Origin of the sequence: Enterobacter sp. MGH85 (genome assembly GCF_001037655.1) — a bacterium.
Taxonomy (GTDB): Bacteria; Pseudomonadota; Gammaproteobacteria; order Enterobacterales; family Enterobacteriaceae; genus Enterobacter; species Enterobacter intestinihominis.
Genome location: NZ_KQ089925.1, coordinates 286,734 through 343,282 on the forward strand (window position 1 = coordinate 286,734; position 56,549 = coordinate 343,282).

55 protein-coding genes, 1 tRNA gene and 1 pseudogene (2 of these 57 cut by a window edge) are annotated in these 56,549 nt (G+C 57.0%); 19 read left to right on the forward strand and 38 right to left on the reverse strand.

Annotated features, from left to right (window positions below; translation table 11 throughout):
- The 4 genes from SK51_RS01295 to SK51_RS01310 form a co-directional block, all read right to left on the reverse strand.
- Positions 1-489, reverse strand: partial view of an ArsR/SmtB family transcription factor gene (locus SK51_RS01295; RefSeq protein WP_032670910.1) — the 5' portion only. Its footprint begins 207 nt before the window's first position; only the first 489 of its 696 coding nucleotides appear in the window; its start codon is at positions 487-489; its stop codon lies off the left edge, out of view.
- Positions 464-859, reverse strand: coding sequence for an amino acid-binding ACT protein (locus SK51_RS01300; protein WP_022646936.1), 396 nt, complete (start codon positions 857-859; stop codon positions 464-466). Before SK51_RS01300 ends, SK51_RS01295 begins: the two co-directional genes overlap by 26 nt.
- Entirely contained in the window at positions 852-1,175 is a 324-nt protein-coding gene (locus SK51_RS01305; protein WP_023305388.1) for an antibiotic biosynthesis monooxygenase family protein, read from the reverse strand. The genes SK51_RS01300 and SK51_RS01305 overlap by 8 nt, the downstream gene beginning before the upstream one ends.
- A 243-nt stretch (positions 1,176-1,418) precedes the next feature.
- Complete coding sequence (locus SK51_RS01310; RefSeq protein WP_022646934.1) at positions 1,419-1,898, reverse strand: carboxymuconolactone decarboxylase family protein; 480 nt, start codon at positions 1,896-1,898, stop codon at positions 1,419-1,421.
- Between the two features lie 101 nt (positions 1,899-1,999).
- Between SK51_RS01310 and pdxR the strand changes: the two genes are divergently transcribed.
- Entirely contained in the window at positions 2,000-3,388 is a 1,389-nt protein-coding gene (gene pdxR, locus SK51_RS01315; RefSeq protein WP_023305387.1) for a MocR-like pyridoxine biosynthesis transcription factor PdxR, read from the forward strand.
- A gap of 85 nt (positions 3,389-3,473) precedes the next feature.
- Here pdxR and SK51_RS01320 read toward each other — a convergent pair whose 3' ends face one another.
- On the reverse strand, positions 3,474-3,635 hold the full coding sequence (locus tag SK51_RS01320; RefSeq protein ID WP_003863073.1) for a DUF1127 domain-containing protein: 162 nt from the start codon (positions 3,633-3,635) through the stop codon (positions 3,474-3,476).
- Between the two features lie 176 nt (positions 3,636-3,811).
- On the opposite strand from SK51_RS01320, the gene SK51_RS01325 reads away from it, so the two are divergent.
- Positions 3,812-5,227 (forward strand): aminotransferase-like domain-containing protein, encoded by a 1,416-nt coding sequence (locus SK51_RS01325; RefSeq protein WP_023305386.1) that lies wholly within the window; start codon positions 3,812-3,814, stop codon positions 5,225-5,227.
- A 102-nt stretch (positions 5,228-5,329) separates the two neighbouring features.
- Here the strand turns inward: SK51_RS01325 and foxA are convergent, their stop codons facing one another.
- The 3 genes from foxA to SK51_RS01340 form a co-directional block, all read right to left on the reverse strand.
- Positions 5,330-7,438, reverse strand: a complete 2,109-nt coding sequence (foxA, locus tag SK51_RS01330) for a ferrioxamine B receptor FoxA (protein ID WP_155404789.1) — start codon at positions 7,436-7,438, stop codon at positions 5,330-5,332.
- Between the two features lie 121 nt (positions 7,439-7,559).
- Positions 7,560-8,513, reverse strand: a complete 954-nt coding sequence (locus tag SK51_RS01335; protein ID WP_023305384.1) for a helix-turn-helix domain-containing protein — start codon at positions 8,511-8,513, stop codon at positions 7,560-7,562.
- A gap of 138 nt (positions 8,514-8,651) precedes the next feature.
- On the reverse strand, positions 8,652-8,885 hold the full coding sequence (locus SK51_RS01340; protein WP_003863067.1) for a DUF2171 domain-containing protein: 234 nt from the start codon (positions 8,883-8,885) through the stop codon (positions 8,652-8,654).
- Between the two features lie 220 nt (positions 8,886-9,105).
- Here SK51_RS01340 and SK51_RS01345 point away from each other — a divergent pair, with 220 nt between their 5' ends.
- The gene (locus tag SK51_RS01345; protein ID WP_010427252.1) at positions 9,106-9,291 is read left to right on the forward strand and encodes a hypothetical protein; all 186 of its coding nucleotides are present in this window, start codon (positions 9,106-9,108) and stop codon (positions 9,289-9,291) included.
- Positions 9,292-9,329: 38 nt separating this feature from the next.
- Here the strand turns inward: SK51_RS01345 and SK51_RS01350 are convergent, their stop codons facing one another.
- On the reverse strand, positions 9,330-10,451 hold the full coding sequence (locus tag SK51_RS01350) for a ribosomal protein uL16 3-hydroxylase (protein ID WP_023305383.1): 1,122 nt from the start codon (positions 10,449-10,451) through the stop codon (positions 9,330-9,332).
- Positions 10,452-10,585: 134 nt separating this feature from the next.
- The gene (locus tag SK51_RS01355; protein WP_022646928.1) at positions 10,586-11,191 is read right to left on the reverse strand and encodes an ATP-dependent Clp protease proteolytic subunit; all 606 of its coding nucleotides are present in this window, start codon (positions 11,189-11,191) and stop codon (positions 10,586-10,588) included.
- Positions 11,192-11,509: 318 nt separating this feature from the next.
- On the opposite strand from SK51_RS01355, the gene SK51_RS01360 reads away from it, so the two are divergent.
- Positions 11,510-12,127, forward strand: coding sequence for a response regulator transcription factor (locus SK51_RS01360; protein WP_022646926.1), 618 nt, complete (start codon positions 11,510-11,512; stop codon positions 12,125-12,127).
- Positions 12,128-12,130: 3 nt separating this feature from the next.
- On the opposite strand, the gene SK51_RS01365 is transcribed toward SK51_RS01360, so the two are convergent.
- From SK51_RS01365 to SK51_RS01385, 5 genes are all read right to left on the reverse strand, one after another.
- Positions 12,131-17,716, reverse strand: a complete 5,586-nt coding sequence (locus tag SK51_RS01365) for a trifunctional serine/threonine-protein kinase/ATP-binding protein/sensor histidine kinase (protein ID WP_023305381.1) — start codon at positions 17,714-17,716, stop codon at positions 12,131-12,133.
- Positions 17,717-17,725: 9 nt separating this feature from the next.
- The gene (locus SK51_RS01370; RefSeq protein ID WP_006810275.1) at positions 17,726-18,106 is read right to left on the reverse strand and encodes a response regulator transcription factor; all 381 of its coding nucleotides are present in this window, start codon (positions 18,104-18,106) and stop codon (positions 17,726-17,728) included.
- Positions 18,107-18,129: 23 nt separating this feature from the next.
- Positions 18,130-18,390 carry a XapX domain-containing protein gene (locus SK51_RS01375; RefSeq protein WP_006810276.1) on the reverse strand — a complete coding sequence of 87 codons (261 nt, stop codon included), beginning with the start codon at positions 18,388-18,390 and terminating at the stop codon, positions 18,130-18,132.
- Complete coding sequence (locus SK51_RS01380; RefSeq protein WP_022646923.1) at positions 18,387-18,608, reverse strand: DUF1427 family protein; 222 nt, start codon at positions 18,606-18,608, stop codon at positions 18,387-18,389. The genes SK51_RS01375 and SK51_RS01380 overlap by 4 nt, the downstream gene beginning before the upstream one ends.
- A 61-nt stretch (positions 18,609-18,669) precedes the next feature.
- Positions 18,670-19,356, reverse strand: coding sequence for a hydrolase (locus tag SK51_RS01385; RefSeq protein WP_022646922.1), 687 nt, complete (start codon positions 19,354-19,356; stop codon positions 18,670-18,672).
- A gap of 220 nt (positions 19,357-19,576) precedes the next feature.
- On the opposite strand from SK51_RS01385, the gene SK51_RS01390 reads away from it, so the two are divergent.
- Genes SK51_RS01390 through SK51_RS01405 form a run of 4 tightly spaced genes read left to right on the forward strand, consistent with a single transcriptional unit; the run spans position 19,577 to position 24,323 of the window.
- The gene (locus tag SK51_RS01390) at positions 19,577-21,448 is read left to right on the forward strand and encodes an amidohydrolase (protein WP_023305380.1); all 1,872 of its coding nucleotides are present in this window, start codon (positions 19,577-19,579) and stop codon (positions 21,446-21,448) included.
- Positions 21,448-21,855 carry a DoxX family protein gene (locus tag SK51_RS01395; RefSeq protein ID WP_023299234.1) on the forward strand — a complete coding sequence of 136 codons (408 nt, stop codon included), beginning with the start codon at positions 21,448-21,450 and terminating at the stop codon, positions 21,853-21,855. Before SK51_RS01390 ends, SK51_RS01395 begins: the two co-directional genes overlap by 1 nt.
- Positions 21,852-23,471 (forward strand): MFS transporter, encoded by a 1,620-nt coding sequence (locus SK51_RS01400; RefSeq protein WP_023305379.1) that lies wholly within the window; start codon positions 21,852-21,854, stop codon positions 23,469-23,471. The genes SK51_RS01395 and SK51_RS01400 overlap by 4 nt, the downstream gene beginning before the upstream one ends.
- A 30-nt stretch (positions 23,472-23,501) precedes the next feature.
- Positions 23,502-24,323, forward strand: a complete 822-nt coding sequence (locus SK51_RS01405; protein ID WP_023305378.1) for an alpha/beta fold hydrolase — start codon at positions 23,502-23,504, stop codon at positions 24,321-24,323.
- A 39-nt stretch (positions 24,324-24,362) separates the two neighbouring features.
- Here SK51_RS01405 and SK51_RS01410 read toward each other — a convergent pair.
- Together SK51_RS01410 and SK51_RS01415 are read right to left on the reverse strand one after the other, a co-directional pair.
- A pseudogene (locus SK51_RS01410) lies at positions 24,363-25,757 on the reverse strand (MFS transporter).
- Between the two features lie 45 nt (positions 25,758-25,802).
- Positions 25,803-26,891, reverse strand: a complete 1,089-nt coding sequence (locus SK51_RS01415) for a cellulase family glycosylhydrolase (RefSeq protein ID WP_048206570.1) — start codon at positions 26,889-26,891, stop codon at positions 25,803-25,805.
- Positions 26,892-27,076: 185 nt separating this feature from the next.
- Here SK51_RS01415 and SK51_RS01420 point away from each other — a divergent pair, with 185 nt between their 5' ends.
- A complete protein-coding gene (locus tag SK51_RS01420; protein ID WP_023305375.1) occupies positions 27,077-28,084 on the forward strand; it encodes a LacI family DNA-binding transcriptional regulator in 1,008 nt (335 codons plus the stop codon).
- Here SK51_RS01420 and fosA read toward each other — a convergent pair.
- A complete protein-coding gene (gene fosA / locus SK51_RS01425; protein WP_023305374.1) occupies positions 28,070-28,495 on the reverse strand; it encodes a FosA/FosA2 family fosfomycin resistance glutathione transferase in 426 nt (141 codons plus the stop codon). The genes SK51_RS01420 and fosA overlap by 15 nt on opposite strands.
- A 199-nt stretch (positions 28,496-28,694) precedes the next feature.
- On the opposite strand from fosA, the gene trpS reads away from it, so the two are divergent.
- Positions 28,695-29,699, forward strand: coding sequence for a tryptophan--tRNA ligase (trpS, locus tag SK51_RS01430; protein ID WP_023305373.1), 1,005 nt, complete (start codon positions 28,695-28,697; stop codon positions 29,697-29,699).
- Positions 29,700-29,774: 75 nt separating this feature from the next.
- On the opposite strand, the gene SK51_RS01435 is transcribed toward trpS, so the two are convergent.
- The 3 genes from SK51_RS01435 to SK51_RS23730 form a co-directional block, all read right to left on the reverse strand.
- On the reverse strand, positions 29,775-30,038 hold the full coding sequence (locus SK51_RS01435) for a hypothetical protein (protein WP_023305372.1): 264 nt from the start codon (positions 30,036-30,038) through the stop codon (positions 29,775-29,777).
- Positions 30,013-30,543, reverse strand: coding sequence for a DUF2778 domain-containing protein (locus tag SK51_RS01440; protein ID WP_023305371.1), 531 nt, complete (start codon positions 30,541-30,543; stop codon positions 30,013-30,015). Before SK51_RS01440 ends, SK51_RS01435 begins: the two co-directional genes overlap by 26 nt.
- A 167-nt stretch (positions 30,544-30,710) precedes the next feature.
- On the reverse strand, positions 30,711-31,178 hold the full coding sequence (locus SK51_RS23730; protein WP_023305370.1) for a SymE family type I addiction module toxin: 468 nt from the start codon (positions 31,176-31,178) through the stop codon (positions 30,711-30,713).
- Positions 31,179-31,479: 301 nt separating this feature from the next.
- Here SK51_RS23730 and SK51_RS01450 point away from each other — a divergent pair, with 301 nt between their 5' ends.
- Positions 31,480-32,349 (forward strand): phosphorothioated DNA-binding restriction endonuclease, encoded by an 870-nt coding sequence (locus SK51_RS01450; protein WP_023305369.1) that lies wholly within the window; start codon positions 31,480-31,482, stop codon positions 32,347-32,349.
- Positions 32,350-32,712: 363 nt separating this feature from the next.
- Here SK51_RS01450 and SK51_RS01455 read toward each other — a convergent pair whose 3' ends face one another.
- The 7 genes from SK51_RS01455 to SK51_RS23735 all read right to left on the reverse strand — a co-directional run bounded on the left by SK51_RS01455 (position 32,713) and on the right by SK51_RS23735 (position 37,261).
- Positions 32,713-35,046 carry a primase-helicase zinc-binding domain-containing protein gene (locus SK51_RS01455; protein ID WP_048206571.1) on the reverse strand — a complete coding sequence of 778 codons (2,334 nt, stop codon included), beginning with the start codon at positions 35,044-35,046 and terminating at the stop codon, positions 32,713-32,715.
- A gap of 14 nt (positions 35,047-35,060) precedes the next feature.
- A complete protein-coding gene (locus SK51_RS01460; protein WP_045614814.1) occupies positions 35,061-35,381 on the reverse strand; it encodes a DUF5375 domain-containing protein in 321 nt (106 codons plus the stop codon).
- Complete coding sequence (locus SK51_RS01465) at positions 35,378-35,638, reverse strand: hypothetical protein (protein ID WP_044488962.1); 261 nt, start codon at positions 35,636-35,638, stop codon at positions 35,378-35,380. The genes SK51_RS01460 and SK51_RS01465 overlap by 4 nt, the downstream gene beginning before the upstream one ends.
- Before the next feature lie 71 nt (positions 35,639-35,709).
- Positions 35,710-36,159 carry a hypothetical protein gene (locus tag SK51_RS01470; protein ID WP_045614812.1) on the reverse strand — a complete coding sequence of 150 codons (450 nt, stop codon included), beginning with the start codon at positions 36,157-36,159 and terminating at the stop codon, positions 35,710-35,712.
- On the reverse strand, positions 36,152-36,451 hold the full coding sequence (locus tag SK51_RS01475) for a derepression protein (protein WP_017694617.1): 300 nt from the start codon (positions 36,449-36,451) through the stop codon (positions 36,152-36,154). Before SK51_RS01475 ends, SK51_RS01470 begins: the two co-directional genes overlap by 8 nt.
- Positions 36,444-36,998 (reverse strand): host cell division inhibitor Icd-like protein, encoded by a 555-nt coding sequence (locus tag SK51_RS01480; RefSeq protein ID WP_026094408.1) that lies wholly within the window; start codon positions 36,996-36,998, stop codon positions 36,444-36,446. Before SK51_RS01480 ends, SK51_RS01475 begins: the two co-directional genes overlap by 8 nt.
- Entirely contained in the window at positions 36,995-37,261 is a 267-nt protein-coding gene (locus SK51_RS23735) for a helix-turn-helix transcriptional regulator (RefSeq protein WP_026094409.1), read from the reverse strand. Before SK51_RS23735 ends, SK51_RS01480 begins: the two co-directional genes overlap by 4 nt.
- Before the next feature lie 550 nt (positions 37,262-37,811).
- Here SK51_RS23735 and SK51_RS01485 point away from each other — a divergent pair.
- The 4 genes from SK51_RS01485 to SK51_RS01500 all read left to right on the forward strand — a co-directional run bounded on the left by SK51_RS01485 (position 37,812) and on the right by SK51_RS01500 (position 42,124).
- Positions 37,812-38,555: a hypothetical protein gene (locus tag SK51_RS01485; protein ID WP_045614806.1), complete on the forward strand. Its 744-nt coding sequence runs from the start codon at positions 37,812-37,814 to the stop codon at positions 38,553-38,555.
- 2 nt (positions 38,556-38,557) lie between these two features.
- Positions 38,558-38,776, forward strand: coding sequence for an ogr/Delta-like zinc finger family protein (locus SK51_RS01490; RefSeq protein WP_015570058.1), 219 nt, complete (start codon positions 38,558-38,560; stop codon positions 38,774-38,776).
- Between the two features lie 28 nt (positions 38,777-38,804).
- Positions 38,805-39,368 carry a phage polarity suppression protein gene (locus SK51_RS01495; RefSeq protein WP_045614802.1) on the forward strand — a complete coding sequence of 188 codons (564 nt, stop codon included), beginning with the start codon at positions 38,805-38,807 and terminating at the stop codon, positions 39,366-39,368.
- A gap of 350 nt (positions 39,369-39,718) precedes the next feature.
- Positions 39,719-42,124: an SIR2 family protein gene (locus SK51_RS01500; protein WP_045614799.1), complete on the forward strand. Its 2,406-nt coding sequence runs from the start codon at positions 39,719-39,721 to the stop codon at positions 42,122-42,124.
- A 39-nt stretch (positions 42,125-42,163) separates the two neighbouring features.
- Here the strand turns inward: SK51_RS01500 and SK51_RS01505 are convergent, their stop codons facing one another.
- The 5 genes from SK51_RS01505 to rraB form a co-directional block, all read right to left on the reverse strand.
- Positions 42,164-43,420, reverse strand: coding sequence for a tyrosine-type recombinase/integrase (locus SK51_RS01505; RefSeq protein WP_015572536.1), 1,257 nt, complete (start codon positions 43,418-43,420; stop codon positions 42,164-42,166).
- Positions 43,421-43,583: 163 nt separating this feature from the next.
- Positions 43,584-43,668: transfer RNA gene (locus SK51_RS01510), tRNA-Leu, on the reverse strand.
- 106 nt (positions 43,669-43,774) lie between these two features.
- Entirely contained in the window at positions 43,775-44,497 is a 723-nt protein-coding gene (locus tag SK51_RS01515) for a hypothetical protein (protein WP_023305340.1), read from the reverse strand.
- A gap of 30 nt (positions 44,498-44,527) precedes the next feature.
- Entirely contained in the window at positions 44,528-45,286 is a 759-nt protein-coding gene (miaE, locus tag SK51_RS01520) for a tRNA isopentenyl-2-thiomethyl-A-37 hydroxylase MiaE (protein ID WP_023305339.1), read from the reverse strand.
- 46 nt (positions 45,287-45,332) lie between these two features.
- Positions 45,333-45,758, reverse strand: coding sequence for a ribonuclease E inhibitor RraB (gene rraB / locus SK51_RS01525; RefSeq protein WP_017694625.1), 426 nt, complete (start codon positions 45,756-45,758; stop codon positions 45,333-45,335).
- 99 nt (positions 45,759-45,857) lie between these two features.
- Between rraB and argL the strand changes: the two genes are divergently transcribed.
- From argL to xynR, 3 genes are all read left to right on the forward strand, one after another.
- Complete coding sequence (gene argL, locus SK51_RS25550) at positions 45,858-45,953, forward strand: putative translational regulatory protein ArgL (protein WP_213083700.1); 96 nt, start codon at positions 45,858-45,860, stop codon at positions 45,951-45,953.
- Positions 45,923-46,927: an ornithine carbamoyltransferase gene (gene argF / locus SK51_RS01530; protein WP_023305338.1), complete on the forward strand. Its 1,005-nt coding sequence runs from the start codon at positions 45,923-45,925 to the stop codon at positions 46,925-46,927. The genes argL and argF overlap by 31 nt, the downstream gene beginning before the upstream one ends.
- 679 nt (positions 46,928-47,606) lie before the next feature.
- Positions 47,607-48,368 (forward strand): DNA-binding transcriptional repressor XynR, encoded by a 762-nt coding sequence (gene xynR / locus SK51_RS01535; protein WP_032671551.1) that lies wholly within the window; start codon positions 47,607-47,609, stop codon positions 48,366-48,368.
- Here xynR and SK51_RS01540 read toward each other — a convergent pair.
- From SK51_RS01540 to SK51_RS01560, 5 genes are all read right to left on the reverse strand, one after another.
- The gene (locus SK51_RS01540) at positions 48,353-49,963 is read right to left on the reverse strand and encodes a glycoside hydrolase family 43 protein (protein ID WP_023305337.1); all 1,611 of its coding nucleotides are present in this window, start codon (positions 49,961-49,963) and stop codon (positions 48,353-48,355) included. The genes xynR and SK51_RS01540 overlap by 16 nt on opposite strands.
- An 11-nt stretch (positions 49,964-49,974) precedes the next feature.
- A complete protein-coding gene (locus SK51_RS01545; RefSeq protein WP_023299198.1) occupies positions 49,975-51,357 on the reverse strand; it encodes an MFS transporter in 1,383 nt (460 codons plus the stop codon).
- Positions 51,358-51,583: 226 nt separating this feature from the next.
- Positions 51,584-53,551: a xylonate dehydratase YagF gene (gene yagF, locus SK51_RS01550; protein WP_023305336.1), complete on the reverse strand. Its 1,968-nt coding sequence runs from the start codon at positions 53,549-53,551 to the stop codon at positions 51,584-51,586.
- 14 nt (positions 53,552-53,565) lie between these two features.
- Positions 53,566-54,474: a 2-keto-3-deoxygluconate aldolase gene (gene yagE / locus SK51_RS01555; protein ID WP_023305335.1), complete on the reverse strand. Its 909-nt coding sequence runs from the start codon at positions 54,472-54,474 to the stop codon at positions 53,566-53,568.
- Between the two features lie 237 nt (positions 54,475-54,711).
- On the reverse strand, positions 54,712-55,164 hold the full coding sequence (locus tag SK51_RS01560) for a YhcH/YjgK/YiaL family protein (RefSeq protein WP_023305334.1): 453 nt from the start codon (positions 55,162-55,164) through the stop codon (positions 54,712-54,714).
- Between the two features lie 675 nt (positions 55,165-55,839).
- On the opposite strand from SK51_RS01560, the gene arcA reads away from it, so the two are divergent.
- Positions 55,840-56,549 carry the 5' portion of an arginine deiminase gene (arcA, locus tag SK51_RS01565; protein ID WP_023305333.1) on the forward strand. Its footprint extends 511 nt past the window's final position, so only the first 710 of its 1,221 coding nucleotides appear in the window; the start codon lies at positions 55,840-55,842; its stop codon lies off the right edge, out of view.

Consider the following 56,549-nt stretch of genomic DNA (forward strand, 5'->3'; position numbering starts at 1 on the left):
GCCGAGCTTCAGAAATTGCTCCCGACCATACGGCGTAAGCGCTGAACCGTCTGCCTCCAGCCAGCCTGCTGCCTGCATGAAATCGTAGATCTGCACCGCCACCGCGCCCGCCAGATGGTCATAGCAGGTCCGCGCCTCCCGCATGGCTTTCGGCGCGGTAGTTTCCGGCGGGGTAATGCGGCGCCAGGAGAGCCCCATCATCTGCTCGACTAACTCCGCCACGTCATGCCCCGCCAGACGATAGTAGCGATGCCGCCCCTGAGACAGGCAGGTAATCAGTTTGCCGTCCATCAGCCGGGCGAGATGCCCGCTGGCGGTCGACGGCGCAACGTCTGCCGCCGCACTCAGTTCGGTGGCCGTCCACGCCCGGCCGTCCATTAGTGCACAGAGCATTTTCACGCGCGACGGATCGGCCATTGCAGCCGCTACAGCGGCAATGGCCTTTTCCAGCATCGCGCTGTTATCAGAGGGTAAGCTCGTCTTTAACATTTGTCGCCCAGGGTGTGGTGATCTCAGCGGCCAGCTTATCATCATCCGTCAGCAGAATAAGGTGATTCGCGTGGTCGCTGTACTGAGTCAGGATAGACACGCCCTTTGCGGCCAGCGCCGCCGCTATCTCGCCCAGCTCGCCAGGACGCTCCTGCTTAAGCTTTCTGATCACCGGCTTTCGCAGCGCCTGCACGGTAAACCCGGCGTCGAGCAGCACACGGCGGGCTTTTTCCCCGTCCTCCACCAGGAAATGGGCATCCGTACCGAAAACGCCGCCCCCCTCCAGCCCCACGCCGTTGCGGCCTAACAGCTGTCCAAAGCGCGCCAGCTCGCCGGGCCTGTCGCTAAAAATCACGTGAACGTCATACATCCGCGTGCCCTCTCGTTTCAGAGCTGTACTCCCGCACCAGCTGCGCCACGCGAATACGGTAGAAAGAAAAAATCGACTCCCGGCCTTCGGCCTGCGCGGCCTGATGGAAGACATTCTGCTTCCAGCGGCGGACGGCCTCTTCATCCCGCCACCAGGAAAGGGACAGGATTTTGCCGTCGATGCTCAGGCTCTGAAAACGTTCAATATCAATAAAGCCGTCGATGTCCGCCAGCAAAGGCTTGAGTTCAGCGGCAAGCTGCAGATAGCGCGCCTGATGATGAGGCTCCGCTTTGGCTTCAAAAAGGACTGCGATCATGGGTGTCTCTCCGTTGTGAGGGTGTGGAGAGAATGCAGGAGGAAAAACCACAATGCTTCGGTATGGAGCGAAGTGTTTGCCGGATGGCGCTGCGCTTATCCGGCCTACGGGCTCATGTAGGCCCGGTAAGCGTAGCGCCACCGGGCAGGGTTTAACCCACCATCGACTTCGACTCCATAAACGCCCCAATCCCCCACTCGCCTGGATTACGGGCGCTGGTGGCGATGATCCGCGAGCGCGGAATTATTCCAGGTTAGCCTTGTTCAGACCGTAAGCCGCATCCAGCGCGCCCGGCTCCATGCGGGAGGTAATGCCCAGGCGGTTCCAGGCGTTGATCGCTACGATGGCGAAGTTCAGCTCTGAAATCTCGACATCCGAGAAGTGCTCCGCCACGCTGCGGTACAGCGCATCGCTCACGCCATGTACGCCAATCTGGGTCAGCGCTTCGGTGAAGGCCAGCGCCGCTTTTTCACGGGCGCTAAACAGCGGGGACTCGCGCCAGGCCGCCAGATGGTACAGGCGCAGCTCGCGCTCACCGGCGATTTTAGCCTCTTTCGAGTGCATATCCAGACAGAAGGTGCAGCCGTTCAGCTGCGATACGCGAATGTCGATAAGGTGCTTAAGCGCCGGGTCGATGGAGGTTTTCGCCACCTCCATGCTCAGGGCAGAAAGCGCGTTGGCAAGTGCAGGTGTGGCTTTGTGGTGGTTTACGCGGGTGCTCATTGTCTTTCCTCTTTTTGTGCCGTTTTTTTCATGCGATAAGGCAAATCTACGCCGTTAATGACATAGTAAAAAGACACAAAAAGCGTGAAATGAGGTAGGACATGAAGCCGGGCTATCATGAGATTTATTCCCGCTATCGCGACAACATCACGCGCGGCGTGCTGAAGCCGGGCGATAAAGTGCCTGCCATCCGCGTGCTGGCCGAAGAGCTTAAGGTCGCGCGAAAAACCGTCGAGACGGCGTATGCCATTCTGACGGGCGAAGGGTATCTGGTAAGCCAGGGCGCGCGCGGGACGCGGGTGAACCCGGATCTTCTGCTGCCCGCGCAACACGCCCCCGCAGAACAAGCGACCGGCACGCTGCCGGCGTCGTTGATTAGCCAGCGCGAACGGGCCGGTTTTCTGCGCCCCGGCATTCCGGCGCTCGACAGCTTCCCCTATAAAAAATGGCTGCTGCTGGCGGGCCAGGCGACGCGCGCCATGCGTCAGGATGAAATGCTCAACCCGCCGGTGCTGGGCTGGTATCCGCTGCGCGAGGCGATTGCCCGCTATCTCAATATCTCGCGCGGGTTATTCTGCACCGCCGAACAGGTACTGATTACCAGCGGCTACAGCAGCAGCCTGCGCCTGATCCTTGACACGCTTGCCAGCCGCTGCGACAAGGTGGTGTTTGAGGATCCGGGCTATTTTATGGGCCAGCAGTTGCTCAAGCGGATCGTGCCCCGCCTGCACACCGTACCGGTTGATCGCTGCGGCATCGATACGGACTACCTGCTCCGTCATCATCGCGACGCGCGTTTTGCCATCGTGACCCCGTCGCATCAGAGTCCGCTGGCGGTGACGCTCTCACTGCCGCGCAAGCAGCAGCTGCTCGACTGGGCGTCACAAAACGAGGCGTGGATTATCGAAGACGATTATGACGGGGAATTTCACTACACCCGCAAAGTGCTGCCGTCGATGAAAAGCCTCGACCAGCATGACAGGGTGATTTTTATGGGCACCTTCAGCAAAACCATCATGCCTTCACTGCGCATGGGCTACGTGGTGATGCCCGCCAGCACCGTCGGGGCCTTTACCGACTGCGCGGACATTACCACCAGCGGCCAGCCGGTGCTGACGCAAAAAATCCTCACCGCATTTCTCAACGAAGGGCATTTTTTTCGTCATCTGAAAAAGATGCGCGCCCTGTATCAGATCCGCCGCGACTGGATGATTGCCGCCCTGGGTGAGGTCTATGGTGATCTGTTCTTCACCGAGCAAAACGACGGTGGAATGCATATTGTCGCGTTCCTCGCAAAGGGAAGCGCTGACCGGGAGATCGCCCGCTGCTGGCAGGAACAGCAACTACAGGTTAATGCGCTGTCGGAGTGGTATCGCGGGTCGGGCAAACGCTACGGGCTGGTGATGGGCTATAACAACGTGCGGTCATATCAGGAGGCGGTTGAGCTGCTGGAAAGGCCGAAACGGCAGACGCTTGCGCTGTTGAGTTGAAAACCGCCGGGTGGCGGCTGCGCCTTACCCGGCCTACGGTCTCCTGTAGGCCCGGTAAGCGTAGCGCCACCGGGCAACCCAATGCTTACACATCATATCGCGATAACCCAACGTCCTTGAGCTGCTCGTCGCTCATCTGGCTCAGAATGCGGCGGGTACGGTTGATGCGATACCAGTTACGCAGCGTTTTCGCTACCCAGACAAACGCGATAAACGGACGTTTTGAACGATTCTCGTAGAATTCCATGATGCTCTCCTCGCTGTGCCAGTGGGGTTATTATCATGGAAAACGGCCAGTACAATACAGATTCAAAAACTGCTTTTGTTTACCATACAGATCCGCTAAAACGGTATCTGCATGGCGTTTTACCCACCAATCTGTACTGGTTTATTAATCTGTATGGTGAAAACAAAGGATACAGCATGACGCGCTATCAACATCTGGCCAACCTGCTGGCGGAACGTATCGAACAAGGGCTGTATCGCAGCGGCGAACGTCTGCCGTCGGTACGCACGCTGAGCCAGGAACACGGCGTGAGTATCAGCACCATACAGCAGGCCTACCAGATCCTCGAAAATCTCCAGCTGATCACGCCCCAGCCGCGCTCCGGTTATTTTGTCTCGAAACGCAAAGCGCAGCCGCCCGTACCGGCGATGACGCGCCCGGTGCAGCGCCCCGTGGACGTCACCCAGTGGGATGAGGTGATGATGCTGCTGGACGCCCGCGCCGACAAAGAGATGATCTCCTTTGGCGGCGGCTCGCCGGACATCAACCAGCCGAGCCTGAAGCCGCTGTGGCGCGAGATGAGCCGCATTGCGCAGCATAACCCTGGCGAAATGCTGAGCTATGACGTGCTCGATGGTCGTCTGGAGCTGCGCGAGCAGATCGCCCGCCTGATGCTGGACGGCGGCTCCACCGTGGCGGCAAACGAGATTGTGATCACCAACGGCTGCCACGGCGCGCTGTCGATCGCCCTGCTCTCGGTGTGCAAGCCGGGGGATATCGTGGCGGTCGAGTCGCCGTCGTTTCACGGCACCATGCAGATGCTGCGCGGATTCGACATCAAGGCGATTGAAATACCTACCGATCCCGAGACCGGGATCAGCATCGAAGCGTTAGAGCTGGCGCTGGAGCAGTGGCCGATCAAAGCGGTGATCCTGGTCCCCAACTGCAATAACCCGCTCGGGTTTATCATGCCGGAAGCGCGTAAAAAGCAGGTGCTGGCGCTCGCCCAGCGGCACGATATTGTGATTGTGGAGGATGATATCTACGGCGAGCTGGCCGCAGAGTACCCGCGCCCGCGCACCATTCACTCGATGGACATTGATGGCCGCGTGATCCTCTGCAGCTCCTTTACCAAAACCGTGGCGCCGGGGCTACGCGTCGGTTGGATTGTTCCGGGGCGCTATTACGACCGGGTGATGCACATGAAATACGCCGCGGGCGGGTTTAACGTGCCGGGCACGCAGATGGCGGTGGCGGCGTTTATTCGCGACGGTCATTACCATCGCCACGTGCGGCGCATGCGCCAGATTTATCAGCAGAATATGGAGACCTACACCTGCTGGGTGCGGCAGTATTTTCCGGCAGAGATATGCGTTACCCGCCCGCAGGGCAGCTTCCTGCTGTGGGTCGAGCTGCCGGAGATGGTCGACATGGTGTGCGTCAGCAAGCAGCTGTGCCGTCTGAAGATCCAGGCTGCGGCCGGGTCGCTGTTTTCCGCCTCCGGTAAGTACCGCAACTGTCTGCGGATCAACGTGGCGCTGCCGCCGACGGATAAACATCGCGAGGCGTTGAAGAAGATGGGTGAGGCGATTGTGATTGCGATGGAGGGGTAGTGCGGCATTTTGCCCTCACCCCGGCCCTCTCCCGCAGGGAGAGGGTGAAAACCGATCCCGTAGGCCCGGTAAGCGCAGCGCCACCGGGCATTGGCTAACGACTCAGAACGTCCACGAAACGCTGCCGACAATGCTGCGCTCTGCACCGAAGTAGCAGTAAGAGAGCGAATTACACGCCGCAACGTAGCTTTTGTCCGTCAGGTTATTGACGTTCAACTGCGCGCTCACGCCCGTGAGCCCCACTTTCGACAGGTCATACCCCACGACCATATCCACCAGGGTGTATGACGGTAGCGTATGGGTGTTCTGACGATCGCTGGCGATCCCGTTGACATAGCGCACGCCGGAGCCGACGGTCAGACCGTCCAGCGGGCCGCTTTTGACGTCGTAGCTCAGCCAGGCGCTGGCCATGTTACGCGGGGCATAGACGGCGCGCTTGCCCTCCTCTTCCGGGCTGCTCTTCTTGTAGCGAATATCCGTATAGGTGTAGGCCGCCTGCATGCGCAGGCTGTCGGTCAGCTGTCCAATCGCCTCCAGCTCAACGCCTTCGGATTCGATTTCACCGATGGAACGGTACGGATCGGTCGGCTCCTCTTTAGTGGCAATGTTCTTCTGGTTGATGCGGAACACCGAGGCGCTGAACTGGCTGTTCATCCCCTCCGGCTCATACTTCACGCCCGCTTCCCACTGCTTGCCCTTCATCGGATCCAGGATATTCCCCTGCTCGTCGGCAAAGCTGGTCGGCGTAAAGGCGGTGGAGTAACTGACGTACGGCGCGACGCCGTTATCAAACAGATACAGCAGCGCCGCGCGGCTGCTGAAGTTGTTTTTATCCAGATCGCTGCGGGTATGGTTGAAGTTGTCGACGTTCGACACGCTCACCTGGTCGTAACGCCCACCCAGCGTGAGGCGCCAGCGGTCAATGGACATCTGATCCTGCAGGTAGTAGCCGGTCTGGCGCAGCTTATGCTTTTCCCTGCTGTACTGGGTGATGTAGTCCGGCTTCGCGCCATAAGCAGGATGGAAAGCGTCAATCGGCGGGAAGCCGCCGTAGTAGCCGGTGACGTTGTTGGTGCGGTCCTGGTAGTCCATGCCGATCAGCACGCGGTGGTTCACCTCGCCGGTATCGAAGCTGCCGTCGACCTGGTTATCCAGGGTGATGGCGTTCATCTTCTCGTCGGAGCCGGAATAGCCGCGGTTCAGCTCGGTGTCGTTCAGCCAGCCTGCGGCATACACCTGGTTCAGCTCGACTTTGGTGTGCAGGTAGCGCAGCTTCTGGCGCACAGACCAGCCGCTGTCAAACAAGTGCTCGATGTTATAACCGACCATGTTTTCCCGACGATCGTACTTGTCGTAATCGTCTTCACCTTCAAAAAAGGTGTTGGAGATTTTCTTACCGCTGTGCGGCACGACGGTGCCCTCATACGGCAGGCCGGAGTGGCTGCCGCCTTCCGGATCGCGGTGCAGGTAGGCCATCAGATCCAGACGGGTATTATCGGTGATACGCCAGGTCAGGCTCGGCATCAGCGCGTAACGCTCTTCTTTGAGCGGATCGAACTGGGAATCGGCATAGCGGGTCATCCCGCTGAGGCGTACCGCCACGCGGTCGTTATCATCAACCGGGCCGGTCACGTCGAACATCGCCCCACGCTGGTTATTGTTACCGGCGAAGAGCTTGATCTCCCCGCCCGGATCGAACGATGGCTTACGGGAGGTGAGCGCCACGATGCCGCCCGGCGATAAGCGACCGTACAGCACGGAGGCCGGGCCGCGCACGACTTCGATACTGTCCAGGAACCACGGATCAACCACCAGCGAGCTGTGGGAATTGGTGTCGCCCATCATCTTCAGGCCGTCGAGGTAGACGTTGTCCAGGCTGCCGTCCGAGAAGCCGCGCAGCACCATGTAGTCGAAGCGGTTTGATGCCCCAATCTGGTTGCTGTAGACCCCCGGCGTGTAGCTCACGGCCTGACGCACGCTGGTTGCGCCCTGCTCTTCGAACTGCTCGCGGGTGACGATAGAGACCGATTGCGGGGTTTCAATATCCGGCGTTTCAAGCTTGGTGGCCGCAGACTGCATCTGCGAGGTCACCACCACGGTGTCAGTTTTTTGGGCATCCTGCGCCAGTAAAGGAAAAGCGACGCTACCGGTAACCCATCCCACCAGCAGTGCCAGACGCGATTTAGCAAACATAACCCTCTCCAGAGATATTTCTTATTGTTAATAAGAATTATTACCTTTTTGAGGGTGCAAACAGCTATGCGCGCCGCCAGGTTATGTATGCGCGATGCTAAACCGCACGGGATACGTTCGCGCGATGGACAAAATTACGTTAGCGGAGTTTGCGCACGTCACCCGGTGAAATCCCGTAATGACGACGAAACGCGGTGGCGAAGTTGGTGGCATGCTGATACCCGCACATCCACGCCGCCTGCTGTACGCTGTGGCCTTCCAGCAGATAGCGACGCGCCAGCGCAAGGCGACAGTCGCGGAGATAATCGAAGAGTGTGCAGCCGTAGCGTTGACGGAACTTGCTGCGCAGGCTGCTTGGGCTCATGGCAGCAAGGGCTGCCAGCTGCGCGAGTGTATGGTCACATTCAGGAGACTGTTCCAGCAGGCACCGGACGCGTTCCAGACGCGCATGCTCAGGGCGGCTCGGACAGGGCAGCTGGCACTGGTTCAGGCCGTGGCCGAGCAGCTGGTACATGAGCCCCTCCAGCAACAGCTTACGCGAGAGCACGCTTCCCCCCTGCCGCTGTGCATGCTGAATGCCTGACATCACAAACTCGGGAACGTGCCAGACAAACGCGGGGGTATTCAGGCTTTGCCATTCCAGTAGCAGCGACTCAAGCAGGGCTTCACGTCCGGCATCGTGCGGGTACACGCCAAACGAGAGCGTTTTCAGCGTGCTGTCAGCATCGTGACGCGCGCTCATCACCTGATCTTCACTCAGACGCGAGCTGAACGCCATGCCCGGGCGGACGGGATAATCGATACCATTGAGCGTGAGCGTCACGCACCCTTCCAGCACCACCAGCATATAAAGCGGGCTGCTGTGGCGAGAGGTGGTTTCATAGGGCTGTAATACACGTACGTCGGAATGGGTCAGTGAAATGCCGGACGAGAGCGTCATCTCTTCAACATTCCCCTGCAACACGGGGCTGCCGCTGACCTGCTCATCTTTTAGCTGCGGGAAACGGTAGTCGATGCCGTAGCGCTCGCCGAATATTTGAAAATCCTCAACAAAAAATATGCGCTTCGCTGATGTATTTTCACTCTGGAGCATAATTCGGAACCTGCATCGGGGAAAGGACAGGCAAAACAGTACCATTCATTTGCCATGGCAGCAATCACCGGGCGCAGACACTATTACGCTCCGGACAAAGCCGGAGCGAAGGCGTATATTTCTTTACGAGAAATATATTTATGCTTCCTGCCACTCAGCAAAAACCTCTTTATGGTTTTTGGTCAGGACAACTTTATTATCTTCGACCTTATCGACCCAGCCGAGAGGAATAAAGTGGTGCTTGCCGCCTGATTCCGGGTCGCTCTTTGCAAGCTTGATACGCTCACCATCAAGATGGTCCACAACCCCGACATGCGTTCCGCAGCTGGCGACAACCTGAGTGTGATCCTTAATTGCGCTTTTATCTACCATATTCATTCTCCTGTTTCGGTTATTTGCCTGTTGCACGAAATTAACTGTAGCGCATAAATTCGGACCTGAAATGCGTATTAGCATTTTGAAACATCATTGACAGAACCGAATATTATGTCTATTTAGCGCCGAATTGAAAAAAATAAGAATAAGATTAATTATTAGCGACTGATTATTTCCCGTTCATAATTAAAGTATCGCAACCAACGAGGAGGTATTTATGACGATTCGCAACAATCGGACAGAAATTTCGCTGGCTCTTGGTGAAGCGGTCTTAGACATCGTGCAAAAAGGCCATGAGGTATCGCGAGAAAATCTCGCCCAGGCGATGAAAATTAAAGCGGAAAAAGAGCGCGACGATGAGCGGCTTCTGAACTACTGGAAGGCCTGTAATATGCTGGTTTAAACGTAGCGGCGTTTAGTCTGACTAAACGCCGCAGTCTGTTACTCGTCGAAGTACCAGTATCCCTGGTTAATCAATCCGGTCAACTCTTCCACAAACGCCGGATTATTCAGCGCTACACCCAGCTCGGCCTGGCCGAGCTGGGTGTAGCGGGACAGCGCGTCCGCCCCGTTCACATCCGCCGTCTCCAGCTGTTCGCTGTTGATAAAGAAGCAGCCGTTGATGTTCAGCACGCGCAGCCCGCTCAAGCGTGATAGCGTTTCGCCCCCTTGCAGCGCGTCGAGCACCTCGTCTGCGGAATACGGCGGCTCGGCGGCGGCAATATCCAGCTCGTGACGCGGCGTGGAGACGAAGCTGCCGAACCATTTTGTAAAATCATCCGGCTTGCTAATCATGTCGATCATCATCTGGCGAATGCGATCGAGCTCGTACTGCTCCACGCGGCCCGGGTGTTCGCGGCAGGTCAAATCCGGATCGCTGTAGTGCTCGCCACCCAGATCGTTTTCCAGCGCGTAATCGGCAAAGCTGCTGATCAGATCGCGACCGTTCGGCCCGCGGAAACCGACAGAGTAGTTGAGCGCGGTTTCATGGGTGAAGCCGTCATGCGGGAATCCAGGCGGAATATAGAGGATATCGCCCGGGGCCAGATCTTCGTCAATGATTGGCTCAAACGGATCGACGTGCAGCAGGGCCGGATGCGGACAGAACTGACGCATCGGCAGCTTGTCACCCACGCGCCAGCGACGGCTACCCATCCCCTGAATAATAAACACATCGTACTGATCGATATGCGGCCCAACGCCGCCGCCCGGGACGGAGAAGGAGATCATCAGGTCATCGAGACGCCAGTCCGGCAGGACGCGGAACGGACGCACCAGCTCTGCGGCGGGCATATGCCAGTGGTTCACCGCCTGCGCCAGCAGAGACCAGCCGGTTTCACCGAGGTTATCGAAATGCTCAAACGGGCCATTGCTCGCCTGCCACTTGCCGTTAGCATGGCTTACCAGGCGGCTATCGACTTCCGGCTCCATCGCCAGACCCGCCAGTTCATCAGGGGTAATGGGGTCGACAAAATTCGGGAAGGCATTTTTCAGCACAACGGGTTGTTTTTGCCAGTATTTCTCAAGAAATTCCGGCCAGTCGAGGTTCAGTTGATACGCCATGGTTAGCACCAGTGAGAGGGGAGACAGGCGCGATTATAGAAGAGACAGCCAGGGGGGAACTTGTCATGGGTCAATCGAGCGCGCGTAGGTCGGGTAAGGCGAAGCCGTCACCCGACGCACGCGCGGGCTAAAACTTAATCCAGGTTCAGCTCGTCATAATGGGTGATCAGTTTGCCCACGATGCCGTAGTCCAGCGCTTCCGCCGGTGACATCCAGAAGTTACGGTCGGTGTCCTTCTTCACTTTCTCCAGCGGCTGGCCGGTGGCGTCAGCAATCAGTTTGTTCACGCGTTCCAGCATGCGGATAATCTCGCGCGCTTCGATTTCGATATCCGTTGCCTGACCGCGCACGCCGCCCAGCGGCTGGTGGATCATAAAGCGGGTATTCGGCAGCGAGTAGCGGTGCTCTTTTTTCGCCGCCAGGAAGATGGTAATCCCGGCGCTTGCCACCCAGCCGGTGCCAATGACGTGCACTTCCGGTCGGATAAACTTAATGAAGTCGTGGATGGTGTCGCCCGCTTCCACGTGGCCGCCCTGGCTGTTGATGTACAGCTTGATCGGATCGTTGCTGACGCTTTGCAGCAGGATCATCTGAGTGATGACTTTCTGGGCCAGCTCCTGGTTGATCTCGCCGGAGATGACAATCGAACGGGATTCCAGCAGTTTTTGCTGTAGAGCGCCCGCGCCGCTTGTTCCTTCCGCTTTTTCTTTATCGTCACTGCTTTTCAGTGTGTAGTGCATCGTTATGTCCTCAGCTTGTCGCGCTCAAAATCAGAGTGTAGCCTGTTTTACCCGTCGGCGTCCTCACACAAAACATCGTGGCTCAGGATGAATATCGCCTGTGTCACGCTCTGGCTTCGCAGCAGGAACGGTCTCTAAAAACAGCGTTCCGATCCTAACCAATTCGCCACATTTTTATTACACTTTCATATCATCTTCATATTGCCGAATGATAATAATTATTAATGTGTTAGTATGAATGAGGATAGCAAACAGTCGCTTACGTTCAAAAAGGCGCATTTTATTCTCGATGGTTTACTGATCACACCGGGGCGGTGAATGGAACACATTGTTTATGTGGTTGATGACGATGACGCAGTCAGGCAGTCCGTTGTTGGGCTGCTGGAATCAGCGGATATACACGCCCTTGGCTTTTCCTCAGCAGAAGCCTTTCTCAGCCATCCCTTTGAGGATCTGCCCTCCTGCGTGATCCTCGATATGCAAATGCCCACGATCACCGGGTTTGATGTCGCAGATGCGCTGAAAGCCAACGGGCGAGAAATACCGATCATTTTTCTCACCGGTCACGGCACCATCCCTATGTCCGTCCGGGCGATCAAAGGCGGGGCCTACGAATTTCTCACTAAACCCGTTGAATCCAGCGCCCTCATTGGCTCTATCGAATCCGCGCTCAGGCTGGCACAGCACAACGCCGCCCGCGTCAAAGAGCACTACGCCCTGAAACAGCGCCACATGTCCCTCACGCCGCGCGAGCATGAGGTGCTTGAGCTTGCCATCAGCGGCAAGCTCAACAAGCAGATCGCCGCCGAGCTGGGCGTCAGTGAGATTACGGTGAAAGTACACCGCCGCCGGGTGATGGAGAAAATGCAGGTCCGCTCCGTGGCCGAGCTGGTCAGGGCCGTCGAGCGCCTGACAAAACATCAGCCAGCGGAATAACCGTTACGCCTCCTGTCCGGCAAGCGGCAACGCGAAGGTAAACACCGTGCCGTACGGCTCTCTGCGGCGCGCGCTCAGTTTTCCCCGATGCCGTTCAATGATGCTGGCGCTGATGGTCAGCCCCATCCCCATTCCCTGCGCTTTGGTCGAATAGAACGAGTCAAAGATCCGCTCGGTGAGCTCCGGCTCAATGCCGCTGCCGGTATCGGCGATCTCAAAGATCACCTTCCCTTCGGCGCAGTTCGCGGTGGCGATCGTGATGCTGCACGGGCGATCCGTCACTTCCGCCATCGCTTCCATCGCATTCATCACCAGGTTAAGCAGCACCTGCTGGATCTGCACGCTGTCGCCGATGATAAAGCTGTCGTCAGCGTTCAGGAGATAATCAACGCTTATGTGTCGCAGCTCAAGTTCGCTGCGGGAGAGCATAATGATGTGGTGGATCAGGAAGTGCAGATCTATTCGCGTAAACGTGGGGTCCTGTTTGCGCGTCAGAGACTGAATGCTGCGGATGATCTCCCCTGCCCGCTCGCCCTCGGCGGCGATCTCCTCCAGCCCCTCTCGCACTTTGTCCAGCCGCGCCGGATCGCGGTTGAGCCAGCGCAGGCTCGCGCCGGCGTTCGAGACAATCGACATCAGCGGCTGGTTGATCTCGTGCGCGATCGAGGAGGTGAGTTGCCCGACGGTGGTGGCCCGTGAGACTCGCGCCAGATCCGCTTGCGCCACCCGCATCGCATCCTCCGCCGCCCGCTGGCTGGTGATGTCGGTAATGATGCCGTAATACTCATTCACCTCGCTGCCCACGCCCACCGGATCGCCAATCCCGAGGATGTAGCGAACGGAGCCGTCGGTGCGGATAATGCGAAACTCCGCGCGCATCGACAGCCCGTCACGCACGCTCTGATTAACGAGGTTACCGATCCGGCCATAATCATCCTCATGCACGAAGGTCAAAAACTCCGCCATTGAGATCATCTTTTGCTGCTCCGGCAGGCCAAGAATACGGGCGTACTCTTCGGACATAAACATCAGATCCTGCACCAGCTCCCAGCGCCAGCTGCCGGTATGGCTGATCTGCTCACCCAGCATCAGCGAGGTCTGGCTGGCGCGCAGCTCTTTCTCCACCCGTCGGCGGTGGATGTTTTCCGCCAGCAGCTCGGCGTAGAGCCGTGCCGTCTCCAGCGAAACCGCCGCCTGCGCGCCCAGCAGGCTGACCACGCGCGAATGTTCGGCGGTAAACACTTCCGGCATCAGGCGGTTTTCCAGATACAGCACCCCCACCAGTCGCGCCTGTTTGAACATCGGGACACACATCACGGCGGCGCCGGACGTCACCAGATAAGGATCCTGGCTGAACGGGTGAAATTCCTCCGGTTTGCCGGTGCGGATCTCCTGCCCGGTGCGGATCACCGCGGCCAGCACCGACAGCGGCATGTCCGTCGCCATCGGTGTCTCTTTCAGGATGCGAACCCGCACCCCGTCGGTGCTGGTCCAGGCGCTGGCTTCGATCTCCGGGATGTGATTATCGCTGACGCGAAGCAGCAGGCCACGCTGTGCCCCGGCCCGTTCAAGCAGCAGCGTCATCAGGTTTTCAATTAAACGCTCGAGGTTGATTTCTTCGGACAAGGCGCGTGAGGCTTTGATGACGCTCTGTAAATCGCGGATCACCTCGTTCTGGGCAAATGCCACGGTGTCGTACGCGCGGCTCTGCCCGGAGGCCAGCAGATGCGGAAAATCCTGCTCCAGCTGACGCACCTTGGCCTGCGCCCCGGCGCGGCCCCAGGCGGCAATCGAACCGCGGAAATGGGCGTCGGAGGCGGTCGGGTAGCCGCAGGCCAGCGAGAAACGCCCTGCCAGCTCGTGGGCCAGGGCATTGATCGGGTTAAACCCGCCCTCCCGCGAGAGCCGCACCGCCTTTTCATACTGCTCCAGCGCGATGCTGTTCATGCCGTCCAGACGGACGATTTCGGCATAAATCAGCGCCTCTTTATCGGCAAACGTGCCCGGATTGATCCGCGCCCAGAGGGCAATTTTGTCGTAATGGTGATGAATACTGCGGCGATAATCCGCCGAGAAGGTCTCCGGCGTAAGCTGGCGGGAGAGCGCCAGCGCGCTGTAAAAATGGTAATCCAGCAGATGGATATGGCCCGGTGCGGACCACGCATACCAGCCCGCCCTCTCTAAATCCGCCTGCGCGTCGGCGTATTCGCCGCAGGTAAAGTGCGCCATCCCGCGATAGAGCCAGTACCAGAACAGCATGGTCGAGGTCTGCTCGGGCGCCTGCTCCGGCGGTGCGGGCAGCAGATCGTCAGGCAGCGCCTGGGCGGCGCTCCATGTGCCCGTCACCGGCGTGCGTAAAAACTCCACGTAGCGGCGCTGAATGTGCAGAACGGTTTCAATGTCCTGATAATCCGTTTTACGCACAAAGGCCAGACCGCGATCGATGCTGGTCAACACGCCGTCCAGATGATCGCCCCGGGAGAGGAAGTTAATGATCTGGTGACAGGCCGCGAAGCAGGCCATCGTCATGTCGCCGTGGGTCACCGCCGAGGTAAAGCAGGCCTTGGCGCACTCGATAGTGTACGACAGCGGCTGGGTCCAGACGCTGAGCTGGTCGAGCGGCAGCAGAGTTTTAGCTTCATAGGCATCATAGCCGTGGCGGTTCACCAGCTCGCGAGCCAGCGTGCCGTACTCAAACCCGAGACGGTATTCGGCGTAGCGGTGGCCAATCAGCACGCCAAACCAGGCCATCGCCGTGGTGGATGCGCCGGTTATGCCGCGATCGAGCGTGAGGTGCATCATCCGGCACAGGAGTAAAAAGTGCAGGCGCGGGCAGGTAAAGCTGGCGAAAATACTGGCGCTGTAAAGCAGGTTCATTACCGCTTCGGTCTCCGCGCTCTCCATCAGCTTAAGCTGAATAAACGGGTTCTGCGGCGCGTCGGCGGTGCGTTGACAGAACTGCTGCCAGGCCTCGTCACATTCGGCATTTTCCGGGTAGCGGCTGATCTGGATCCCGAACACGCCCAGCCAGCATAACGACGCCTCCAGCGCCAGGCGGATCTCCGACTGGCGCATATAGACTTCCGCCAGCAGGTTAGCGGCCAGCGCTTTCTCCGTCAGCCCGCCCGGTGAGCCGAGGATCGTATCGCACAGCGCGCGCGTGCGCTCCAGGTGCCCGAGCGCGAACTCACAGCCCGCCTCTTCGATATCCAGCATAAAGTCCGAGACCGGACCCGCGTTCCCCAGCGCTCTGGCGGTCTGGATGTAACTTAAGGCGGAAAGGTAATCGCCGGTACGCTTCGCACGCCGCGCGGCCTGGAGGCTCAGCTCACGGAATCTCTGGCGCTGCGGCGCAGGCTGGATGCAGTCCAGCGCGGCGCTGACGTGGTGAACCGCGCGGAACAGTAGTTCGTTACCCGCCGTCTGCCGCGCGGCATCCGCCAGCAGGCTGGCGGTGGTCAGGTGCAGATGGCTTTTCTCGCCCTCATCCAGCAGGGCAAAGGCGGCTTCCTGCACCCGATCGTGGGTAAAAGCGTACTCTTTCTCCGTCAGCACAATCAGCTGAGCGGTAACCGCCGGGTGAAGGGCGTAGCGGATTTCCGCCGCCGACTGCCCCACCACGCGGCACAGCATCTCCAGCTCGCCCGTGCAGCCGAGGCAGGCGATGCTGCCCAGCAGGCGGCGCGTCTCGTCGGGCATCTCCTTGAGCTGTTCAAGCACCAGCGTCACCACGTTCTCGGTGTAATGCCGGGCGCGGATGGCCTGGAGATCGTAATGCCATTTCCCCTGATATTTGTTGTGCACCACCAGTCCGTCATCGACGATGCGGCGGAAAAATTCCTGAACGAACAGCGGGTTGCCGCCGGTTTTTTCATGGATCAGCGTGGCAAGATCGGAGGTGCCGGTACTGCGGGCATGAAAAATCCCCCCGAGCCAGCGTGCCACGGCCTTCACCGACAGCGGCTGCGGCACGATCGTCATGGCATGCTGCGCCGCCTCCGGCAGGCTCGCCAGCGCGGTCTGCAAGCTGGGATCAGAAAGCGAACTGAGATCGCGGTGCGCCACCACCACCAGCAGCGGGATGGCGCCGCAGGCGCGCAGCAGGTAATCGAGCGTTTGCAGGCTGGCGGCGTCGATCCACTGCACATCATCCAGCAGCAGCACCAGCGGCGCGCCCTGTGTGGCGAAGGTTTTCACCAGCGCCAGCACCATATGGCTGAAGCGCGCCCGCGCGTCGATGGAAAATGTATCCGCAGAGAAACGCGGTTTGTTCTCAAGAAGTAAATTCAGCTCCGGCACCAGGCTGACAGCCAGCTCCTCGAAGCCTTCCAGCGCGCGCGACAGGCGGATTTTCCACGTCGCCACCTCCCCGGCTGGCAGCCCGAGCAGGTGCAGCGTGAGCGTCCGAAACGCCGAACTCAGCACGCCGTAGGGCAGCGTGGGAGAGTATTGATCGACCTTGCCCACCGCCAGCAGCACCTTGCGCTGTTGCAGCGATTTCAGCGTGGTGGCGATCACGGAAGATTTGCCGATCCCCGACGGACCGCCAATCGTCACCAGTTCCGGCGCACCGCTCTGGCTGACCCGCTCAAACGCGGCGATGACGTCGCTGGCCTGCGGATGCGCAGAGAAAAGCGAATCGGCAAGATGGATCGCCGGAGAGCGATCCTGCTGGCCGGGAATAAAGTCGACGATCTCACCTTCGGCGGTCAGCGTCGCCTGGCAGCGCCTGAGGTCGGCAATCAGCCCGTCGACGGTCTGATAGCGATTCTCCGGATTCTTCTCCAGCAGCTTAAGGATAATGGTCGACAGCATGCCGGGTACGTCCGGACGCACCCGGCCCGGCGCAAGCGGCTCGGAGGCAATGTGGTAATGCGCCCAGTTAGTCTGGTCATCAGCGCTCAGTTCAAACGGCAATCGCCCGGTCAGAAGTTCATAAAGCACGATACCCAGACTGTAGAGATCGCTCCGGCTGTCGACGGCGCGCCGGGTACGCGTGGTGTGTTCCGGTGACATGTAGGCGGGCGTGCCGCCAGACGCGGCAAGCCGGGACTGTGAGAATGCGTCGGAAGTGGCGCAGGAAAGACCAAAGCTGCACAGACGGCTGGTGGCGTCGTGATGAACGAAGATCGACCCGGGTTTGATATCGCCGTGGATCAGGTTGTGCAGATGCATCTGGCGCAGGGGACCGCAGATGCGGATCGCCATCTCGATAAAGCGGGCGATCCCGGAAATCGCCTTACCTGCCCGGCACGCCAGCAGTTCAAAGCAGAACGGCGCGTAGACCAGCGCAAAACGTCCGCGGTACTGGGTTGAAGCGACGGGCCGGATAGCCCAGCCGTCATGAAGCCGATCGCGCAGGGCAAACTCGTTTTTAAGCAGCCGCGTTGCCCGCTCCTCTTCTTCATCGCTGACCGCGGTGGCAATAATAAACGAACCGCCGGACTGGGGATGCCGCCCGTTCATCCAGGAGATGCCGCCCTCCTGCGCCAGCACGGTAAAAATAACATCCTCTTTCAGAACAAAAGCCCGCCCTTCATGGAGACTTCCCCGGGCGGGCCAAAATGCAGGCGACGTTTGTTCGTTCATCCGCGATCCTTATTGTCGGCGGGTCAGCTCCCGCTGAATATGATCCAGCAGAATATCGATGTTAATCGGCTTACGCAAAAATGCAGCGGCGCCCAGGCTGAGTGCATACCGCTGCATATTTTCATCCGCATGGCCGGAGATAAACAGTATTGGCGGCGGCGGCGTGGCCAGCAACCGCAGCTTCTCAAACAGCTCGATCCCGTTCATGCCGCGCAGCTTGATGTCGGTGATCACCAGCGACGCGCCGGACAGGGCGAGAGGGTGGCTCAAAAACACCTCTGCCGAATCGAAGGTATCGGTAGCATACCCTTCCGATTGCAGCAGGTTACTGAGCCCGCTGCGAACAGAGCGTTCGTCATCAATGATGGCAATGCGCCACGGCAGCGTCATGCTGTCTTTCCTCAAACAATTCGTTACGCGTCGCGGCTTTCCTTCGCGGGCGCTGGGGGCGCGGTACCGCTGATTTTCGGTACGCATTCATGACGAAACCAGGCCAGGGTCAGCGGTTCGCGGCTCACCAGACGCCGTCCGATGGGGATCAGTTGTTCACCCACCAGCATGCCGAACAGGCCAAGCAGCGCGACGACCGGCGGCGCCGGGGAATGCACGTCGAGCAGGGCGTAAATTACCCCAGCCGCGACCCCGCACACCAGCGAAATAATCCAGGCCTTCATGATGACGCTCCGGTCAGGTGCTGAACGTGGGGAACCGTCACCTGCACGCCAGCGGGATTATCGCGGGATAAAAGATGACGCATCGCCTGTTCCCCTGCCAGCATACCCAGCAGGCCAATCAGCGCCAGCGCGGGCGGCGCGGGGGAACGCACCTTCAGCACGGCATACATCAGGCCAATCAGCACGCCTGCCGCGAGGGATATCAACCCTGTACTCATTGTGAACTCCAGAGAAAAAGGCAGTGACGAGCCGGATGAGGGACCAGCCCGCCGCCGGGATTTAGCGTGCCGGAACCGGCGCTAAGGTACGGTGCTCGCTCTTCTGGCGAGACGGCGCTTTGTGCACCATGGTGTAGGCATAATCCACGCCCATGCCGTACGCACCGGAGTGCTCGCGCACGATATCCATCACCGCGGTGTAGGTCTCTTTATGCGCCCAGTCACGCTGCCACTCCAGCATCACCTGCTGCCAGGTCACCGGGATCACGCCCGCCTGGATCATGCGCTGCATCGCGAAGTCGTGGGCTTCTTTGGAGGTGCCGCCGGACGCGTCCGCCACCATATAAATTTCGTAGTCCCCTTCCAGCATCGCGCACAGGGCAAAGCTGTTGTTGCACACTTCGGTCCACAGGCCCGCGACAACCACCTTCTTCTTGCCGTTAGCCTTCAGCGCGTCACGCACCTTCTGGTCGTCCCAGGAGTTCATGGAGGTACGCTCCAGAATGTCCTGACCCGGGAACACGTCCAGCAGCTCCGGATAGGTGTTACCGGAGAAGCTTTCGGTTTCAACGGTGGTGATGATGGTCGGGATGTTGAACACTTTTGCCGCTTTCGCCAGCGCCACGGTGTTGTTTTTCAGCACCTGGCGGTCAATAGACTGCACGCCAAACGCCATCTGCGGCTGGTGGTCGATGAAGATGATCTGACAGTTGGCTGGGGTTAAGACTTCGAGCTTTGTAGTGGTCATAAGATTATCCAGTGAGGTTAAAGGTTAAAATCGCCGCGAACAGCACGCCGATAAAATCGCATTCATCCTATGACCCACGCCGCTGGCGCGTAATTATCTCTTCGTATAGTTAACCTTAGGTATAGTTATACTTTGGTATACCTATCCTATTGTATAACTGGATCTTTCCCGAAACCGGTTCCCATAATCCTGACCATTCCCCTCTCAGTCTGGAGCAGTTATGGTTACCCTCGGTAAAGCCGATCTCATTCTGGTTAACGGCCAGTTTCACACCGTCGATCGCGAGAACCCTCTCGCGGAAGCCGTTGCCGTGCGCGACGGGAAATTCCTGGAAGTGGGCACCGTCGCCGAGGTGATGCAACACCACTGCGACGGCACTAAGATGGTCGACTTAAAAGGCCACACCGCCATCCCCGGCCTGAACGACTCGCACCTGCACCTGATCCGCGGCGGGCTGAATTACAACCTCGAGCTGCGCTGGGAAGGCGTACCGTCCCTGGCAGATGCCCTGCGCATGCTGAAAGAGCAGGCCCTGCGCACGCCGTCGCCCCAGTGGGTGCGCGTGGTGGGCGGCTGGAGCGAGTTCCAGTTTGCCGAGCGCCGTATGCCGACGCTGGATGAGATCAACGACGCCGCGCCGGATACGCCGGTGTTTATCCTTCACCTGTACGACCGCGCCCTGCTCAACCGCGCCGCGCTGAAGGTGGTCGGCTACACCAGGGACACGCCGAATCCGCCGGGCGGGGAGATCCAGCGCGACGCCAACGGCAACCCGACCGGGATGCTGATCGCCCGCCCGAGCGCCATGATCCTGTACTCAACCCTCGCCAAAGGGCCGAAGCTGCCGCTGGAGCAGCAGGTCAACTCCACGCGCCAGTTCATGCGCGAGCTGAACCGCCTGGGGCTGACCAGCGCCATCGACGCAGGCGGCGGCTTCCAGAACTACCCGGAAGATTACGAGGTAATTGCCGAGCTGCACGAGAAAAAGCAGATGACCATCCGCATCGCCTACAACCTGTTTACCCAGCGTCCGGGCTACGAGCTGGAAGACTTTGAAAAATGGACCGACATGCTCACGCCGGGCCAGGGCAGCGACTTCTTCCGCCACAACGGCGCGGGCGAGATGCTGGTCTTCTCCGCCGCCGATTTTGAAGACTTCCTCGAGCCGCGCCCGGATCTCGCGCCGGGCATGGAGGACGAGCTGGAGCGCGTGGTGCGCCATCTGGTCGAACACCGCTGGCCGTTCCGCCTGCACGCCACCTATAACGAATCCATCAGCCGCATGCTGGACGTGTTCGAGAAGGTGAACCGCGACATTCCGTTCAACGGGCTACACTGGTTCTTCGACCACGCCGAAACCGTGTCACAGGCCAACATCGACCGCATCAAAGAACTGGGCGGCGGCATTGCCGTGCAGCACCGCATGGCCTTCCAGGGGGAATACTTCGCCGAGCGTTACGGCATCGAAGCCACCCGCCACACGCCGCCGGTGGCGAAAATGCTGGAGACCGGCGTGCCGGTGGGCTTAGGCACCGACGCCACCCGCGTGGCAAGCTATAACCCGTGGACCGCGCTCTACTGGCTGGTCTCCGGCCGCACCGTTGGCGGGATGCAGATGTACGATCACAGCGCCCGTCTGGATCGCGATACCGCCCTGATGCTCTGGACCCAGGGCAGCGCGTGGTTCTCCAGCGAGCAGAACCAGAAGGGGCAGATCAAAACGGGCCAGCTCGCGGATCTGGCGGTGCTCAGCAAAGATTACTTCCGCGTGCCGGAAGAGGAGATCAAGGGCATCGAGTCCGTCCTCACCGTGGTGAACGGCGATATCGTCTACGCCGCTGGCAGCTTTGGCCCGCTCGCGCCGCCCGCCATTCCGGTCCTGCCCGAGTGGTCCCCGGTGGTGAAGGTGCCGGGCCACTACCGCAGCGCGCCGCCGCAGGCCGCACGCGTCGGCATGAGCGCCGTCCACCACTGCAGCGGCCCGTGCGGGGTTCATAGCCACCAGCATGATTTCGCCCGCACGTCAGAGATGCCGGTGTCCGACGATAACGCTTTCTGGGGGGCGCTGGGCTGCAGCTGCTTTGCATTCTGATGAAACAAAATGACGCTTCACCCCGGATCGATCCGGGGCTGTTCTTCCTGCGCCTGACCGGCAGCCTGCTGCTGCTTTACGTGCACGGCCTGCCGAAGGTGCTCCACTTCAGCGAAGAGCTGACGCGCATCGAAGATCCGTTTGGTTTCGGACCTTACGCGAGCCTGATCCCGGCGATCGTCGCCGAGGTCATCTGCCCGCTGTTTATCATTGCAGGGGTTTACACCCGCCTGGCGTGCCTGCCGATTATCGCCGTGCTGCTGGTGGCGATGCTGGCGGTGCACCCGGACTGGTCGATTGCCGAAGGGCAGTTTGGCTGGCTGCTGCTGATTATCTTCACCACCCTCGCCCTCACCGGACCGGGCCAGTGGCGGCTGCAGCGTAAGACGACGGAGAGGTTCGCATGACCCAGGTTAACGACGTTCGCGACGCACACGTCGAGACGACGCCCGCATCGGCGGCTTCGCCCTGGCAGCCGCTGAGCCAGCCGGTGTTCCGCATGCTGTGGATCGCCACGGTGGTCTCTAACGTCGGCTCATGGATGAGCGACGTCGGCATCAACTGGAGCATGCTGACGCTCAGCGCCGATCCGCTGGATATCGCGCTGGTGCAGGCGGCCAGCAGCCTGCCGATGTTCCTCTTCGCCCTGCCGTCCGGGGTGATGGCGGACATCGTTGACCGACGAAAATACCTGCTCTTCTCCCAGCTATGGGTATTCATCGCCGCTGCCGGGCTGACGCTGCTCTCTTTTACCGGACACGTCACCCCCACCGTTCTGCTGGCGGCAACGTTTCTGCTGAGCGTGGGCGCGGCCATGAGCTCGCCGCCGTTTCAGGCGATTGTGCCTGACCTGGTGAGCAAGCCCGAGCTGGGTTCCGCCGTGGCGCTTAACTCGCTCGGGGTCAACATCAGCCGGGCGATTGGCCCGGCGCTGGGCGGTTTCCTGCTGTCGCTGGCCGGACCGTGGATGGTGTTTGCGCTTAACGCGCTATCCGTGGTCGGCGTGGCGTGGGTGCTGTGGCGCTGGCGTCCGGCGCCTTCCGTGCAGCGGCTGCCGCCGGAGCACTTCTTCTCGGCGGTGCGGTCCGGCATTCGCTACGTGCACGCCGCCCCGGTGCTGCGTAACGTGCTGGTGCGTACCGTGGCGTTCTTCGTTTTCGGCAGCGCGGGCTGGGCGTTACTGCCGCTGGTGGCGCGCCGCGAGCTGGGCTTAGGCCCGGCGGGCTACGGCGTGATGCTGGCGTGTATCGGCCTGGGGGCGATTGCCGGGGCGATCCTGCTGCCGCGCCTGCGCCAGCGGCTGAATGCCGATCGGCTGATGGTGGCCGCCAGCCTGACGTTTGCCCTCACCATGCTGGCGCTGGCGTTCATGCGCCACGTCTGGCTGCTGAACCTGTTTGAGTTTTTTACCGGCTTCGCGTGGATTGCGGTGCTCTCCACCCTCAACCTTGGCGCACAGCGCAGCGCCGCCCGCTGGGTAAAAGCCCGGGCGCTGGCTGTGTATCTGACGGTGTTCTTCGGCTCGATGACCGCAGGCAGCGCCGTCTGGGGGCAGATCGCCTCGCAGTTCGGCACCCCGACCTCGCTGGTGGTTGCCACGCTGGGGATGGTGCTGGCAAGCGCGACGGCGTTCCGCTGGAAGCTGGAGAAAGATCCGAATTTAAATCTCGACCTGAGCGGGCAGCCGCTGGACGGCGTGGAGATTGAACTCCCGAACGAGCGCGGCCCGGTGCTGGTGTCGCACGAGTACATCATCGACCCACAGGACGCGAAAGCGTTTTTGCAGGCCGTGCACGAGCTACGCCGGGTGCGCCGCCGCGCCGGAGCGATGAGCTGGGCGGTGTACGAGGATATCGAACGTCCAGGGCTGTTTATCGAGACCTTCCTGATGGGCTCCTGGATTGAGCATTTGCGCCAGCAGGAACGCCACACCATGAATGACCTCCTGTTGCAGAGCCGCGTTCTGGCTTTTCATCAGGGCACAACATCACCGGCAATTCGCTATCTGGTCGCGCCGGTATAACCATAACGATCACCTGCACAGGAACACACTATGGCACTGTTTAAGGCAAAAGACGGCACGCAGATTTACTACAAAGACTGCGGCGCGGGCAAACCGATCCTCTTCAGCCACGGCTGGCCGCTGGACGGCGACATGTGGGACAGCCAGCTGAACTACCTGGCCGAGCGCGGCTTCCGCGCCATCGCCTTTGACCGTCGCGGCTTTGGGCGTTCGGATCAGCCGTGGAACGGCTATGACTACGACACCTTTGCGTCCGACATTAACGACCTGATTACTACCCTGGATCTGCGCGACGTAACGCTGGTGGGCTTCTCCATGGGCGGCGGCGACGTGACCCGCTACATCAACAACTACGGCAGCGCGCGCGTGGCTGGTCTGGCGCTGCTGGGCGCGGTCACTCCAATCTTCGGTAAATCGGATACCTTCCCGCAGGGTGTGGATCAGAGCGTGTTCGACGGCATCCGTGACGGACTGCGTAAAGATCGCGCCCAGTTCATCAGCGACTTCGCCACCCCGTTCTACGGTACCAACGCCGGGCAGACCGTTTCCGCGGGTGCCCTGACGCAGACGCTGAACATCGCTCTGCTGGCGTCCCTCAAGGGCACCATCGACTGCGTGACCGCCTTCGCCGAAACCGACTTCCGTCCGGATATGGCGAAAATCGACGTGCCAACGCTGGTGATCCACGGCAGCAACGACCAGATCGTGCCGTTTGAAAGCACCGGCAAGCTGGCGGCGGAGATGATCAAAAACGCCACGCTGAAGGTGTACGACAACGCGCCGCACGGCTTCGCGCTGACCCACCAGGATCAGCTCAACGAAGATCTGCTGGCGTTTGTGAAGTCGCTGTAAGTCATTACGCGAAGCCTGATGGCGCTTCGCTTATCAGGCCTACAAGGGCTGGTCCTGTAGGCCGGGTAAGGCGCAGCCGGCACCCGGCGCTTTCGCAGACGCATTCCGCTCCGCCAGCAGCCGACAAATCTCCGCATGCTTCTCTTCGGTAAAGGTAAAGCGCGACATAAAGCCCATGCGGATCAGCGAGCCTATCGCCGGTAACAAACAAATGCCAAAGAACAGCCCCGACAGTACGCCTTCGCTCTGTGACTGCGCCTGCGGCACATAGTTGATCATCGTCAGAAACACGCCGATTAACCCGCCGCCCACCGCCACCGACATCTTGCCGGTAAAGGTCTGCCCGGAGAAAGTGATCGCCGCGCAGCGCTTGTGGGTGTGGTATTCCGCGTACTCGATGGTGTCGGCAATCATCGACGAGGTGAGGATGTTGGTCATCATCACGAACAGCGTGCTCAGGCCGAGCAGGATAAACAGCAGCGCCGTGTGCTGATAGCCCGTGAACCACATCACCACGCGCACCGCCACGTCCAGCCCGCAGAGGATCATAAACAGCTTCCGCTTCTGCATCCGGCGCGTCAGCAGCGGGGCGACCAGGCACAGCACCGCCGCCACTATTCCCATCACGCCAATTGCCATTTGCAGGCTGCCGTCGCCCATGTTGTTGATAAAGAAGTAGATATAGAGTCCGCCCGCCACGTTATGGAACACGCAGAAAAAGAACGACAGCAGGACGATAAACAGCGGCTTGTTCTGGCGCAGGTTGTGGAAGGTGTCGCGCATCGTCACCTTTTCCGGGCTGGGCGGGACGCGCTCTTTGATCTACATAAAGCCGTTGAGCATCAGCGGCAGGCCCACCAGCATCATCACCAGCGCCGCCATAAAGTAGCCTTTATCGTTGCTGTACTGGGCAAAGAACGCCGCCAGCTTCGGGAAGAAGATGTTGGCGCAGGCAATCCCGGCGTTCACCCCGAGCATCGCCGCCGTTACCGCGCGGGTGCGCTGGCCGGAGTCGTTGGTCATCACCGACGACATCGACCAGAACGGGATATCGGAGATGGCGTACAGCGTCCCCCACAGGATATACGTTACCCCGGCGTAGAGGATTTTGGTGGTCATGTCCGCTTCGATTTTATAGAACGCCAGCAGGGTGACGCCGGTAATCAGCAGCGGCGCAATCAGTAAAAAGTGGCGAAACTTGCCAAACCGGCTGTTAATGGTGTCCATAATGCTGGCAAACAGCGGATCGTGAACCGCGTCCCACGCGCGGGCAATCAGGAAGATGGTACTTGCCGCCAGCGCCGAGATCCCCAGCACGTCGGTGTAAAAATAGTTTATAAACGAACCCACTAAACCAAAGCTAAAACACTGACCTAAACCATAGCCAAAGTAGGACCATAACTCGCGAGACGGTATTTTCATTGTCATTGCCATAGTGCGTACCTGGTTGCCCGGCGACAGCGCGCCGGGTCGTTATTATTAGCCCTGCGGATCCGGGGCGATATTGCGCAGCTTCTTCATCAGCGCGATTTCAGCGCGTGAAAACGGGATACCGTTCTCCTCAAACACGTCGTGGAACCACAGGCGGCAGTAGTCCGTGGACTCCTTCATCACCACCGGCCACGGCAGCCAGGTCTGGGTTTTACCGCGCACCAGCCCCCACTGATACGGCGCGACCTTTGCCATGTACATCAGCGGGAGCTGCTCTTCGATGGTGCCGCCCACGTGACGCGCCAGCCATTCGGTGCAGAAGATTGGGCGGCCCAGCGCCTGAAGTTGCTGGATAATCGCCGTCATGCGCCCGGTATTGGTGTAGGCGTGATAGCTCACCACGTCCGACAGTTCCAGCGCGGTCTGGTCCAGCGGGTGCTGATAAAACGTCTCGCCCTCCTCTTCCGCCGGCAGACGCCAGGCGCAGACGGTAAGCGGCTGGGTCGGATCTTCCTCACGCACCCAGCGGAACGCCAGCTTCATCAACTCGTGCGCGCAGGTCTCCAGCTTCTCGTCGTACAGCACCTCTTCCGTGCCCGTCGCGAAAATGCCGCGGTTTCCCGGCTCGTTATACAGATCCCACAGCAATACGCGCTTATCCTCGCGGAACTGGCGCACAACGTCGCGGATATAGCGCTCAATCTGTGGCCAGCAGTCTCGATCGCACACCTTGTCGCGCCCCGGGCTCGCCGCCGCCTGGCTGTTGTGTTTGCCCGGTACGGGCGGCTTTTGCGGGCCGAGGTACGGCTCGTCGCCGGAGAAGCCGCAGTCGTCCATCAGGGTCAGCATGGTGCTGAACCCTTGGTCGTCGGCAATCGTCAAAAAGCGGTCGATGCGCGCCATCAGCCCGTCGCGGTCGTGCTCCCATACGATAAAGGGCAGGTTTATGCGCAGGGTGTTATAGCCCGCGTCCGCCGCCCAGCCCAGCTCGCGGTCGATAGTGGCGGCATCGAAGGTCTCTTCCTGCCAGATATCGGTCCAGTTCACCGCTGTCGACGGCAGATAGTTGAACCCGGACAGCCAGCCTTTTTGCTGATACCACGCCTGTGCCTGTTCTTTACTCCACTGATCTTTCATTACGCATCCTCTTGCTGATAATGTTTAGCTAATAAATATTAGCTGTGGGATAAATGCGCAAATCGCGGTGCAAAGAAAAGCGACGCCTCTCACAAAGTTCACGCTTCGATGAATGAGAAACGTGATCGGCAGCGCTAAAGCGTGCGGTTAGGGTATGATGCAAATTCGCGAAAGGGAGAGGACGGATGAAGCGAAAAACGAAGGTGACGATGAACGATATTGCGCGGGCGGCGGGCGTGTCGCAGGCGACGGTATCGCTGGTGCTTAACCAGTCCCGCAACATCAAGCTCAGCGACGACACCCGCCAGCGGGTGATCAACGTCGCTACCGAGCTCGGCTACGACCGTCTTCCTGCCATTCACGCTCCGCGCAACCAGGAGGAGATCGCCCTGCTGGTCAGCTCGTTGCAGAGCTTCGACCCATTTATCGACGCCATCAGCCAGGCGCGTGAAGCGGCGTGGCGCAACGAGACGCTGCTCACCGTCTACGACTACGGCGACGACGTGGAGCTGGCCCTGAACATCATCCGCCAGCTGGACAAGCGCAACTGCATCGGGATTATCCTTGCCTCTCCGGTCACGAACGTCGTTGATATGACGCCATTTCAGGACTGTACCCGCATCCCGCTGGTGCTGCTCAACCAGCGCGACCCTGGCTCGCCGCTGCTGCCGTCGTTTATCCCGGACGACTACGCCAACGCTTTCCAGGTGACTAAACACCTCATCGCCTGCGGCGCCAGCCGTATCGCCCACATCACCGGCGAGAGCTGGATGGAGGCCTCGCGCCAGCGTCTGGCGGGCTACCAGGCGGCATTGAAGCAGGCCGGTTTAACGTGTGACGAGAGCCTGGTGCGCCAGACCAACTGGCAGTTCAGCGAGTCCTTTACCGCCACCACGTCCCTGCTGGAACTGACCGAACGCCCGGACGCCATTTTCTGTGCCAGCGACTGGCTGGCGATTGGCTGCTACCAGGCGCTGGCGGTGAATGGCGTGCGTATCCCGCAGGACATGCTGCTGGCGGGCTACGACGACCAGAAGATTTCCGAGCAGCTCACCCCACCGCTGACCAGTATCCAGCTGCCCTACAGCGAGCTGGGACGGCTGGCGGTGGAGTACCTGTGCAATCAGGAAGATGCCGCCACGCACGTGACGCTGGCGGGCAGGCTGAAGGTGCGCGCCTCAAGCCCCGTCTGAAGTAAATACCATGCCCGCATAGGGCTTCTCGCGACACGCCGCCAGCCGAGCGGCGAGGCTGCCCACGTGCAGCTCCAGCTTGTGCCCATCCGGGTCGAGGAAATAGAACGACGCCCCCTCGCTTTTGTTCTGCTTCCAGACGGTGACGCCCGCCTGCTCCAGCCTGTGCGAGAACGGCTCAAAATCCTCTTCCGCCACGGTAAACGCGTAGTGGGTGTAGTCACTCTCCTGCGGCGGCACGTACTGGCGCGCCTCGTCGTACGACAGGCAGACCCACAGATCGCCGCAGGTGAGATAGGCCCCGGTATTCCAGCGGGCGTGCAGCGCAAGCCCCAGCAGCTCGTGCCAGAAGGTGACGCTTTTTTGCAGGTCACTGACCGCGAGGGTCAGGTGGTTGAGAGATTGCAGCATGACGTGCCCTTTTGTTTTTCGCGCCGGACGTGATACGGTAAAGAGATGAACATAAACCACGCCGTGCTCACCGTAAACCGCTGGTGGCTGCCTTCTTAAAGGCGGCGCGGAGTAGTTTTTCCCATTTTCAGATAGCCGCCGAAAGGCGGCTTTCTCACATCTAAGACCCCTTTCGGCATTACAACGTTAAGGAGTCTTTATGAACGCACCCACCATCCTCACCGGCGATCGCCCAACCGGCCCGCTGCACCTTGGCCACTTCGTCGGATCGCTGCGCCAGCGTGTGGCGCTGCAGCAGACGCACAACCAGTTTGTGCTGATTGCCGACCTGCAGGGGCTGACCGACAACGGCAGCAACCCGCAGAAGATCCGCGACAACATCCCCGAAGTGCTGGCCGACTACCTCGCCGCCGGTATCGACCCGAACCTGACCACGATCTGCCTACAATCCGCCCTGGCCGCCCTCGCCGAGCTGACGATGCTGTATATGAACATCGTCACCGTCGCCCGCGTGGAGCGTAACCCGACGGTGAAAAACGAGATTGCGCAGAAGGGCTTCGCCCGCTCGCTGCCGGTCGGGTTTATGGCCTACCCCATCAGCCAGGCAGCGGACATCACCGCGTTTAAGGCCGAGTGCGTGCCCGTCGGCGACGACCAGTTGCCGATGATTGAGCAGACCAACGAGATTGTGCACAAGATGAACAGCCTGCTGCCCGCTCCGGTGCTGCGCCACTGCAAGGCGATGCTAAGCGACACCAGCCGCCTGCCCGGCATCGACGGCAGCGCCAAGATGTCGAAATCGCTGGGCAACACGCTACACCTGTCGGCCAGCGAAGAGGCTATTCACCGTGCGGTCAGCGCCATGTACACCGACCCGAACCACCTGAAGGTGAGCGACCCGGGGCAGATTGAGGGGAACGTGGTGTTTACGTATCTCGACGCGTTTCACCCGGACAAGGACAAAGTGGCGGCGATGAAGGCGCACTATCAGGCGGGTGGGCTGGGCGACCGGGCGTGTAAGAACGAGCTGGAGGGGTGTTTGCAGGAGCTGATTGCGCCGATGCGGGAGCGGAGGGCGATGTATATGCAGGACAGGGGGGAGCTGATGGCGATGCTGAAGCGCGGGACCGAACGGGCGCAGGGGGTGACGCAGGCGACGTTGAGGGAGGTGAAGGTTGGGCTGGGGGTGCCGGTGTTTAGTTAAAGTAGGTTTAGCGGTGGAGTGCGGGGGATTGGCATGAAGCCGCTTAATTGTTTTAGAAAGCAGCTATGAAATATTTCATCCCTGCTTCAGGTTGCATATCTTTCGGATGATAATCATCAGTAGCGCGGTAACGACGGCCATCATCCCACCCAACACCCACAGGAATGATGGGTCTGCTTCACCATCAGCAAACCCCAGACCGGTACGATTTAAAAAATCATTGCTGGCTTGAGACAAGTAATCGAGCAAGCCTCCCAGAGGAAACAGGACGATAAAGAAGGAAGCAATGAGGCATGCCAGACCAATCAGGATATTATTTTTTAACTTTGCATGAAGCATAATCAGCCCTTCCTGTCACATCAATACGTCCATATGCCATCAACCCTTTACCACCAGGAACACGAATCTTCTTACGTGCAAGCAAAGATTGTCTGACCAGTTGAAAATCAGGGATATTATAGAACGTTATGCATCCCCACGACTCTCCCTCACCATTCGGCCTCAATGGATGAAGTCGAAATGAGCCTCTGTCGACCCCATTCACAAATACGTTATCAGCCATGGTAGTAGCATTAAACAAACCGAACCATTCAGAATGTTTGGTACCGTTCTTGAAGTCTTTTACAAACCGCTCGACCCGATTAGCAATACTGCCTTCCGGTGCATCAACGATCCAGTACGTACCCACAGGTAATGCTGCATTCCTGATAAAGGCGCACTCTGCAATATTGGTTACGGGTTCTATTCCTGAAAAAACGGGAAACGTCCCAACGCCATAAACGTGTAGTTTCAGCCTTCGTCCATCGGCTGAGACATCGTTGTAATCCATCCTACAAATCTGCATAGCAATCCTCCCTGTCACTCTGCGGAGAATGTTACAACCGATTTATTGAGTGCACCAGCGGTGTTAGATAATTCATTTAAAAAAGGAAAAATACGGGCATGCGTATTCAAGCCCGTATTAACTTATCCTTTTACATGATTAATGAAGGGATATTTTAGATATTATTCTTACTTTGCCAGACCATTTCCGCGCTTCACCATAGGTATATCTCCCGTATCATTCAGCGCTCCCGGAAACGTTTTTAACCACTGCACGACTTTCTGCTTATTTATATTCACCACACTCATACCTTCCAGACATCCCCATAATTCTCTTGTATGCTGTGGCGTAATCACGATGCAGTCTTTCATGGCGCGGATTTTCACAGGCATACCGTTGATAAAGCCTGCACGGGTTAACCAGTCGCCGCCTAGGAGAAGGTATTTCATGTCTATGCGTGCATACAGTTCGCAGCAAGCGGCACTGTCCTGCGGCGTTTCCGCGCGAGGGTGGACGGGCGCCGCGTTGGGCGGGTTGCCGTGCAGACGGCGGGCGCTGTTTTTGCGTACCAGCTCGCGGTTTTCAATCATGCCGGTGAAAGCGTCTGATTCTGTTTTGCAAACGGTAAACTCTGGCTTAAAATTCGTCGCAGCCATTTTCAACTTCTCCGTAGTTGTTGGTGGTTAGCGGTATGGGGGTGTTGCAGCACCTTCATATCGCGAATTCTCTCTTTAAATATTCCTTGATACTTCCTTTGCCGTTCGGCGTAATTTCTGGTGCCTATTATACAGGGCTGAATATAAATACAGCGGTTTTGGGTGGGGTAAATTTGGAATTTGCGAAGGGGATTCAGGAAATAGAGTTATGTGCGGTAAGGTCATGTTTTTGTTAGTTGCGGGTTGATTGGTCTGGGTTTTGCGAGCATCATCGCAATTATTTACCTTCTTCCGTAACGCGATGGCTTCCAGCAAAACTCTCGAACAGGCAATTGCCGACATCACCATCTGGCGCAAAGGCGAACAGCGTGCGCCGCATAAGCCCTTATTGCTTCTGTACGTGCTGGCGAACTATCAGCAGGGGCATGTGAGACTGTTTGATTACGGAACCGAGGTCCACGAGCAACTGCTTAGCCTGTTAGAACGCTTTGGCCCACAGCGGAAGGCGCATTACCCGAATATGCCCTTCTGGCGGCTCAAGAGGGACGGATTTTGGGATCTTCAGAACACTGAGTTCTGTTCGACCACCGGCAGTAAGCAACCGCCCGTCAAAGAACTTGTGGAACATAATGTCGCAGGTGGGTTTGATGAAGAACACTTTGCATTGCTGAGTAAGAACAAAAACCTGATCGGCTCGCTGGCGCAGCAGATCCTTGAAGCGCATTTTCCTGAAAGCATTCAGGAGGAGATCGCGGATGAGATGGGTTTTGATATTCAACAGATCCGTAAGGTTCGCGATCCGCTGTTCCGTCAGCAGGTGCTGCGTGCATATAATTATGAATGTGCCATCTGCGGATTTAACATGCGGCATGATAACGCCTCTGTTGGACTTGAAGCCGCACATATCAAGTGGAAGCAGTTTGGCGGACCTTGTGAGATCCCGAACGGACTGGCGTTATGTGCGATTCATCATAAGGCATTTGATATGGGATCGATTGGGCTGGATGAGAGTATGCGAGTGCTTGTGTCCGAGGCGGTGAATGGGAGTGGGATCGTTGGGCGGCTATTCTGGGATTTTGCCGAGAAGCAGATTGCGCTACCGATGGTGAAAGGGAATTATCCAAGGGAGGGGTTTGTGGAGTGGCATAGGAAGGAGGTGTTTAAAGAATGAGTGCGAAGGCCGGACTCAAATCATCATTTAAGCCTATAAAATATAAATAAAAAATATAAAGCACACTTCAAAGTGCCCCCTTTTATGCCCCCACCATTTATTTTGATAATTTTAAACTCAACTAATTGGTTTAACTGAAAAAAGATTACTAATCCTATCTTCGGTTTGGATCCGTTGTACGGATCCAAACCAGAACAGAAAAACTTTTTTATTGGAAAAACTGTTCACACTGTTCACTACGGGGTTTTATTTAATATATTCATGTGGTTATGCGGTGAACGGTTGGTGAACAGTGAACACTTTACTGTTCACTTTTGCCGTTTTGCAGGTAAAAAAAGACCGGCTATTGCCGGTCAGGGTAGGTTATTTCGCTATAGGGTCATCACATTTTGGCAACCAGTCGGCGTTACTTTCCTCTCTGAGTGCCAGATTGGTCTGTACGCCCTGATTTTTTCGGCGCTTCTCATAACTTAGCCCGTACTCTTTCAGCATGGCCGGCAGTCCCTTACCGAACATGGTGAGGCTGAGTGTATTCCTGTAGCCGTGGGCTTCCATATACGCCAGATAGGCATGGTACAGATACAGGCGCGGCTGACGCGGAATGATGTTGGCATTGCCAATATACATACCCTCAGGCTCCGGCAGTGCTTCCAGATAGCCGCAAAAATCAAACGTCGGATCAGCATCGCGTTTAATACTGAGCGCCTCGTCGGAGTTCTGCTGTGACTGGAGCAGAGCACGGGCAGTCATCGGGTCGCTGAACTTCTGCATAAGCTGGCGCACAATTACGGCCAGCTCGCGGGCGATTTTATTTTTTAGTTGCGGGTCGCGTTCTTCGGGGGCAATCTGTTCCGGGAAATGTAGAATAACCCGGCGACGGGAAACACCGCCGCTGCGGTCGGTAAAGCGCATCGGGTTATTGTTCACGGCCAGGATCACCGCCGGAATATGGGTGGAGTATGCATCCTTGTATTTCGGGTCTACCGAGACCGCATCCCCGCCGGTGATGGCCTTTAGTCCTGCCCCGTCACCGCTCCACTTTTCCTGGTCAGGCAGGCGAATCAGCGAGAAGCCAATCAGAGCCGCACGTTCGCGGGGTGATTCCAGCGTTTCGATGGTGGCCGACGTGGCGTTATCTTCCCCGGCAAGCATCGTCGCAATTTCGGCCAGAATACTTTTTCCGCTCCCGCCGGGACCGGTGACTTCGAGAAAAAGCTGCCAGTCGTAACGGTTAGCCAGCACCATAAACAGGGCGGCAAGTATCACGTCGCGCTTTTCCGGTCTGCCACCGGCGGCACGGTCGAGCCAGCGCCAGAAATCCGGGGCGTGGGTTTCCAGCGTTTCCCCCTCCACCGGCGGGGTAAAATCGACATCACAGAGTGTGCGCAGCCAGTGCGATTTATGATGCGGGCTGAAAGTACCCGTGGCGGTATCGAGTACACCGTTGCGAAAGCCAATCAGACGCCGTGCCGGGGCATCCTGCTGCGGAATAATCAGTTTCAGGGTCTCCACCACTGAGGCAATTTTCCCCGACGAGAACGGTGCGCGCAGACGCTGGAACAACCCGGCAACGTCGCGGGCAAAATCCGACGGTGGAATGATTTTCCATATCCCGGCCTCATAGCGGGACAGGAGCTGGCCGTTTGCATCCACGGCCAGCGCTTCTCCGTAATGCTCATGCACCCGCATTGCCTTTTCACTGGTGCTCATGGCGGTAAATTCTGCCTCGCTCATGGTAGCGAAAGGGCTGTCAGCCGGTGGCCGGATGGTGTCATAAATCGCTTTTCGTGTCGCCTCTTCGCCTTTTTGCATAAACGCATCATTCCAGTCACCGAATACCGGCGGCAGGGCGACAACGCCCTCACAGGCGTCTGCGGCCGCAGCGGCTTTGTTCTGGCCGTCGCCGCTCAGGTCGCGGTCGGCGGCGAGCACAATCTGACAGGCCGGGTGTTTCTGACGGACAAGGCTCGCCAGAGAAAGGAGGTTCACGGACGACAGCGCCACCATGACGGTTTCACCGGTCAGGTGATGCACGGTGAGCGCGGTTGCATAGCCCTCCGCAATCCACAGGCGCTTTCCGGCCTGTTTTTTCCCTTCGATGACATGACATGCCCCTTTAACCTGACCGCCCTTCAGGGTGCGTTTGAGACCGTCAGAACTGATAAGCTGAAGGTTAACCAGTGCGCCGGTATCGTCATACAACGGGACAACCACATCCCCGGCGCGGAACGTCACGCCGCCGGTTTTGTGTGTGGCCGACAGTACCGGACATTCCCGGTCGGGGAAGCCCTTGCAGGTGAGGTAGACGTTGCCGCTGGCCGGTCGGGTTTTCTCCATGAGCCTGACGGCCAGCGCGGCCGCAGCCTGGCGGTCAGCCTCCGTTTCAGCCTCTGCGGCCGCAATCACTTCCGTGGCAACCGGCGGCAGGTTGCCGGTCACGGCGTTCACCTTTTGGGCTGCCTCTGATGGTTTTACACCGAACACCTTTTCGACCAGTTTCAGGCCATCCCCCGCGCCGCACTGATTACAGAGCCACGTCCCTCGCCCCTCTTTATCGTCAAAGCGGAAACGGTCAGAGCCGCCGCACACCGGACAGGCCTGATGCCGGTTTTTCATGACCTTCACACCCAGCGCCGGAAGAATGCGCGGCCAGTGGCCGCACGCCTGTTTTACGGTTTCCGTTACGTTCATTTTCATCGTTATTTTCTCCCTCAGTGCATGACAGGCGATGTGATATGACGGGCACAGAGTTCATCCATCACGGCCAGCCCGAGGAAGGACAGCGACGGCGCGGCCTTGAGCGGTCCGGCTTCCATTAAATCTTCCAGCAGCGCACAGGCAATCTGGCGGCCTTTTTCCTCGCCGTGCTGGCGCAGGTAGAAGCCCTCCAGCTCGTCGGCAATGGCGCTTTCCAGTGCGTCGAGGGTGAGGTGCGGGTAGCGGTGCTGACGTTCGCATACTGTCAGCCACGCACAGGCGACAGCGCGGCGATACAGCGCGGCGCGTAATATGGGCGGTAGTGGCTTTTTCATACGTTACCCTCCCCGGTCAGCCAGCGCTGATTGCAGTGTTCGACCACGCCGTCGAGCTGGGCGGTCATGAGGTAAATCACGGAGGTGAGCTGTAACTGCTGCGCAGGGTCACGACGAATGGCCGTGCAGTCCTGCACCTGCATCAGATCGCCGACGAGCTGGCCGACGTTGCGAAGGTGTTCAAGGCATTCAAGGTCTGCCCGGCTGATGGTGGGCTGATTTATATTTTGCGGCCGTTCTGCACTGTTAACAGGCATAATTTCGTCTCCTGAGGTCGTGCGTATCCCTGCGCAGATACGCACGTTTAATATTCGTTATCGTTTTGTAATTACAGATAATGGCGGTAGCTGTTATCCGGTTTTATTTCCGTTTCCGGCCTGAAATTATTTCGCCATTTATACGCCACCGGTGCCGGGCGTTTAACCGGGGGAATATCGTCAGGATATTTATCGATATTCCGCACCCGGCATTTCTGTAATTCCGGGTCTGCGGCAAGCTCACTCAGAACAGCATGGCGGTTTTCAGGACTGCGTTTAAATACGTCGGGAGACTCGCAGGTAAATTCACGCAAAAAACGACCGAGTGGAATTTCTGCCATATCACCAGTAGCGATAATACGAATGAGGATGGTGTAGGTGCGCCGGTAGGGATTCCAGACTTGCCCAGGGCAGCGGTACGGCATATCCCATGGAATACCGTCGGCCAGAATGCCTGACACCACCACGTCAGGAAAGCCTGAACAACGGTATGTTTCACCCGGCTGAGGGAAATCAAACATGGTGCTCCCCTCCGTTCCCCGATGTCGTGGCGAGAAAGTCACGGCACAGGCCTTTGGCTTTCAGCTCTTCCAGTACGTAGCTAACGTCCTCATGGATATAACTAAAAATCTGCGGCAGGTATAGCTGGTGTAGACCGTTCAGTTCACGGTGCAGCAAATCTCCACCAATGAACTGTGAGACGGCGCTTGCGCGATTGAGTTTATGGTACGCCTCTATGCTGAGGTGTTCCTGCATGGGGTTAAGGTCATCACGACGCGCTGAGACGGTCTGAGGTGTGTTTTTATTAGGCATGTGACACCTCCACAACTGGCAGACGGGCGGCAAGGGAAAGCACGTATTCGCGGACAAGGGTGCGACGGGCGGCCAGCTCGTCACCGGCAACGGTGCGGAGCATACAGATACGGGGCTTACGGTCTGCGCGACGGACGGCGGCAAACACAAAGACAAACTGCGGGTGTGACGGGGTGAGGGTCGTAGCCATAGGGGCAACCTCCTTGAAGTAGCGGTTATTACTACCACCAGAGTTCCTACACTCATGGGTGGTAGCCCGGACGGGGGTAGGAATACCGGCCTTCAAGGAAACCGGCCAGCCCGAGGGCTGCCCCGCCCGGACCACCATTATCTGATACAGGCTGGTGTGAAACCACCACAGCCCAAAAATAAGGTGAGCCTGAGCAACGACGTAAAAAAAGACGCATGGCGCGTCTGGTGTCGCCTTGAAGTAACACGGGTTCCTACGCCCGGCTGTCGATTTTGCGACAGCGACAAAACTGTACCAGGAAACACACAACAGATGCAAGCCAGAAAAAGGGGCTTTGTGAAAACGGTTCTGATTCATGCGTTGTATTTCCGGTTACGGTGGGCGATACGTTCTTCCATCCACGCCGTGATTTCAGATTGTAGCCAAGCGACATTCTTACCCCCGAGGGAAACCTGAGCCGGGAAAGCATCACGGGCAATTAAATCGTAGAGCGTGGAGCGGGATAGGCCGCACTGATGAATTACTTCCGGAAGACGTAAAAAACGTTCCTGAGCCGGGGATGAAACCGGCATCGGGTGCGTGCCAGTGTGGGTCGATAGTGCTGATGAAACTGTATGCATAACGCTACCTCGTTAATATCCGCAGAGATCCGGACGTTTCCGTCCGGTATCAGGTAGCGCTCTATTTTGTGAATATTTTGGTCTGATGCAACAAGTGAATTTTGTATGAGGCATGGCACAGACTGTCTGAATTTTGAGCAGCAAAATTTCAAATTGCTTTAAATGACTTTAAATGGCTTCAGGCGGAAATAAGAATTTATCTTCGATTATTTACACCTATGGTTATATGTTAATTAATAGAAATTAACGTAATTATGAGGCAATGCTAAATTTCTATAGCGTGAACAGTAGTGAACAGTTGGTGAACAGTCACAACCTCAACTGTTCACCCCTTATCTTACTGTATTAATTGTCTTTTTCTTTTCAGTGAACAGTGGTGAATAGTTATAAGTAAAAAAACAAACGATGAGTAAGGTTTTGCTGAGACCTTTCTCTGGCAAGCCGGGTTTTGAGTGCTGTTTGTGCCAGAACTGCCACAACTGCGATGAATCGAGATGTTGTGTGATGAAGGGCAGAATCATTTCAGGTTGAATAAACGGAGAGCCTGAACATGAAACCCGAAACACTCATCACCGCCCTGCAAGATGTTGCCGCCAGGCAGTCCGCAGAGAACAGCCAGCGCATCACCGACAAGCTGAGCGTATTCACTACGGCCAGAGACACCCACGCGGCCAGCATGCAGGTTCTGAAAGAGATTGATACGTCCATTGAACGCTGTAAGCAGGAGCGGCAGACCGCCCTTGATGAGAGCGCAGAAGCGGAGCAGGACTGGCGCAGCCGCTTTCGCACCCTGCGCGGCAGTCTCACCCCTGAAATGAAAGCTGAGCACAGCAGGCGTATCGCCAGTCGCGAGCTGGCCGACGAGTTCACCGGCCTGATTGCGGAGCTGGAGAACGACCGGACACGCGCCATGCTGAATGCCTGCTCCACCGGCAATAAATACCTGTCAGCGCATGAAGATGCCTTTACCGCTTACGCCGGTGCGGAATGGGCACAGGCTGTCAATGCGATTCCCGTCACCCTTATCCGCGCTTTCCTGCTGCGTGTTCGTGCCCTCGAAATGAAGGGTGTAAGCGCCCCGCAGTCCGTGGCCACCGGCGAGCTGCGCGATGCGCTGAGCCGTCAGGGCATCCTGTATCAATTCGATATGACGCAGGAGCCGGTGTTGTCCGTGACGGGCATGCACCGGCCGCAGATTACCGGCGTGGATACGGAGCTTTTACGCAGCCCTGCTAAGAGAATGATGCTCGCCAGAAAACTGGCTGAAAATGGCGAGACAAAAGCGGAGGAGTAAGCATGTTTCACTGCCCGTTCTGTAAAACCAGCGCGCATTCCCGCACCAGTCGGTATCTGTCCGATAACGTCAAACAGCGCTATCACCAGTGCATGAACATTGAATGCTCGGCCACGTTCCGTACGCTTGAATCCATCGACGGGGTTATTCGTTCACCGGTGACAGAGCCGGTTATCCCGGTACCCGCACCGGCGGCCACCGTTAACCGTGCCGGTGCGTGAGCACGTCCAGTCATCAGGAGAAACATACGTGACCACACTGACGCTACAGAAAGCCTTTGAGGCCTGTCAGGCAAACAAATCCGCCTGGCTGCAACGCAGGGATGAACTGACGCAGGCCGAACAGGCATACCGCGAACAGCTTGCCGGCAGCGGCCACAGCGGCCGGAGCCTGCAAACGCTGCGTGAAATTATCGACGTGAAAAAATGGGAAATTAATCAGGCTGCCGGTCGCTACATCCGCTCGCATGAGGAGGTGCAGCGCATCAGCATCCGCGACCGTTTAAATGATTTTATGCAGGCGCACGGCGCGGAGCTGGCCGCCACCCTTGCCCCTGAACTGATGAATTATTCCGGGCAACATTCCGCCGTTCAGCGCTGCGCCATGCAGCACTCACTCGACTGTCTGCGTGAGGCGCTACAGCTCTGGCTGGTCGCCGGTGAAAAAATTAATTATTCGGCGCAGGATAATGACATTTTAACGGCCATCGGATTCAGACCTGACGCGGCTTCGTGCGATGATAGTCGTGAAAAATTCACGCCTGCACAGAACCTGAATTACACCCGCCGCCGTGCAGAACTGGCCGTGCATTAGTCCGCTTAAAAATCCCCGAAAATCCCGCCATTTTTACGTATAAAAGCCATGCATGCATAGTTGCATGGTTTTGCATGCGTTTTAACGACACTGAATTCCCCGCCAGCGCCAGCACTGGCGCACCCTGAGGCCGATCATGCACCTGCATTAAAAGCGCCCCCTTAAGCGGGCAGGCGGGGCGGGGAGAGCATTGCGCGCCAGAGCTTAGATTAGTGTAACGTGATCTATATCAAAGTTCAGAAACATATATCACTATTAAAGGAATAAATAGTCTATTTGTGTCAAAAATAGATTTAAGATTGTAAGAAATATAAAACCGCCAATATAAGCTAAAGCCAAATGGATTTAATATGCCTATAGACATTAAACAATTAGTACATGACATAACGCCTGAAAAAACCGTTTTATTTTTTGGTGCGGGTTCATCAATTCCATCTAGAGCACCTAGCGTGGAAGGAATAATTAGAAAACTGGCTGCTAGATTTAAAGAAGATGCAAATGGATATACCCTTAGAGAGTTCACAAGCATACTGGAAACCAAATATACCAGATATGAGATGATCACCGAATTAAGAAAGATGTTTGAAGATCTTAAACCTACTGGTGGAATACTCAATACTCCACTATATGACTGGAAGTCGATATACACCACAAACTATGATGAGTTAATTGAACAGAGTTATAATTCCTCCCAAAAAAGAATAAGACCCATTTCATCCAACTTTGACTTTTCAAGTGCCGGGGGGGCGGACACTTTAAAATACTTCAAATTACACGGCACGATAGATAAGGATATAGTTGACGGCATTCAGTCTAGGATAATAATTAGTGACGGAGATTACGATCAAACTGTCGAATATAGGGAAAAACTCTGGGATAGATTTAAAAATGATATTAGTGACTCTCATTTAATAATAATAGGCCATTCTCTAGCAGATGCTCACATTAAAGAACTTATTGAAAAAACAGCCAACATAAATGCAATTTCCGGGATTGGTAAAGTTTCTTTATTTCTTTATAGCCGTGATGATAACAGGGCTATGCTTTATGAGAAGAGAGGATTTAAAGTTTGCTTCGGAGGCATTGATGACTTTTTTGCGGAGTTAGCAGCTGCTAAACCTCAGGTTGGGCCACAAAGAAACGATCAAGATTACTTTTACAATACTATTCAGTTAAGAGCCACCACTCAAGATGTTAATCATTTAATGGCTGGAGAAGGTGATGCGATTGCAATGTTCAATGGATGGCCAGCACTTTATTCAGATATTAAATCAGGATTGACGTTTGAGCGCGATATTATAGGGTTGAGTGACCAACTTATATCCTCGCAAGATATTACCTCTCTCATAATTCTTGGAGCTAGTGGTGTTGGAAAAACAACCGCAGCTAGACAAATGCTAGTTAGATGCGTTGATAAAGGGATCATTTGCTGGGAGCATAAAAATGATTTTAATTTAGAAGCTCTAGCCTGGCTAGACGTAAGTAAAGAGCTTGTAAAAAATGATAAAATAGGTATTTTGTTTATAGATGAAGCTCATTCTCAATTAAACGCAATTAACGAATTAATTGATAGATTACGTTCTGATAATATTTCTAATTTGAAGATAATTTGTGCTTCATCGAAGAATCTTTGGAATCCTCGCATCAAAACGCCTAATATATACAAACATGGTAAAGATGTTAGCCTGTCTCAACTATCTAGTGAAGAGATAGATCGACTCTTGTTCCTGATAGAAAACAATACAACAATGAGAGGGTTAACTGAGGAGAATTTTAGTGGTTTCTCCAGGCCAGAAAGAAAAAGGCGCTTAGCCGTTAGATGTGAGTCTGATATGTTTGTTTGCTTGAAAAATATATTTGCCTCTGAAAAATTTGATGACATTATTTTACGAGAATATGCACATTTATCATCGGAACTTCAAGAGATATATAAAATTGTAGCCGCAATGGAAAGTGCAGGAGTAAGGGTTCATAGACAGTTGATCATCAGACTGCTAAGCATCCCTAGCGATGCTATTCAGGCTATCTTAGTTAATCTCTCAGAGATTATAAACGAATATACCGTCAGTGAACGAGAGGGTATTTATGGTTGGAGAGGGCGGCATTCAGTAATAGTAGACATAATTGCAAAATACAAGTACTCGGACACTTCAGATATAATATCATTATTTGACAAAGTCATTGATTGTATTTCACCAACATATGATATAGAAATCCGCACAATTAGAGAACTTTGTAACATAGAAAATGGCTTACAGAGGATTTCAGACAAAACAGCGCAAAACCGACTGTTGCGTAAAATGATATCAATAGCGCCTGGAGAAAGATTGCCTAGACACCGACTAATTCGAAATATGATTGATTTGGGTGAGTTTGATAAAGCAGAAACAGAAATTAGAATTTTTGACAAAGATTTTAGATCTGACAGTGCAATTATGCGATACAAAGTTTCTCTTCTGACGGCAAGAGCAGTTAATACCCCAGGAATCATGACTGAAGATCGGATTACAATCTTAAGGGAAGCAGAGAAAGTAGCCATCATTGCTTTGCAGCGCTATCCTGATCATAAATATATCTTAAGTTCTTATTGTTCTCTTGGGCTCGAACTTTATAGAAAATCAAAAGATATAACTGTATTTGATGATGCTATAACAAGGCTAAAACAAGCTGAAGAGAGAACATCAGACCCAGAAATCAGTAAATTAATATTAAAATTTGAAAGAATTATTACTGGTCAATTAGGAAGTGAAGAATAAATATAGCCCCCTCTCACAAATGAGAGGGGGCTATGTAAATTACTTATTATTTGCAAAATCATAAGGTGTTACATGTAAGTCGCGGTTTACATCTAAATAATCAGCCCACCATTGCACCATTAAACGGCGTTCATCCAAATGCTCAGAAGTATGTATGTAAGCCGCACGCACATTGTTACGCTCTGTGTGGCTCAATTGTCGTTCAATCGCATCATCGCTCCATAACCCTGACTCACCCAACGCACCACGCGCCATCGTCCTAAACCCATGCCCGCAAACCTCGGTTTTAGTGTCATATCCCATCGCACGCAATGCGCTGTTAACCGTATTTTCACTCATAACCTTAGTTGTGTCATGGTCACCCGGAAAAAGTAACTTTTTATCGCCACTAATCTGCTTAAGCTGCTCTAACAAAATCATCGCCTGCCGACTAAGCGGAACGATATGTTCCTCTTTCATCTTCATGCCACGGTACGAGTAACGCACGCCTTTAATCTCTTCTCGTTTTGCAGGTACACGCCAGAGAGATTTATCGAAGTCGAACTCATCCCAACGCGCGAAACGTAACTCACTGGAACGCACAAAAGTTAGTAAGGAAAGCTCGACCGCGATTCGTGTCATTACACGGCCACGATAAGCAGCAAGACGAGCAAGAAACTCAGGGAATCGGCTAGAGGGTAAAGCAGGGTAATGTCGCGCTTTGGTTGTAGATAGCGCACCGGCCATATCACTGGCTGGATTTGAGTCGATGTAATCGTTCTGTACGGCATAACGCATAATGGCCGTAACGCGCTGTTGCAGGCGCTGAGCAACGTCGTGTTTACCACTGGCATCAACTTTTTTAATCGGGGCTAACAGGTGGCTGGTTTTGAGCTGGCGAATGTCGGACGAACCGATATGAGGGAAGATATAAAGCTCAAGATAGCGTAGAACGCGTGATCGGTGATCTTCACTCCAGCGCTTGTTACTGGCATGCCATTCACGACCGATAGTCTCGAAAGTATATTCCCCCGAATTCTCGGCCTGAGCTTCTTTCTGTTCGGCTTTGGGGTCTATACCCTGCACTAAGAGCTTTTTAGCTTCGTCGCGTTTTGCTCTTGCCTGAGCAAGCGTCACAGTAGGCCAAACACCAAAAGCGAGGCGATCCTCTTTTTTGTCAGAGGGGCGTCGGTATTTCATGCGCCAGTATTTAGAACCCTTGGCCGAAACCTCGAGATACAAACCGCCGCCATCGGCCATTTTGTAGGTTTTGTCTTTTGGCTTTGCGGTCTCGACCTGTCTGGCGTTGAGCTTCATTTGGGGGCACATTACTAATCGAAGTTAAGATGCCCCCAATTATGCCCCCAATGACGTCCTGATTTCAACGGACTACCTCGGACAACTCGGGACGGAAAAATCGCTGCAACCATTGATTTTAAAGGGTTTCGTGGACTTTCTCGGATGGTATTGGAAGTACTAATGGTGCCGAAGGCCGGACTCGAACCGGCACGTATTTCTACGGTTGATTTTGAATCAACTGCGTCTACCGATTTCGCCACTTCGGCACTGAAGGGGATGCGGAAACGTTGTGGATTATACCTGTCGCGCGCCGCCATGCAAGCGACGACGCGCTAAACCCGCGCTAAGTGCCCAAAAAACCAGCGCCCTTCGTCAGTCCAGCTCAGAAACCGCCAGCCGAATCACCCCCGCCGCCTTCTGCTCCGGCAGCGCCAGCACCTTGGCCCACATCTCCTGCACCATATCGCAGGAGAGCTTCTCTTTGCCCGCCGCCTTCTCCGGCATCTGCAGCAGTTGGATGTCCTCGCCGTACTGATCGGCAAGTTGCTTCATAATCGGTCGGACATCCTCGACGGCCGCCTCACGCTCGGCTTGGGTCACGGTGTGGCGGTTTTTACCGTAGGCCGCGCGCATCATGTCGGCGTCGGCCTGCATGCGCCGCGCCATCAGGTCTTTATCCAGCATGCGCATCGGGTTGATGCCGCCCTTCACCATCGGATAGAGGAAGCGGAAACAGGCGTCGTCGCTCACCTTCTGGATGGCGGCGGTCTGCTCCATGTTGATGGTCATGTAGTTCACCACGTTGGCGTCCGGGGCGTTTTGCAGGCGCGTCATCTGCAGATGCAGGATCTGCGGCTGGATGGTGTCGATAATCTGCTGCTCCGGCTCGCCCGCTTTTTGCAGGGCGGCCATCTGGTCGAGGATGCGCTGATGCAGCGCGGGCTCCTGCTCCTTAATCACCTGCCAGGCGGGCATCTCGTTGAGGACGTTATCCATCTGCCGTTCCGGAGCGCGCTGCCTGTCGAAAAACACCCAGAACGCCACGGCGGCAGCCGCAATGACGACAATCACAATACGGGTCCACGTTTTATTCATCTCGCATCCTTATCCTTGAGTTATGCCGGGTTACACCGGCACGCCGCTGTGGAAGCGAAACTCGTTGTCCGGTGTCGAGATAAGTGTGGCTTCAATTTCGCCAAAAAGCTGTATGCGCGGTGAGATATCGTCGTCGCTCAACTGCTGAGCCAGCGTCAGGTAGTCCTGATAATGGCGCGCTTCCGAGCGCAGCAGCGAGAGATAGAACTTCTGCAGGTCGTCGTCGAGGAACGGGGCCAGCGCGGCGAAGCGTTCGCAGGAGCGGGCTTCGATGTAGGCGCCGCAGATGAGCTTGTCGATCAGCGTCAGCGGTTCGTGGGTGCGCACTTCCTTCAGCATCCCTTTGGCGTAGCGGCTGGCGGTGATTTTGACGTACGGAATGTCGCGGACCAGCATCGCCTCGCGCACCTGCCAGAAGTGGTGCAGCTCCTCTTTAATCAGCAGCACCATGCTGTCGATGAGCGCCTGTCCCCACGGGTCGTCGGTTTTGGGCATCACGCTTTTGCCAATCTGCTTGTGCAGGGCGATGAAGTCCGGCTCCGGGCCGTCGCGGAAGGTGAACTGTTCGTAGGGCTTGAGCCAGTCGAGCAGCGCATCGGCACCGCTTTCGTCGGCGACGTATTTACGCACGAGTAATAGCGCAGTCTGGGCGGCCTTGAGCTCGCACACCATGTGGTCGGTGAGCAGCAACGGCAGGTTCGCCGGGTCGCGGGCTTTATCAATCCATGCTTGCGGGGTCGGGCACTGGAGGAAGTTGAGTACGGGGGCGAGTATCTGCGGGTAATCCATGGTTCTGCCTTGAAAAAGCGGTGGCGCGTGCCACCGCCTGAAACGCTTAGTGACGCACGCCGTCGTCGTCTTCGTCGACGTAATCTTCGTCGTCGCCTTCTTCGCCGTCTTCACCGTTCGGATCTTCGAAGTAGGTTCCCCAGCCGTCGTATTCCACTTCAAACTTCTCGGCCAGGTTCATCAGCTGTTCGACCTGCGCGTCGATCAGCTCCGCCTTCAGCGCGCCTTCGCTCAGGATGTCGCAGCAGATGACGGTGTCGCCCTCTTCCACTTCCAGTTCTTCCGGCTCGGTCACTTCGTAACCCAGCTTGAAGGCTTCCACGGCCATTTTTTCCAGCGCTTCAAAGTCGTCCGCAGAGAAATGGTGTTCGATGGTGTACAGCGCGTCCGGATCGCTACCGTCTTCCAGCAGTTCTTCAATAATCAGACGCGTCTCTTCGCGTTGCTCTTCCAGTAATTCCGGGTTTGCCATGGGTCAATCCTCTTTAAAGTGCGGCAGATACTTCTATTTTCACACACGGACGGGTTTGCCTCCACCTTTGTTGGAAAGATTTGTGAAACGGGGTTGCAAATGAATAATTACACATATAAAGTGAATTTTAATTCAATAAGTGGCGTTCGCCATGCGAGGATAAAATGTCTGATCTGTACAAGAAACACTTTCTGAAATTGCTCGACTTTACCCCTGCACAGTTCACTTCTCTGCTGACTCTTGCCGCACAGCTCAAAGTCGATAAAAAAAATGGCAAGGAAGTACAAAAGCTTACTGGAAAAAACATCGCGCTCATCTTCGAAAAAGACTCAACCCGTACACGTTGCTCTTTCGAAGTTGCCGCATTTGACCAGGGCGCGCGCGTTACCTGGTTAGGGCCGAGCGGCAGCCAGATTGGGCATAAAGAGTCAATTAAGGATACCGCACGCGTGCTCGGGCGGATGTACGATGGCATTCAGTATCGCGGTCACGGCCAGGAAGTCGTCGAAACGCTGGCGCAGTATGCGGGCGTGCCGGTGTGGAACGGGCTGACCAACGAGTTCCACCCGACGCAGCTGCTGGCGGATCTGCTGACCATGCAGGAGCACCTGCCGGGCAAGGCGTTTAACGAGATGACGCTGGTCTACGCGGGCGACGCGCGCAACAACATGGGCAACTCGATGCTGGAAGCGGCGGCGCTGACCGGGCTGGATCTACGCCTGGTGGCCCCGAAAGCCTGCTGGCCGGAAGAGAGCCTGGTGGCGGAGTGCAGTGCGCTAGCGGAAAAGCACGGCGGGAAAATCACCCTGACGGAAGACGTGGCGGCGGGCGTGAAGGGCGCGGACTTTATCTATACCGACGTGTGGGTGTCGATGGGCGAAGCCAAGGAGAAGTGGGCGGAGCGGATAGCGCTGCTGCGCGGGTATCAGGTGAACGCGCAGATGATGGCGCTCACCGGCAACCCGAACGTGAAGTTCCTGCACTGTCTGCCGGCGTTCCATGACGACCAGACTACGCTCGGCAAGCAGATGGCGAAGGAGTTCGATCTGCACGGCGGGATGGAAGTGACGGACGAGGTGTTTGAGTCGGCGGCGAGCATCGTCTTCGACCAGGCGGAAAACCGGATGCATACGATTAAGGCGGTGATGGTGGCGACGCTTGGGGAGTGATTGACTCCTCTGCGGTCTGGTGCCCTCACCCCGGCCCTCTCCCACGGGGAGAGGGTTCCCCACAAATTAATGCGAGCACTGAGCAATCCCCTCGCCCCTCCGGGGAGAGGGTTAGGGTGAGGGGAACATACGGCGGTGGTGGTCATTCCGTTCACTTTATGTTCCTTGCTACTCTGTAACGACATGACCGGTGAACGTGCCAGGGTGGCTCAGTCGCCACCCCCCTGGCGACCCGGGCTCCCGGCGGTAAATCGCCGCTTCGCGGTGCCCTCGGCTTATTCCTTCCGGCTTATCGGGTACGGGCGGAGGCAACGTCCCTGTAAAGCCGCCCTCTCGGCGCATCCCTGCGCCTCGCCCCGGCCGGAAGGCAAACGCCTCAGCGATTTACAGCCGGACCAGGGCATCGCTGACAGCCCTCAGTCATTTAGAAAGCAACTTTATTGCTTCTGCATAAAAAAATTACTGGGGATCCCTCAGCCCAGGGGGAGAGGGAGAACACCCAGCCCGTAGGCCCGTGCAAGCGCAGCGCCGCCGGGCGAATCAGGCGACGATGCGGCCTGATGCCCTCACCCCGGCCCTCTCCCACGGGGAGAGGGAGAACACCGGCGCCATTTCATTGATTTTTCACCCCGAAAAAGGTACGTTTTCGCCTTCATTCCAGCGTGGACATGCCAGCATTATGCCGATTATTCAGTCTGTTGAACGTGCGTTGCAGATCCTCGACCTGTTCAACGAGCAGGCCACCGAGCTTAAGATCACCGACATCAGCAAACTGATGGGGCTGAGCAAGAGTACCCTCCACTCGCTGCTGAAAACCCTCCAGCTTCACGGCTATATCGATCAGAACCCGGAGAACGGCAAATATCGCCTCGGCATGAAGCTGGTTGAGCGCGGTCATTTCGTTGTGGGCTCGATCGATATTCGCCAGAAGGCGAAAGGCTGGCTGACGGAGCTGTCCCAGCGGACCGGGCAGACCACCCATCTGGGGATCCTGGACGGTCGTGAAGGGGTCTATATCGAGAAGATTGAAGGCAAGCTGGCCGCCATCGCCTATTCGCGCATTGGCCGCCGCCTGCCGGTTCACGCCACCGCCATCGGCAAGGTGTTGATTGCCTGGCTGGGCGAGGCCGAGCTGAACACCCTGCTGGAGGGCTATCAGTACACCACCTATACCCCTTCCACCCTCGCCTCCCGGGAAGCGTTAATGACTGCCCTGACGCAGACCCGCGAACAAGGCTATGCCCTGGACAGCGAAGAGAACGAGCAGGGCGTGCGCTGCGTGGCGGTGCCGGTGTGGAACCACGAATCCCGCGTGATTGCCGCCCTGAGCCTGTCGACCCTGACCTCGCGCGTGGACGATGCCGAGCTGGCTAATTTCCGCGAGGAGCTTCAGCAGGCCGGGCTCGAGCTCTCACGCGCACTGGGCTATGCCGGCTCGTAGGTGAAGTAGTCGAAGTCCGCGTGGCAGCCGTCGCCGCTGATGTCCTCGCAGTGCAGTCCCACAAACGCACCGGTAAAGAAGCCGCGCCCGCCGATGTAGTCGTCCGACAGCTTCCACGCCTCATACGTGATCGGCACGGTATGCCATGTCTCGCCGTCGAACGAGTAGCTGTAGCGGTAGACCAGTTTATCCACGTCCACCCTTAGCCAGACGCTCTCGGCCTGTTCCGGCACCGGAATCGGCTGCTCGTGCAGCGGCCACGACGGCACGTTGTGGTCAAGCTGGATCACCTTAATCGTTCTGCCCTGCCCCTCCTCGTAATCCACAAAGCAGTAGCTCCAGTTTTTGCTGTTGTAGTAGCAGGTCAGCCCCGCGCTCTGCTGGAAGTGGACAGGCGAGAACTGCATACGCGTCTCGGCCCGGAAGGTGAAATGCTGCCAGCGGCGCGCCACGGTCGACTGGGTAAAGGTTGAGTTGAGCGAGTCGTTGCCGTAGAGCCGTAAGTAGCCCGGGCGGGTGGTAAGCGAGCCGAGGGTATCGTCGAACGGAATGCGCAGGGTCTGCAGTTCCGGGTCGAGCGAACTGGCGTCGAAATCGTCCCGCCAGATGCCCGGAACGGCTACAGGCTGCTCCGCCATCTGCGGGCCTTTCACGGTCAGCTGCGCGTGCCTGCCGCCTTCCACGTACGGCCAGCCGTCGCGCCACTCAATGCGGGCGATGCCGGTCTCGCGCCCCAGCGGGCAGTAGCCGCGCCCGCCGGAAGCCAGTAGCGGCACGCCGGGCAGGCGCAGCGGGCGGCTGGTGAGGTAGGCCATATACCACTCCCCGGTGTGGGTTTGCAGCAGCGAGCCGTGGCCGCTCTTTTGCAGCGGGTTCTCCGGCAGGTGCCAGCTGGTCATCATCGTCACGTCCGGGTGCAGCTCGTACGGCCCGTCGATATTTTTGGAACGCAGCACCACGACGGCGTGCTCGTAGCTGGTGCCGCCTTCGGCAACCATCAGGTAGTACCATCCCGCGTGGCGATAAAGATGCGCCCCTTCGGTGTAGCAGAGCGGCGTGCCGGTAAACAGCGTTTTGCGCTCGGGCGAGAGCGTGCCGGTCTGCGGATCAAACTCCTGCATCACGATAGTGTTGTGCGGGTTGCTGTGGTGGCGCGGCCCCCACGGGCGGTAGAGGTAGTATTTGCGGCCATCGTCGTCGTGGAACAGGGAGGGATCGAACCCGCCGTTGCCCATCGGGATCGGCTCGCTCCACGGCCCCTCAATGGACGGCGCGGTGACGAGAAAATTGCGGCCGTTTTTCCACGGCGAGTCGACAATCTTCACGTCGGTGTAGAGCAGCCAGAACCTCCCGTCGGCGTAGCTCAGGCACGGTGCCCAGATGCCGCCGGAGTCCGGGTTGCCCTTCATGTCCAGCATCGACACGCGGTCCAGCGGGGTGCTGACCAGCGACCAGTTTTTCAGATCGCGGGAGTGGTAGATGCGCACGCCCGGGAACCACTCGAAGGTCGAGGTGGCGATGTAGTAGTCCTCGCCCTGACGGCACAGGGACGGGTCCGGGTTGAAGCCGGTGAGTATCGGGTTAGTAATTTCCATGTTGCCTCCGGTTAATGGGATGCGGCTGTCGCAGCGTCGGGAACGGCCTCGCCCTGCGACGCGCGATGCTTGATCAGCTGCTGGCTGATGGCCTCCACGCGGGCGTCGGTGAGCTTGTAGAACGAAAGCATGATGAACATGCCCGCGTAGAGCACCACCGGCACCACGCAGAACAGAATTTTGATGGTGGTCAGCACCTCGACCGGCTGCACGCTGCTGCTGGCGGAGTAGTTGACGTACGCCAGGATCCAGCCCACCACCGCCCCGCCAATTGCCAGGCCAATCTTCAGGCTGAACAGGTAGGTGGAGAACACCAGCCCGTCGAGGCGGCGACCGCTACGGCTCTCCTCGTAATCCACCACGTCAGAGGCCATCAGCCACTGCAGCGGCGTGGTGGTGTTAAAGACGAACAGGAACAGAATGTTGAGGGCAAAAATCAGCGCGATGTGCTCCGCCGGGGTGACGAAAATCAGCAGGCTAATCAGCGAGTAAGCGACGATGATCCACTTGAAGGCGGTAACGCGGTCGAAGCGGCCCAGCAAGCGGGAGGAGCAGAGCGAGCCGAACATGGTGGCGAGGCTGCCGTAGAGTAAGAACTGGGTCGCCATCTCCGGGTGATCCATCACGTATTTCACGAAGTAGAGCGTCGCCCCGCCGCGCACCACGTTGGAGCAGGTCGCCATCATCTTGAAGGCACACATGATGCGCCACTGGCTGTTGCCCAGCAGCAGCTTAAGGTCTTTCGCCACCGACGAACCCGGCTGCACCTCAAAGGTGTAGCGCTCTTTGGTGGTAAAGAAGCAGACGTAGAGCAACACCACGCCGCTCAGGCCCAGCACGCACATGGCGCCGAAATACCCCACCTGCTCGTTGCCTTTGCCAATGATGCTGACCAGCGGCAGCGCGATGCCGCTGATGGCGAGCGACCCCGCGGCGGCGAGGAAGAAACGCCAGGACTGCAGGGCGTGACGCTCTTTCGGGTCAGCGGTGATCACCCCCGGCATGGCGCAGTACGGCACGTTAACGAAGGTGTAGACCAGAGTCAGCAGAATATAGGTCACGCAGGCGTAGATGATTTTGCCCTGCGCGGAGAAGTCCGGCGTGTAGAAGGTCAGCATGCAGACGATGCCGAACGGGATGGCGCCCCACAGCAGGAACGGGCGAAACTGGCCATGCCGCGTGCGGGTGCGGTCTACCAGCAGCCCCATCAGCGGGTCGGTCACGGCGTCGAGCACGCGGGAGACTAAAAACAGCGTCCCCATTATGCCTGCGGAGAGACCGAACACGTCGGTGTAGAAATAGGCCAGCAGGAACATCGTGGCCTGCCAGACGAAGCCGCAGGCGGTATCACCCAGCCCGTAGCCAATTTTGTCTTTCATGGTTAATTGCGTCATCAGAATTACACCCTTATATAGTGTGCTGAATTACAACATCGTGTTAATGGAGTGTAATGAGCTGTTCAATTAATCAGCAATGGTCATATCTTATTTCTGAATTACGTTATTTCGCTTTTGTGACGCCAACGATATATCTCAACTCATTGTTTAAATTAGCAAATTAAAGACAAGCAAAAACCGCCCGCGGAATATTTTCCGCAGACAGTTTTCTCTCAAAAAATAATTAAAGGCCGAGCGCTTTTTTACCGGCGTTAATTACCTCAATGATTTTATCGGTGTCATAAATACAGCCTTTCCAGGTGCCACCGCTCACGGACTGTAATGCCGCCCACAGCCGGGTATCGTCCGGCAAAAAGTCGTGAGCGTGCAGGTCCGGGTGCGTCTGCCGCCGTGCCAGCTCGCGCGCCCCCTCTTCCGGCGTCAGCGGGTTGTCCGCCGTGCCGATAAAGTTCACGCTGCCTGTTAATGTCAGGCGGTCGACGGCAATCTCGATGATGTCGTTGTCGCGCAGCTTGCCAATCGGCCCGCCCGCCAGCGCCTCCGGCGACACGTGGCCGAAGCAGGCGCCCGTCGACACGCCCGAGAAGCGCGCATCGGTGATTAACGACACCGTTTTGCCCCACGAGATGTGTTTGAGCGCGGAGGTGAGCTGGTAGGTCTCCTCCATGCCGGTGCCGGACGGTCCACCTCCGATCACCACCATGATATCGCCCTGCTCAATCTCTTCCCGCTTGATGGCCCTGATCGCCTGCGCTTCCGAGACAAACACCCGCACCCGGCCGGTGTGGCGGTAAACGCCATCTTCACCGACGACCGACGGGTCGATCGCTGTGGCCTTGATCACCGATCCTTCCGGCGCAATGTTGCCCGTCGGGAAGCAGACCGTCGAGGTCAGCCCTTTCGCTTTTGCTTTCTCCGGCGGCAGGATCACGTCATCCGGCTCCACGCCGTCCTGCTCGCGCAGGCACTGGCGGAAGCGCGCCCGGCGCTCCGAGCTCTGCCACCAGTCGAGGTTCTCGCCCACCGTCTGGCCGGTGACGGTCATGGCATCCAGGTGCAGCAGGCCGAGATCGCGCAGGTGGAGCATGACTTCCGGCACGCCGCCCGCGAGGAACGCACGCACGGTCGGGTGATAGTCCGGGCCGTTGGGCAGCACGCTCACCAGGCGCGGCACCCGGCGGTTGACGCGCGTCCAGTGTTCAACGTCCGGGATCGTGCAGCCCGCCGCGTGGGCGATGGCCGGAATGTGCAGCAGTAAATTAGTGGAGCCGCCGAACGCCGCGTGGATCACCATCGCGTTTTCGATGGCTTTATCGGTGAGGATATCGCGCGTGGTAATGCCGCGGTTATCCAGTTCACTGACTGCGCGCGCCGACTGGCGGGCGATCTCCAGCCACACCGCCTGTCCGGACGGGGCCAGCGCGGAGTGCGGCAACGCCAGACCCAGCGCTTCGGCGACCACCTGCGAGGTGCCCGCCGTGCCGAGGAACTGACACCCACCGCCCGGCGACGCGCAGGCGCGGCAGCCCAGCTCGGCGGCCTCCTGCAAGGAGAGTTCATGGTTGGCGAAGCGCGCGCCGATGGTCTGCACCTTGCCCGCATCTTCCCCTACGGTCGGCGGCAGCGTCGCTCCGCCTGGCACCAGAATGGTCGGCAGGTCGTGCATCGCGGCCAGCGCAATCATGGTGGCGGGCAGCCCTTTATCGCAGGTTGCCACGCCGATCACCGCCCGCCGCGTCGGAAGAGAGCGGATAAGACGACGAAACACGATCGCCGCGTCGTTACGATACGGCAGGGAGTCGAACATGCCGTGCGTGCCCTGCGAGCGCCCGTCACACGGATCGCTGACGAAGGCCGCGAACGGGATCCCCCCGTTGCGTGTGATCTCCTTCGCCGCCGCCTGCATCTGCATGCCGATTTCCCAGTGTCCGGTGTGGTAGCCCAGCGCAACCGGGCGTCCGTCTCCGGCGCGGATACCGCCCTGAGTACCGATAATCAGCACCTCTTTGCCGGTCAGCTTGTTGGCGTCCCAGCCCATCCCGGCGTTCTGCGTCATGCCGAACAGGTTGCCGCTGGGGGATTCCATCAGCATCTGCGGAGTCAGCGGCAGCGCGCCCTGCGGCCCCGCCGCGTGGGTGATCACCGCATAAAACGCGTCGTCCTGTGGGGTGAAAATTTTCTCAATGGTCATCGTTATCGTCCGGCTCAGCAGAGCTTGAGCTGTTGTAGCAGGGTTTTCAGCTGCGCCTTACGCGGCTCGTCCAGCGGCGAGGCTGGTGGCAGGACGTGCGTAGAAATTGGACGACCGCAGAGCACGATCGCCTCTTTAATGACGTTCACAAACGGCGTATCCAGCTGATACATCTGCGGGATTTGCAGCAGGGTCTGATGATACTCAGCCGCTTTCGCCACGTCTTTATCCCGCCAGGCTTTCAGAAGATTTACCGACACCTGCGGAGCAAAGTTACCGCTGGCCGAGATCGCCCCGTCACCGCCGAGCAGCAGGGTATTGAACAGATGATCGTCGTAGCCGCAGAGCACGGTGAAGTGTGGATGGGCCGCTTTAACGGTGTGGATCATGCTGCGCAGGTGGGCGACGGAGTCGATGGTGTCTTTGATGCCGACGATGTTACTGCGCGAGTCGGCGAGGGTTTTCACCAGCGCCGGGGTCAGATCCTGCCCGGTCAGCGCCGGGAAGTTATAGAGCATCACCGGCAGCGTGACGCTGTCGGCGACCTGTTCGAAGTAGCGGATCAGGTTCGCTTCCGACACTTTCCAGTAGTAAGGGTTGATCACCACGATGCCGTCCGCGCCCGCCTGCTGGGCGTGCTGGCTCAGTTCAATGGTTTCCCGGGCGTTGGTGCCGCCGGTGCCGATCAGGACCGGCACACGACGATCGACATGATCGATCGCAAACCGGGCAATGATTTTACGCTCTTCGGCGCTGAGCTGGGAGAACTCGCCGCCGCTGCCCAGGAAGAACAGGCCGTCAACGCCTGCCGCGATCAGATCGTCGATCAGCGCGGCGGTGCCCGGTTTATCAAGCTGGCCATCGGCGGTAAAGATGGTGGAGACAGGGGGAATGATACCCGTGAACAACGCGGACTGCGGCATGTGATCTCCTTGCTGAATCATTTTGTTCTACATTATAGAACAGTGTTCATTAATTTAACGATCATACTATGACGGAGAAAAAGCGCAGGTAAATGGGAGATGAGGAGGGAGTGCGGGAAGTTTAAGCTGGATCACATATTGTCCGCTAACCCCTCACCCCGGCCCTCTCCCCAAAGGGGCGAGGGTGGTAAAGTCCCCTCTCCCCTTTGGGGAGAGGGTTAGGGTGAGGGGTAAGGGTTACTCCACCAGCATCTTAACAACCACTTTCCTGACCTTAGCAGGCGCCCCCACCGCGCACAGCGGCTTATGCACTTCGCCCGGCCAGAACACCACGAAATCCCCTTCGCTCAGCACCACGGTTTTCTCCTGCTCGCCTTCGGGCAGGAACGCGATGTCTTTGTCCGCCAGCCAGTCGGTGTCCGGCGTGCCGTGCGGCAGGGTGCTGAAGGTCATCCCTTCCTGCCCCTTCAGCACAATCTGAATATCCAGGTAACGTGCATGGTATTCAGCGCGACGCTCGGCGAACGGCTGGGTCATGTCCTCCGATACCAGATAAAACAGGCTGTTGCCGCTGATGTCGTGCTTGCCGGTCGGCGTCGCGTCGGTGACGTGGGCCTTGACGTGCTCAATGGCCTGGCGCAGCTCTTCTGGTAGCCAGGACTGGAGATGATGAATATTGCCAATAATCATGATACAACCCTCAAATTAAAACATTGTTTCATTTTTATCTTTTATACGAGAATCGCCTCTCCTATACCAGCCCTTTTTAGACAAGATTTGCGCCAGCGCATGTTTATCGGAAAATGTGTTAATTCACTGTTAATTACATAAAGGCATTTATGCAGTCGTTATGCATAACCTCATTTCCTAAGCTTTACGCAACTTATCTAACTCGCTGAATTTAAAACGTAACTCACAAAACCTGTTGTTGCATCACACTTTATCACTTCGGTTATTTCCTTTAAAAATCCATAATTATTTATCGATTTCTCTTAAGTGAAAAATAGTTAACTATCATTATTGCATAGCTATTCTCGAGGAAAAATTTTATTCATTAAAATCAACAGCATAACTAAATATTTCAAAACATGTAATTCTACAAAACAATAACAACCTCAAATATTGCCACCCGTTCCTGCTTAGCTATTCATCCCGTAATAATATGAAATTAATCATTATCTGATACGAATCATGCAAATGAAAATAAACTGCTCAATATCGGTTTTCGCGTGAGCAGCGTCACAATAACCATTATTTAAGCGCCTACTATGAATCACGAAATCAATTGAGCTTAGCCGCCATGAAATTAAACACATCACATGGCGCATGCCCTTTTTATTCTGAAAAACAGTTAAAGGAATAATTATGGAAAAGCATTACGTCGGTTCTGAAATTGGTCAATTGCGTAGCGTTATGCTGCACCGTCCTAATTTAAGTCTTAAACGTTTAACGCCATCGAATTGTCAGGAGTTGTTATTTGATGACGTGCTCTCGGTTGAGCGGGCGGGAGAGGAGCATGATATCTTCGCAAACACGCTGCGCGAGCAGGGTGTGGAAGTCCTTCTATTGACCGACCTTCTTACGCAAACGCTTGATATTGCCGAAGCAAAAGCCTGGCTTCTTGAAACACAAATCTCCGACTATCGCCTGGGACCAACCTTTGCCGCCGACGTGCGCGGCTGGCTGGCGGATATGCCGCACCGGGAACTGGCGCGCAGATTAAGCGGCGGATTAACCTACGGTGAAATTCCGGCGGCCATTAAAAATATGGTGGTCGATACCCACACGGCGAATGATTTTATTATGAAGCCGCTGCCGAACCACTTATTTACCCGCGATACCTCCTGCTGGATATATAACGGCGTCTCCATTAATCCGATGGCGAAACCCGCCCGTCAGCGCGAAACCAATAATCTGCGCGCAATATATCGCTGGCACCCCGCATTTGCCGATGGCGAGTTTATTAAGTATTTCGGCGACGAGAATATTAATTACGACCACGCCACCCTGGAAGGCGGCGACGTATTAGTGATTGGCCGCGGGGCGGTATTGATCGGCATGTCAGAGCGCACGAC

Bases quoted from the DNA above. Each gene is read 5' to 3' on its own strand.
- SK51_RS01345 (WP_010427252.1), top strand. From the start codon at position 9,106: ATGACGATTCGCAACAATCGGACAGAAATTTCGCTGGCTCTTGGTGAA.
- SK51_RS01360 (WP_022646926.1), top strand. From the start codon at position 11,510: ATGGAACACATTGTTTATGTGGTTGATGACGATGACGCAGTCAGGCAG.
- yagE (WP_023305335.1), bottom strand. From the start codon at position 54,474: ATGCCGCAGTCCGCGTTGTTCACGGGTATCATTCCCCCTGTCTCCACC.
- SK51_RS01335 (WP_023305384.1), bottom strand. From the start codon at position 8,513: ATGCTCCAGAGTGAAAATACATCAGCGAAGCGCATATTTTTTGTTGAG.
- SK51_RS01405 (WP_023305378.1), top strand. From the start codon at position 23,502: ATGGCACTGTTTAAGGCAAAAGACGGCACGCAGATTTACTACAAAGAC.
- SK51_RS01310 (WP_022646934.1), bottom strand. From the start codon at position 1,898: ATGAGCACCCGCGTAAACCACCACAAAGCCACACCTGCACTTGCCAAC.
- pdxR (WP_023305387.1), top strand. From the start codon at position 2,000: ATGAAGCCGGGCTATCATGAGATTTATTCCCGCTATCGCGACAACATC.
- SK51_RS01480 (WP_026094408.1), bottom strand. From the start codon at position 36,998: ATGAATCAGAACCGTTTTCACAAAGCCCCTTTTTCTGGCTTGCATCTG.
- SK51_RS01460 (WP_045614814.1), bottom strand. From the start codon at position 35,381: ATGAAAAAGCCACTACCGCCCATATTACGCGCCGCGCTGTATCGCCGC.
- SK51_RS01450 (WP_023305369.1), top strand. From the start codon at position 31,480: ATGGCTTCCAGCAAAACTCTCGAACAGGCAATTGCCGACATCACCATC.
- SK51_RS01440 (WP_023305371.1), bottom strand. From the start codon at position 30,543: ATGCAGATTTGTAGGATGGATTACAACGATGTCTCAGCCGATGGACGA.
- SK51_RS01340 (WP_003863067.1), bottom strand. From the start codon at position 8,885: ATGGTAGATAAAAGCGCAATTAAGGATCACACTCAGGTTGTCGCCAGC.
- SK51_RS01355 (WP_022646928.1), bottom strand. From the start codon at position 11,191: ATGCACTACACACTGAAAAGCAGTGACGATAAAGAAAAAGCGGAAGGA.
- SK51_RS01300 (WP_022646936.1), bottom strand. From the start codon at position 859: ATGTATGACGTTCACGTGATTTTTAGCGACAGGCCCGGCGAGCTGGCG.
- SK51_RS01400 (WP_023305379.1), top strand. From the start codon at position 21,852: ATGACCCAGGTTAACGACGTTCGCGACGCACACGTCGAGACGACGCCC.
- SK51_RS01390 (WP_023305380.1), top strand. From the start codon at position 19,577: ATGGTTACCCTCGGTAAAGCCGATCTCATTCTGGTTAACGGCCAGTTT.
- SK51_RS01375 (WP_006810276.1), bottom strand. From the start codon at position 18,390: ATGAAGGCCTGGATTATTTCGCTGGTGTGCGGGGTCGCGGCTGGGGTA.
- SK51_RS01415 (WP_048206570.1), bottom strand. From the start codon at position 26,891: ATGAAAGATCAGTGGAGTAAAGAACAGGCACAGGCGTGGTATCAGCAA.
- SK51_RS01540 (WP_023305337.1), bottom strand. From the start codon at position 49,963: ATGGAAATTACTAACCCGATACTCACCGGCTTCAACCCGGACCCGTCC.
- SK51_RS01380 (WP_022646923.1), bottom strand. From the start codon at position 18,608: ATGAGTACAGGGTTGATATCCCTCGCGGCAGGCGTGCTGATTGGCCTG.
- SK51_RS23735 (WP_026094409.1), bottom strand. From the start codon at position 37,261: ATGCATACAGTTTCATCAGCACTATCGACCCACACTGGCACGCACCCG.
- rraB (WP_017694625.1), bottom strand. From the start codon at position 45,758: ATGGCAAACCCGGAATTACTGGAAGAGCAACGCGAAGAGACGCGTCTG.
- miaE (WP_023305339.1), bottom strand. From the start codon at position 45,286: ATGGATTACCCGCAGATACTCGCCCCCGTACTCAACTTCCTCCAGTGC.
- SK51_RS01470 (WP_045614812.1), bottom strand. From the start codon at position 36,159: ATGTTTGATTTCCCTCAGCCGGGTGAAACATACCGTTGTTCAGGCTTT.
- fosA (WP_023305374.1), bottom strand. From the start codon at position 28,495: ATGCTGCAATCTCTCAACCACCTGACCCTCGCGGTCAGTGACCTGCAA.
- SK51_RS01465 (WP_044488962.1), bottom strand. From the start codon at position 35,638: ATGCCTGTTAACAGTGCAGAACGGCCGCAAAATATAAATCAGCCCACC.
- SK51_RS01395 (WP_023299234.1), top strand. From the start codon at position 21,448: ATGAAACAAAATGACGCTTCACCCCGGATCGATCCGGGGCTGTTCTTC.
- SK51_RS01365 (WP_023305381.1), bottom strand. From the start codon at position 17,716: ATGAACGAACAAACGTCGCCTGCATTTTGGCCCGCCCGGGGAAGTCTC.
- yagF (WP_023305336.1), bottom strand. From the start codon at position 53,551: ATGACCATTGAGAAAATTTTCACCCCACAGGACGACGCGTTTTATGCG.
- argL (WP_213083700.1), top strand. From the start codon at position 45,858: ATGAATAATTACACATATAAAGTGAATTTTAATTCAATAAGTGGCGTT.
- SK51_RS01370 (WP_006810275.1), bottom strand. From the start codon at position 18,106: ATGACGCTGCCGTGGCGCATTGCCATCATTGATGACGAACGCTCTGTT.
- SK51_RS01350 (WP_023305383.1), bottom strand. From the start codon at position 10,451: ATGGCGTATCAACTGAACCTCGACTGGCCGGAATTTCTTGAGAAATAC.
- SK51_RS01325 (WP_023305386.1), top strand. From the start codon at position 3,812: ATGACGCGCTATCAACATCTGGCCAACCTGCTGGCGGAACGTATCGAA.
- trpS (WP_023305373.1), top strand. From the start codon at position 28,695: ATGAACGCACCCACCATCCTCACCGGCGATCGCCCAACCGGCCCGCTG.
- SK51_RS01490 (WP_015570058.1), top strand. From the start codon at position 38,558: ATGTTTCACTGCCCGTTCTGTAAAACCAGCGCGCATTCCCGCACCAGT.
- argF (WP_023305338.1), top strand. From the start codon at position 45,923: ATGTCTGATCTGTACAAGAAACACTTTCTGAAATTGCTCGACTTTACC.
- SK51_RS01515 (WP_023305340.1), bottom strand. From the start codon at position 44,497: ATGAATAAAACGTGGACCCGTATTGTGATTGTCGTCATTGCGGCTGCC.
- SK51_RS01500 (WP_045614799.1), top strand. From the start codon at position 39,719: ATGCCTATAGACATTAAACAATTAGTACATGACATAACGCCTGAAAAA.
- SK51_RS01560 (WP_023305334.1), bottom strand. From the start codon at position 55,164: ATGATTATTGGCAATATTCATCATCTCCAGTCCTGGCTACCAGAAGAG.
- SK51_RS01475 (WP_017694617.1), bottom strand. From the start codon at position 36,451: ATGCCTAATAAAAACACACCTCAGACCGTCTCAGCGCGTCGTGATGAC.
- SK51_RS23730 (WP_023305370.1), bottom strand. From the start codon at position 31,178: ATGGCTGCGACGAATTTTAAGCCAGAGTTTACCGTTTGCAAAACAGAA.
- SK51_RS01505 (WP_015572536.1), bottom strand. From the start codon at position 43,420: ATGAAGCTCAACGCCAGACAGGTCGAGACCGCAAAGCCAAAAGACAAA.
- SK51_RS01385 (WP_022646922.1), bottom strand. From the start codon at position 19,356: ATGACCACTACAAAGCTCGAAGTCTTAACCCCAGCCAACTGTCAGATC.
- SK51_RS01545 (WP_023299198.1), bottom strand. From the start codon at position 51,357: ATGACGCAATTAACCATGAAAGACAAAATTGGCTACGGGCTGGGTGAT.
- SK51_RS01420 (WP_023305375.1), top strand. From the start codon at position 27,077: ATGAAGCGAAAAACGAAGGTGACGATGAACGATATTGCGCGGGCGGCG.
- xynR (WP_032671551.1), top strand. From the start codon at position 47,607: ATGCCGATTATTCAGTCTGTTGAACGTGCGTTGCAGATCCTCGACCTG.
- SK51_RS01435 (WP_023305372.1), bottom strand. From the start codon at position 30,038: ATGCTTCATGCAAAGTTAAAAAATAATATCCTGATTGGTCTGGCATGC.
- SK51_RS01485 (WP_045614806.1), top strand. From the start codon at position 37,812: ATGAAACCCGAAACACTCATCACCGCCCTGCAAGATGTTGCCGCCAGG.
- SK51_RS01320 (WP_003863073.1), bottom strand. From the start codon at position 3,635: ATGGAATTCTACGAGAATCGTTCAAAACGTCCGTTTATCGCGTTTGTC.
- SK51_RS01305 (WP_023305388.1), bottom strand. From the start codon at position 1,175: ATGATCGCAGTCCTTTTTGAAGCCAAAGCGGAGCCTCATCATCAGGCG.
- SK51_RS01455 (WP_048206571.1), bottom strand. From the start codon at position 35,046: ATGAAAATGAACGTAACGGAAACCGTAAAACAGGCGTGCGGCCACTGG.